Origin of the sequence: Citrobacter sp. A316, from assembly GCF_002042945.1 — a bacterium.
Lineage (GTDB): Bacteria > Pseudomonadota > Gammaproteobacteria > Enterobacterales > Enterobacteriaceae > Citrobacter > Citrobacter portucalensis.
The window spans coordinates 172,515-230,185 of the sequence record NZ_MVFZ01000001.1 but is presented as its reverse complement, the minus strand read 5'-3'; the positions used below and the strand labels follow the sequence as shown (position 1 = coordinate 230,185).

General features: G+C 51.6%; 53 protein-coding genes and 5 tRNA genes (2 of these 58 cut by a window edge). 34 read left to right on the top strand and 24 right to left on the bottom strand.

The window, feature by feature from the left end; all coding sequences use genetic code 11:
- A protein-coding gene (otnK, locus tag BZK41_RS01110) for a 3-oxo-tetronate kinase (RefSeq protein WP_079936899.1) crosses the window boundary here: on the bottom strand, positions 1-1,179 show its 5' portion. It extends 78 nt beyond the left edge of the window; the window shows 1,179 of its 1,257 coding nt (coding positions 1-1,179); it begins with the start codon at positions 1,177-1,179; the stop codon falls past the left edge of the window.
- A 372-nt stretch (positions 1,180-1,551) separates the two neighbouring features.
- Here otnK and BZK41_RS01105 point away from each other — a divergent pair, with 372 nt between their 5' ends.
- Positions 1,552-2,445, top strand: coding sequence for a PocR ligand-binding domain-containing protein (locus BZK41_RS01105; RefSeq protein WP_079936898.1), 894 nt, complete (start codon positions 1,552-1,554; stop codon positions 2,443-2,445).
- Here BZK41_RS01105 and cobA read toward each other — a convergent pair.
- Entirely contained in the window at positions 2,424-3,212 is a 789-nt protein-coding gene (gene cobA, locus BZK41_RS01100; RefSeq protein ID WP_079936897.1) for a uroporphyrinogen-III C-methyltransferase, read from the bottom strand. The two genes, BZK41_RS01105 and cobA, sit on opposite strands and share 22 nt — an antisense overlap.
- A gap of 405 nt (positions 3,213-3,617) precedes the next feature.
- On the opposite strand from cobA, the gene BZK41_RS01095 reads away from it, so the two are divergent.
- Positions 3,618-4,520 carry a LysR substrate-binding domain-containing protein gene (locus BZK41_RS01095; protein WP_079936896.1) on the top strand — a complete coding sequence of 301 codons (903 nt, stop codon included), beginning with the start codon at positions 3,618-3,620 and terminating at the stop codon, positions 4,518-4,520.
- Positions 4,521-4,577: 57 nt separating this feature from the next.
- On the opposite strand, the gene cobO is transcribed toward BZK41_RS01095, so the two are convergent.
- From cobO to glmS, 10 genes are all read right to left on the bottom strand, one after another.
- On the bottom strand, positions 4,578-5,180 hold the full coding sequence (cobO, locus tag BZK41_RS01090; RefSeq protein ID WP_079936895.1) for a cob(I)yrinic acid a,c-diamide adenosyltransferase: 603 nt from the start codon (positions 5,178-5,180) through the stop codon (positions 4,578-4,580).
- A gap of 9 nt (positions 5,181-5,189) precedes the next feature.
- On the bottom strand, positions 5,190-6,842 hold the full coding sequence (locus BZK41_RS01085; RefSeq protein WP_079936894.1) for a class I fumarate hydratase: 1,653 nt from the start codon (positions 6,840-6,842) through the stop codon (positions 5,190-5,192).
- A 109-nt stretch (positions 6,843-6,951) separates the two neighbouring features.
- Positions 6,952-7,953, bottom strand: coding sequence for a glutaminase A (gene glsA / locus BZK41_RS01080; RefSeq protein ID WP_079936893.1), 1,002 nt, complete (start codon positions 7,951-7,953; stop codon positions 6,952-6,954).
- Positions 7,954-8,078: 125 nt separating this feature from the next.
- A complete protein-coding gene (locus BZK41_RS01075; RefSeq protein WP_079936892.1) occupies positions 8,079-9,383 on the bottom strand; it encodes a dicarboxylate/amino acid:cation symporter in 1,305 nt (434 codons plus the stop codon).
- 169 nt (positions 9,384-9,552) lie between these two features.
- Positions 9,553-9,870, bottom strand: coding sequence for a DUF4387 domain-containing protein (locus BZK41_RS01070; protein WP_003831425.1), 318 nt, complete (start codon positions 9,868-9,870; stop codon positions 9,553-9,555).
- Positions 9,867-11,237, bottom strand: coding sequence for an acyclic terpene utilization AtuA family protein (locus BZK41_RS01065; protein ID WP_079936891.1), 1,371 nt, complete (start codon positions 11,235-11,237; stop codon positions 9,867-9,869). Before BZK41_RS01065 ends, BZK41_RS01070 begins: the two co-directional genes overlap by 4 nt.
- A 3-nt stretch (positions 11,238-11,240) precedes the next feature.
- On the bottom strand, positions 11,241-12,482 hold the full coding sequence (locus tag BZK41_RS01060; protein WP_079936890.1) for a methylaspartate ammonia-lyase: 1,242 nt from the start codon (positions 12,480-12,482) through the stop codon (positions 11,241-11,243).
- Positions 12,482-13,927, bottom strand: a complete 1,446-nt coding sequence (locus tag BZK41_RS01055; protein WP_003831428.1) for a methylaspartate mutase subunit E — start codon at positions 13,925-13,927, stop codon at positions 12,482-12,484. Before BZK41_RS01055 ends, BZK41_RS01060 begins: the two co-directional genes overlap by 1 nt.
- Before the next feature lie 18 nt (positions 13,928-13,945).
- Entirely contained in the window at positions 13,946-15,334 is a 1,389-nt protein-coding gene (gene glmL / locus BZK41_RS01050; RefSeq protein WP_079936889.1) for a methylaspartate mutase accessory protein GlmL, read from the bottom strand.
- Positions 15,334-15,783: a methylaspartate mutase subunit S gene (glmS, locus tag BZK41_RS01045; protein WP_003022963.1), complete on the bottom strand. Its 450-nt coding sequence runs from the start codon at positions 15,781-15,783 to the stop codon at positions 15,334-15,336. Before glmS ends, glmL begins: the two co-directional genes overlap by 1 nt.
- Positions 15,784-16,999: 1,216 nt before the next feature.
- On the opposite strand from glmS, the gene cydA reads away from it, so the two are divergent.
- From cydA to pnuC, 18 genes are all read left to right on the top strand, one after another.
- Complete coding sequence (gene cydA, locus BZK41_RS01040) at positions 17,000-18,568, top strand: cytochrome ubiquinol oxidase subunit I (protein ID WP_003022965.1); 1,569 nt, start codon at positions 17,000-17,002, stop codon at positions 18,566-18,568.
- A 15-nt stretch (positions 18,569-18,583) separates the two neighbouring features.
- Positions 18,584-19,723 carry a cytochrome d ubiquinol oxidase subunit II gene (gene cydB / locus BZK41_RS01035; protein WP_048226067.1) on the top strand — a complete coding sequence of 380 codons (1,140 nt, stop codon included), beginning with the start codon at positions 18,584-18,586 and terminating at the stop codon, positions 19,721-19,723.
- 14 nt (positions 19,724-19,737) lie between these two features.
- Positions 19,738-19,851 carry a cytochrome bd-I oxidase subunit CydX gene (cydX, locus tag BZK41_RS01030; RefSeq protein WP_003022970.1) on the top strand — a complete coding sequence of 38 codons (114 nt, stop codon included), beginning with the start codon at positions 19,738-19,740 and terminating at the stop codon, positions 19,849-19,851.
- Complete coding sequence (gene ybgE / locus BZK41_RS01025; RefSeq protein ID WP_003831434.1) at positions 19,851-20,144, top strand: cyd operon protein YbgE; 294 nt, start codon at positions 19,851-19,853, stop codon at positions 20,142-20,144. Before cydX ends, ybgE begins: the two co-directional genes overlap by 1 nt.
- 275 nt (positions 20,145-20,419) lie before the next feature.
- On the top strand, positions 20,420-20,824 hold the full coding sequence (gene ybgC, locus BZK41_RS01020; RefSeq protein ID WP_003831439.1) for a tol-pal system-associated acyl-CoA thioesterase: 405 nt from the start codon (positions 20,420-20,422) through the stop codon (positions 20,822-20,824).
- A complete protein-coding gene (tolQ, locus tag BZK41_RS01015; RefSeq protein WP_139762562.1) occupies positions 20,821-21,513 on the top strand; it encodes a Tol-Pal system protein TolQ in 693 nt (230 codons plus the stop codon). The genes ybgC and tolQ overlap by 4 nt, the downstream gene beginning before the upstream one ends.
- 3 nt (positions 21,514-21,516) lie before the next feature.
- Complete coding sequence (tolR, locus tag BZK41_RS01010; protein WP_003022978.1) at positions 21,517-21,945, top strand: colicin uptake protein TolR; 429 nt, start codon at positions 21,517-21,519, stop codon at positions 21,943-21,945.
- Between the two features lie 64 nt (positions 21,946-22,009).
- Entirely contained in the window at positions 22,010-23,266 is a 1,257-nt protein-coding gene (tolA, locus tag BZK41_RS01005; RefSeq protein ID WP_079936887.1) for a cell envelope integrity protein TolA, read from the top strand.
- A 128-nt stretch (positions 23,267-23,394) separates the two neighbouring features.
- Complete coding sequence (gene tolB / locus BZK41_RS01000; protein WP_003022981.1) at positions 23,395-24,687, top strand: Tol-Pal system beta propeller repeat protein TolB; 1,293 nt, start codon at positions 23,395-23,397, stop codon at positions 24,685-24,687.
- 34 nt (positions 24,688-24,721) lie between these two features.
- Positions 24,722-25,240: a peptidoglycan-associated lipoprotein Pal gene (gene pal, locus BZK41_RS00995; protein WP_003022983.1), complete on the top strand. Its 519-nt coding sequence runs from the start codon at positions 24,722-24,724 to the stop codon at positions 25,238-25,240.
- 9 nt (positions 25,241-25,249) lie between these two features.
- A complete protein-coding gene (gene cpoB, locus BZK41_RS00990; protein ID WP_003831441.1) occupies positions 25,250-26,041 on the top strand; it encodes a cell division protein CpoB in 792 nt (263 codons plus the stop codon).
- A 165-nt stretch (positions 26,042-26,206) separates the two neighbouring features.
- A tRNA-Lys gene (locus BZK41_RS00985) sits at positions 26,207-26,282 on the top strand.
- Positions 26,283-26,308: 26 nt separating this feature from the next.
- Positions 26,309-26,384 (top strand) — tRNA-Val (locus BZK41_RS00980).
- Between the two features lie 3 nt (positions 26,385-26,387).
- Positions 26,388-26,463: transfer RNA gene (locus tag BZK41_RS00975), tRNA-Lys, on the top strand.
- A 45-nt stretch (positions 26,464-26,508) separates the two neighbouring features.
- A tRNA-Lys gene (locus BZK41_RS00970) sits at positions 26,509-26,584 on the top strand.
- A gap of 32 nt (positions 26,585-26,616) precedes the next feature.
- Positions 26,617-26,692 (top strand) — tRNA-Lys (locus BZK41_RS00965).
- A 538-nt stretch (positions 26,693-27,230) separates the two neighbouring features.
- On the top strand, positions 27,231-28,274 hold the full coding sequence (gene nadA / locus BZK41_RS00960) for a quinolinate synthase NadA (RefSeq protein WP_079936886.1): 1,044 nt from the start codon (positions 27,231-27,233) through the stop codon (positions 28,272-28,274).
- A 26-nt stretch (positions 28,275-28,300) separates the two neighbouring features.
- On the top strand, positions 28,301-29,020 hold the full coding sequence (gene pnuC / locus BZK41_RS00955; RefSeq protein WP_079936885.1) for a nicotinamide riboside transporter PnuC: 720 nt from the start codon (positions 28,301-28,303) through the stop codon (positions 29,018-29,020).
- On the opposite strand, the gene zitB is transcribed toward pnuC, so the two are convergent.
- Together zitB and BZK41_RS00945 are read right to left on the bottom strand one after the other, a co-directional pair.
- Positions 29,017-29,958, bottom strand: coding sequence for a CDF family zinc transporter ZitB (zitB, locus tag BZK41_RS00950; protein WP_079936884.1), 942 nt, complete (start codon positions 29,956-29,958; stop codon positions 29,017-29,019). The genes pnuC and zitB overlap by 4 nt on opposite strands.
- Positions 29,959-30,071: 113 nt before the next feature.
- Positions 30,072-30,446, bottom strand: a complete 375-nt coding sequence (locus tag BZK41_RS00945; protein ID WP_079936883.1) for a YbgS-like family protein — start codon at positions 30,444-30,446, stop codon at positions 30,072-30,074.
- A gap of 317 nt (positions 30,447-30,763) precedes the next feature.
- On the opposite strand from BZK41_RS00945, the gene aroG reads away from it, so the two are divergent.
- Positions 30,764-31,816, top strand: coding sequence for a 3-deoxy-7-phosphoheptulonate synthase AroG (aroG, locus tag BZK41_RS00940; protein WP_079936882.1), 1,053 nt, complete (start codon positions 30,764-30,766; stop codon positions 31,814-31,816).
- Positions 31,817-31,927: 111 nt separating this feature from the next.
- On the opposite strand, the gene gpmA is transcribed toward aroG, so the two are convergent.
- From gpmA to modE, 7 genes are all read right to left on the bottom strand, one after another.
- Complete coding sequence (gene gpmA / locus BZK41_RS00935) at positions 31,928-32,680, bottom strand: 2,3-diphosphoglycerate-dependent phosphoglycerate mutase (protein WP_003022999.1); 753 nt, start codon at positions 32,678-32,680, stop codon at positions 31,928-31,930.
- 232 nt (positions 32,681-32,912) lie between these two features.
- Positions 32,913-33,953, bottom strand: a complete 1,041-nt coding sequence (gene galM, locus BZK41_RS00930; RefSeq protein ID WP_079936881.1) for a galactose-1-epimerase — start codon at positions 33,951-33,953, stop codon at positions 32,913-32,915.
- A complete protein-coding gene (gene galK, locus BZK41_RS00925; RefSeq protein WP_079936880.1) occupies positions 33,947-35,095 on the bottom strand; it encodes a galactokinase in 1,149 nt (382 codons plus the stop codon). The genes galM and galK overlap by 7 nt, the downstream gene beginning before the upstream one ends.
- A gap of 3 nt (positions 35,096-35,098) precedes the next feature.
- A complete protein-coding gene (gene galT, locus BZK41_RS00920) occupies positions 35,099-36,145 on the bottom strand; it encodes a galactose-1-phosphate uridylyltransferase (protein WP_047412540.1) in 1,047 nt (348 codons plus the stop codon).
- A 9-nt stretch (positions 36,146-36,154) separates the two neighbouring features.
- On the bottom strand, positions 36,155-37,171 hold the full coding sequence (gene galE, locus BZK41_RS00915; protein ID WP_003831462.1) for a UDP-glucose 4-epimerase GalE: 1,017 nt from the start codon (positions 37,169-37,171) through the stop codon (positions 36,155-36,157).
- Between the two features lie 217 nt (positions 37,172-37,388).
- Positions 37,389-38,861, bottom strand: coding sequence for a molybdate ABC transporter ATP-binding protein ModF (gene modF / locus BZK41_RS00910; protein WP_079936879.1), 1,473 nt, complete (start codon positions 38,859-38,861; stop codon positions 37,389-37,391).
- A 67-nt stretch (positions 38,862-38,928) separates the two neighbouring features.
- Complete coding sequence (modE, locus tag BZK41_RS00905; RefSeq protein WP_003831465.1) at positions 38,929-39,717, bottom strand: molybdenum-dependent transcriptional regulator; 789 nt, start codon at positions 39,715-39,717, stop codon at positions 38,929-38,931.
- Positions 39,718-39,847: 130 nt separating this feature from the next.
- On the opposite strand from modE, the gene BZK41_RS00900 reads away from it, so the two are divergent.
- The 4 genes from BZK41_RS00900 to modC all read left to right on the top strand — a co-directional run bounded on the left by BZK41_RS00900 (position 39,848) and on the right by modC (position 42,720).
- A complete protein-coding gene (locus BZK41_RS00900; RefSeq protein ID WP_003023026.1) occupies positions 39,848-39,997 on the top strand; it encodes an AcrZ family multidrug efflux pump-associated protein in 150 nt (49 codons plus the stop codon).
- Between the two features lie 199 nt (positions 39,998-40,196).
- Positions 40,197-40,970 carry a molybdate ABC transporter substrate-binding protein gene (gene modA / locus BZK41_RS00895; RefSeq protein ID WP_003023029.1) on the top strand — a complete coding sequence of 258 codons (774 nt, stop codon included), beginning with the start codon at positions 40,197-40,199 and terminating at the stop codon, positions 40,968-40,970.
- On the top strand, positions 40,970-41,659 hold the full coding sequence (gene modB / locus BZK41_RS00890) for a molybdate ABC transporter permease subunit (protein WP_016152327.1): 690 nt from the start codon (positions 40,970-40,972) through the stop codon (positions 41,657-41,659). The genes modA and modB overlap by 1 nt, the downstream gene beginning before the upstream one ends.
- 2 nt (positions 41,660-41,661) lie before the next feature.
- Entirely contained in the window at positions 41,662-42,720 is a 1,059-nt protein-coding gene (modC, locus tag BZK41_RS00885; protein WP_003831474.1) for a molybdenum ABC transporter ATP-binding protein ModC, read from the top strand.
- Here modC and BZK41_RS00880 read toward each other — a convergent pair whose 3' ends face one another.
- On the bottom strand, positions 42,721-43,539 hold the full coding sequence (locus tag BZK41_RS00880; RefSeq protein ID WP_079936878.1) for a pyridoxal phosphatase: 819 nt from the start codon (positions 43,537-43,539) through the stop codon (positions 42,721-42,723).
- 165 nt (positions 43,540-43,704) lie between these two features.
- Here BZK41_RS00880 and pgl point away from each other — a divergent pair, with 165 nt between their 5' ends.
- Positions 43,705-44,700 (top strand): 6-phosphogluconolactonase, encoded by a 996-nt coding sequence (gene pgl, locus BZK41_RS00875; protein WP_079936877.1) that lies wholly within the window; start codon positions 43,705-43,707, stop codon positions 44,698-44,700.
- 56 nt (positions 44,701-44,756) lie between these two features.
- Here pgl and BZK41_RS00870 read toward each other — a convergent pair whose 3' ends face one another.
- Positions 44,757-45,707: a LysR family transcriptional regulator gene (locus BZK41_RS00870; protein ID WP_079936876.1), complete on the bottom strand. Its 951-nt coding sequence runs from the start codon at positions 45,705-45,707 to the stop codon at positions 44,757-44,759.
- Between the two features lie 178 nt (positions 45,708-45,885).
- Here BZK41_RS00870 and BZK41_RS00865 point away from each other — a divergent pair, with 178 nt between their 5' ends.
- The 3 genes from BZK41_RS00865 (at position 45,886) to BZK41_RS00855 (ending at position 50,786) form a co-directional block, all read left to right on the top strand.
- Positions 45,886-46,938, top strand: coding sequence for a 4-oxalomesaconate tautomerase (locus BZK41_RS00865; RefSeq protein WP_079936875.1), 1,053 nt, complete (start codon positions 45,886-45,888; stop codon positions 46,936-46,938).
- A gap of 81 nt (positions 46,939-47,019) precedes the next feature.
- Positions 47,020-48,453: an anion permease gene (locus BZK41_RS00860; RefSeq protein WP_079936874.1), complete on the top strand. Its 1,434-nt coding sequence runs from the start codon at positions 47,020-47,022 to the stop codon at positions 48,451-48,453.
- 68 nt (positions 48,454-48,521) lie between these two features.
- Positions 48,522-50,786 (top strand): hydratase, encoded by a 2,265-nt coding sequence (locus BZK41_RS00855; RefSeq protein WP_079936873.1) that lies wholly within the window; start codon positions 48,522-48,524, stop codon positions 50,784-50,786.
- A gap of 93 nt (positions 50,787-50,879) precedes the next feature.
- On the opposite strand, the gene BZK41_RS00850 is transcribed toward BZK41_RS00855, so the two are convergent.
- The gene (locus BZK41_RS00850; protein ID WP_079937013.1) at positions 50,880-52,163 is read right to left on the bottom strand and encodes a putative acyl-CoA thioester hydrolase; all 1,284 of its coding nucleotides are present in this window, start codon (positions 52,161-52,163) and stop codon (positions 50,880-50,882) included.
- Positions 52,164-52,387: 224 nt separating this feature from the next.
- Here BZK41_RS00850 and hutI point away from each other — a divergent pair, with 224 nt between their 5' ends.
- The 5 genes from hutI to hutH all read left to right on the top strand — a co-directional run.
- Complete coding sequence (gene hutI / locus BZK41_RS00845; RefSeq protein WP_079936872.1) at positions 52,388-53,611, top strand: imidazolonepropionase; 1,224 nt, start codon at positions 52,388-52,390, stop codon at positions 53,609-53,611.
- Positions 53,608-54,549: a formimidoylglutamase gene (gene hutG / locus BZK41_RS00840; protein WP_079936871.1), complete on the top strand. Its 942-nt coding sequence runs from the start codon at positions 53,608-53,610 to the stop codon at positions 54,547-54,549. Before hutI ends, hutG begins: the two co-directional genes overlap by 4 nt.
- Positions 54,550-54,636: 87 nt before the next feature.
- Entirely contained in the window at positions 54,637-55,356 is a 720-nt protein-coding gene (locus BZK41_RS00835) for a histidine utilization repressor (RefSeq protein WP_079936870.1), read from the top strand.
- Between the two features lie 136 nt (positions 55,357-55,492).
- Complete coding sequence (gene hutU / locus BZK41_RS00830) at positions 55,493-57,178, top strand: urocanate hydratase (protein WP_003837071.1); 1,686 nt, start codon at positions 55,493-55,495, stop codon at positions 57,176-57,178.
- A 1-nt stretch (position 57,179) separates the two neighbouring features.
- Positions 57,180-57,671 carry the 5' end (the start) of a histidine ammonia-lyase gene (hutH, locus tag BZK41_RS00825; RefSeq protein ID WP_079936869.1) on the top strand. It continues 1,029 nt past the right edge of the window, so 492 of the gene's 1,521 nt are visible here — the first part of the coding sequence; it begins with the start codon at positions 57,180-57,182; the stop codon falls past the right edge of the window.

Here is a 57,671-nt window from a genome sequence, read left to right as displayed (position 1 = left end):
GGAGGAAAATACCCACGGCACGCCTGGGGCAATGGCTTTGCCAACGGACAGACGCTTCACCTGCAGCGCCTCTACCACTGTGCCGGATGTTTCTCCGCCTGCGACGATAAAGGTGTTTACACCTGCAACCTGTAGCTTTGCGCTCAGTCGGGAAAAAGCGTGTTCGATCGCCTGGCTGGCAGCCTGTTCGCCGTACTCTTGTTGAATGCGTTTGAGTACGTCTGGGGGCTGGGTGGCGTATATCATCGGCGCGAATGGGTCGTTGATATGCGTCATCGCCCAGGCACACAGTTCATCAGTGTAGCTTTCTGCATCAGACAGGCAGCGGGCCACGTCGAGTACACGAGAAGCTGCCGCGGCCTTATAACGAGTAACCTGACGATTGCTCATCGCCGAGCAGCTACCGGAGAACACCACCGTTTTAGCGGGTAGTGGAAAAGCGTCCGGCGGCATGGTTTGCTGAGCTCCGGTGCAGGCGGCCAGCGCGCCACCGAGCCCGGATCCCCCGGCTAACAGAGGGCTGGCATGGAGAGCCTGCGCCAGCGTGGCGAGATCTGCTTCATCCAGCGTATCGACGATAACGTGACGCGTACCTTCAGCCTGAAGTTGGGCCAGAGCGTTAGTGACCGCTTCCACACCTTGACGCAGTATCGTGAAGTTGATGCAACCAACCTTACCCTGAGTTTGCGCGCTCAGCAGGCGCGGCAGGCTGGCATCGGTCATAGGATTGAGCGGATGCTTTTCCATCCCGGATTCGTTAAGCAGTACGCCGTTTACAAAAAGATGGCCATGCACCACCGTGCGCCCGTTTTGCGGCAGGGCGGGGCAGTGGACGATCGCAGGAGTCTGCAGGTCATTCATCAACGCATCGCTGACCGGTCCAATGTTGCCTGTTGGCGTGGAGTCGAACGTCGAACAATATTTAAAATAGATCTGGCGGACACCTGCCTTTTGTTTCAGCCAGCGGGCACAGGACCGAGATTGTGCGATGGCCTGTTCTGCGGGTAATGAGCGGCTTTTCAGCGAGATGACGATAGCGTCAACCTCTTCATTCCAGCATTGAGCGGGATCAGGCATTCCGGGCAGTAGCGCAACGCGCCACCCCTGCTGCGCCATAAAGCTTGCAATGTCCGTTGCGCCGGTGAAATCGTCGGCGATAACGCCTGTGGTGACGGCCATGGATCAACTCCGTTCAGATTGTTTGCTAATTGAACATATTATTCAGGAGGGCCTTTCACATTCACATGATGATTATCACAAATAAGCACATCATTGATTCACAGCAAAAATAAGTAATCTATTGAAAATAATAGAGAAATATGTTTAGTGTTGCGAAAAGAGCCTCACAAGAGAGTGTGAAGATTCGTTAATCTTTGAGAAAGCGAGGTCAGTAGCGTGTAGTGGAGTATTATCGTGGTCGCTATAATTCTCTTGCCAATTGATCATAATCATTTGCATAAATGAGATTATTTTTTGCGGTAAGCATCATTCTTTCTCTTGATTAAATTCTGCATATTACCGGCTTTAATTTCATTAATACCGGAGGATACCGTGTCGTTGAAAATCCAGGATGATTATCTACAACGTTTTTTCTCGATAGCAAAAATATTCTCCAGTGCGACTGGATTAGCCACTGTTGTGACTGATGTTAGCGGGAAAACTCTCTCGGATTGCTATAACTTTAATTCGTTCTGCACATTAATGCGGGCGGATGAACGCTATTGTGTGAGCTGCCAAAAGTGTGACAAATATTGTGCTTTTGAAGGATTAAAACACCTTAAACCCAGAATACTCAGCTGTCACGCGGGGCTAAGTCTGTTTTCTATGCCATTAATTCGCGAGGGACATCTGTACGGGTTTATGCTCTGTGGGCAGGTACGGGCAAAATATCAGGAATATAAAACTATCATTATTGATAATGAATGCTCATGGATGGATGAGCCAAGAATAAAAGCTGAATGGAGTCAGGTGGCGGTAGTAGATAATAATACGCTGGTGGCATCAGCTAATTTATTAAATTTCATTGTTGATAATTTTGAGACAGAACAGCAACAATCTGATGAATTTGTTATCCCGCCGACCAGTTACATGTGTCATTATTTTACAGAGCCTTCCCGACACGAGAAAAAGCTTATGGCAGCGTTGCGTTATATTGATGAGAATTTATATAGTGAATTAACCCTGGAATCCGTAGCAGCTCATGTTTGCTTAAGCGCAAACTATTTCAGCCGTTTTTTTAAGAAACGCCAGGGCGTTAACTTTAAAACCTGGGTGAGTCAGAAAAAAATGCAAAAAGCGGGGGAGTTATTGCACGATCCCGTTCATTCAATAGACAGCATTGCCCGGAAACTCCAATACGCACAAACCAGCTATTTTTGCCGTGTTTTCCGGGCGGCGCATCAAACGTCGCCCCAGTCTTTTCGTCATGCCAGACTGTCACAGTAAAGGTTTTCTGGCAGCGTGATGGCTTCAGGGATAAAAGAGAGCCGATCGCTCAGGGTTACCACATCACCAATCACTATCAGCGCAGGGGGAAGGATGTTAGCTTCTTGCGCCTTGCCCAGTAGTAAACCGAGCGTACAGGTCAGTCGTCGTTGGTTCTCGCGGGTGGCGGACATAATTAGCGCTGCAGGTGTATCTGCTGATTTTCCACCCATCAATAATTCCTCACAGATAAACGCCAGATTGGCGATACCCATGACGATAACCAGCGTACCATTCAGTTTGGCCAGTTGACGCCAGTCCTGCTGTTGGTTGCCCTCCCGCGTATGACCGGTCACCACGTGAAATCCCGAGGCGAAATCGCGGTGTGTTACCGGAATTCCGGCATAGGTCAGGCCACCAATGGTTGAGCTGATACCTGGCACCACTTCAAACAGGATGCCCGTCTCGACGAGATCCTCAACTTCTTCAGCTCCGCGGCCAAAAACATACGGATCACCACCTTTCAGACGCACAATATTATTGTGCGTTTGGGCATACTGGACAAGCAGCGCATTGATTTCATCCTGGGGTACACAATGGAAACCTGGGTTTTTGCCGACATTGATAAGCAGACAATCAGGTAATGCCCATTCCAAAATTTTAGGATTGACCAGCCGATCGTAAATAATGACATCAGCCTGTTTAATGCACATCATTGCTTTGAGAGTAAGTAATGAAATATCACCGGGACCTGCCCCAACGAGCCAGACCTTTCCGAAAGTTTTCACATTGTGTCCTTTATCACATCGATCAAAAAAAGGCAGAAACTACATCAAGGAATGATAAAAAGCAGTCGTTTGCCCGTAAGTTATAACGTGAAATTATCCAGAATTATCGCACTGATAATATTGATTAATCTCGCAAAGTTTTTTCTGCAATAAACAAGATGACTTGAAAAATTATTAAGAACTTATTGACACTATTTGCTTAGGTTTAACCTTATTTAAATTGTGTTTATTGTTGACCTTGAGTATTATTGGTTAATATTTATCCGCCATCAGTGTGAGCAAATCATGGATTGGATCAATGACATTAATGGATGAAATAAAATATAACTCTCGGTGCTTATCTGGGTATCTTGAATTATTTTTTATAAATTAAACTATTTTTGCACGCTGCATATGGAAGAGGTTATGAGAGGAAAAATACCTAAGACGGAGTTGCTGGTAACTTTTGAAGTTGTTGCGCGTCACGAAAGTTATACCCGGGCAGCTGAAGAGCTGGCTTTAACACAAAGTGCTGTTTTCCGCCAGGTAAATGCACTGGAGGATTTTCTCAATACCGCGCTATTTAATCATGCCAAAAAACGCATTTTTTTAAATGCGGCTGGCAAACACTATTTAAGCATCGTTAAAGAAACGTTAAATAAACTTGAACGAGATACGACGACGATAATGACCTGGCAGCCGACGATACAGGTTATTGAGCTGGCGGTGAATCCGACGTTCAGCACGCACTGGCTGATCCCAAATCTGCGTGAATTTAACAAACTTAATCCTGATATTATCGTGAACATTCATTCCCTGGCGAATATTGGTGATTTTCTCAATCGAGAGTATGACGCGGCAATCATGCGCGAAGACTTTTATTCTCCATGGTCAGGGGTTGAGTACCTGTTTGAAGAGGAAATTCTGCCGGTATGCAGTCGCTGTCTGCTGGCCGAGCCGGAACGAAAACTGGCCGTTGACGAACTGTTGAACGAATACCCACTCTTGCACCAGAGCACGCGAATCAAAGGCTGGCAGGAATGGTTTGCGCTGTCAGATGTCAGCAGTCCGCTGGTGAATAAAGGTCCGAGATTTGATTTGTTATCAATGCTGATCGCGGCGGTCCGCTCTAATCTGGGCGTTGCGCTGCTCCCGCGTTTTGCTATTCAGCACGATCTGGACAGTGGTGATATGGTCATTCCTTGCGATGTTCCAATGCGTACCGGGAATCGATTTATTATGACGTGGCGCGAAGAAAAATCAGAGTCCGAACATTTACAGATCTTTCGTAACTGGCTGTTGAATAAATCGGTGGTGTCGCCTGTTTGATGGCGATGGCATAACATTGGAACCGGCCTACAGCTCTGCGAACTGTAGGCCGGGTGATTACCAGTCGATCCCAACCTGCGCCTGAATCCCGCTGTCAAACGCGTGCTTGACCGGACGAATTTCACTGACCGTATCGGCCAGTTCCAGTAGCAGCGTATGGCATCCGCGCCCGGTAACGATAACGCTTTGCTCCGCAGGACGATTTTCGATGGCGTTGATAACCTCTTGCGTATCCAGATAGTGGTAAGCGAGCATGTAGGTGAGCTCATCAAGTACCACTAAATCGTAATGCGCATCAGCCAGCATGCGCTTACTTTCCTGCCATACGACCGTTGCCGCCTCGATATCTGCTTGCCGATTTTGGGTTTCCCAGGTAAATCCGGTACCCATAATATGGAACTCGACGCCGAGGGGGTGCAGTGTGTTGTACTCGCCATTATCCCACTGACCTTTAATAAACTGCGCGATGCCAACGGTTTTTCCGTGACCCACTGCGCGCGTTGCCGTGCCAAAGGCTGCGGTTGATTTTCCTTTTCCGTTGCCGGTGAAGACAATCAGGATCCCTTTCTTCTCCGTTGCAGCCGCTACGCGGGTATCAACCTGTTCTTTCAGTTTCTGCTGACGCTGGCGGTGTCTGTCGTTATTGGCGCGCGCTTCCATGGAAACTCCTTAATGCCCTGCCGGACAGGTTGCACAGCGATGCTGCTGCTCGAACTGGCTGAAGAAGTTATTACCTTTGTCATCCACTAATACGAAGGCGGGCATATTTTTAACTTCCATCATCCACACCGCTTCCATTCCCAGTTCGGGATACTCAAGGCACTGCAGACTCTTCACGTACTGCTGCGCCAGTAGGGCGGCGGCACCGCCAATGCTGCCGAGGCTAAATCCACCGTGTTTGTGACAGGCATCAGTGACCTGCTGGCTGCGGTTACCCTTGGTGAGCATAATGAGGCTGCCGCCTTGTGCCTGGAAAGCATCGACATACCCATCCATGCGCCCGCCGGTGGTGGGACCCATTGAGCCACAGGCCTGGTTTTCCGGGGTTTTGGCGGGACCTGCGTAATACACGATATGCTTTTTCATGTACTCCGGCATCGGTTCACCGTTATCCAGCCGCGCTTTGATGTTCGCGTGGGCAATATCGCGAGCGACAACAATCGGGCCACTTAACGACAAACGTGTACCAATAGGCAGGGCGGAGAGATCATGCAGGATTTCACGCAGCGGACGGTTCAGATCCAGTTGTACGGTCTGGGCTCCGTTTTCTACCCGGTGAGAATCGGGAATGAATTTGCCCGGATTATGCTCGAGTTTTTCCAGCCAGATACCGTGTTTATTAATTTTGGCCTTAATGTTGCGGTCGGCAGAGCAGGAGAGGGCCATCGCGATTGGGCAGGAGCCGCCGTGGCGCAGTAAGCGAATTACGCGGATATCGTGGGCAAAGTATTTGCCGCCAAATTGCGCGCCGATGCCAAACTCGCGGCTGGCATTGAGCAATTCGGCTTCCAGCGCCGTATCACGGAACGCCTGGCCCAGCTCGTTCCCGCTGGTGGGCAGATTATCGTAATATTTGGTTGAAGCCAGTTTGGCGACTTTCAGCGCCTGGTCGGCGGATAAGCCTCCAACCACAAAAGCGATGTGATACGGCGGGCAAGCGGCTGTACCCAGTGATTTCATTTTTTCGATCAGGAACGCGGTGAGCTTTTCCGGCTGCAGGATGGATTTGGTTTCCTGGAATAGCGCTGCTTTGTTGGCAGAGCCGCCGCCTTTGTTGACGAACAGGAAACGGTATTCGTTACCTGGGGTGGCGCTAATATCGATTTGTGCGGGCAGGTTGGTCTGGGTATTGACCTCGGTATACATATCCAGCGGGGCATTTTGCGAGTAACGCAGGTTGTTTTCGGTAAAGGTGGTGTACACGCCTTTGCTTAACGCTTCTGCGTCATCGCCGCCGGTCCAGACATGTTGCCCTTTGCTGGCCACAATGGTTGCCGTTCCGGTATCCTGGCAGTTGGGCAGTACACCTTTAGCTGAAACCTCTGCATTGCGCAGCAGCTGTAATGCGACGTACTTATCGTTACTGCTGGCCTGCGGGTCGTGCAAAATGCTGGCAATCTGTTTTAAATGTCCGGCGCGCAGGAAAAATGAAGCCTCATAAAACGCCTGCTGTGCTAACAAGGTTAACGCTTCCGGTGCAACCTTGATCACTTCCTCTCCGTCTAACTCCGTTACTGTAACGTGCTGGTTACTCAGTAATTCATATTCGGTACTATCTTTACTCTGAACAAAGAGTTCCTGCCAGACAAATGGTTTAGACATGTTTACTTCTCACCTCTTCGTGTTGTTTGCCGAATGGCGCTTCGCTTATCCGGCCTACGATTAACGCATTGATGTAGGCCTGATAAGCGAAGCGCCATCCGGCGTAAAGTTATTTGGCTAAAAAGACATTGGCTTTTGTCGCTTCGGCGACATATTCGATAGTTTTCTGGGCACGAACGCTGTTTCCGGCTTCATCAAGCGGCGGAGAATAGACCGCAATCGCATATTCGCCTGGGACAACGGCAACCATGCCGCCGCCGACGCCGCTTTTGGCCGGAATGCCAACGGTGTACAGCCATTTACCGCTGCCGTCGTAAAGCCCGGCAATTGCCATTTCTGCCAGCACTTGTGGAACATATTTCTCATTCAGCAACTGTTTGCCGTTGAACGGAGATTTACCTTTGTTTGCGAGTACTGCACCCATTTTGGCCAGTTGCTCAACGGTGATATCCACCGAGCACTGGCGGGTATAAATTTCGACGGCTTCGTCAGTGTTGCCATAGAAGCTGTTATAGGATTCCATCAGCTTGGCCAGCGCCTGATTGTGCTGGTTGGTTTCCATTTCAGATTTGAAAACCGGTTCGTTCACGGTGAGTGTGGCATCGGCCCAGACGTTCAGGTTGTCGAGGATTTTGTTCCAACGATCGGTTTTGTCTTTGGCTTCGATCAGGCTAACGGTGCTCATGGCCCCGGCGTTTACCAGTGGGTTTTCAGGCGCGCCCTTGGTCAGCTCAACCGCTAAACCTGAGTTGAATGGCATACCGGTGGCATTGGCGCCAAGTTTATCCAGTACTACCTGAGGACCGTGCTGCTCCATGGCGAGCGCAATGGTGAACACTTTACTCAGGGATTCCATTGGGAAAGGTTTGTTAACATCGCCAACCTGATAGATCTTGCCGTCCACTGTCGCAATGGTGATGGCAAAATTTTTCGGGCTATAGGTCGCCAGAGCAGGGATGTAGTCGGCGACTTTTCCATCGTTGTTACTTTTGTACTTCTGATGAGCCTGTTCTATCAGCTTGGCGTAGTCGGGCGTGGTTTGCGCGAATGTGGTTGCGCTAAACAAGACGCTGAAAGAAAAGAGACTCACGCCGAGAATTGTTTTATTCATTATGCATTCCTGTTGGTGTGCTCATCTTGGTGCCGGATGGCGGCGTACCGCCTTATCCGGCCTACGGATAGTTAAACGTTATGTAGGCCGGATAAGCGCAAGCGCCATCCGGCAATAACGTAGTATCAGGACAAAGCGACTTCCGTTTCGGTAACCGGACGTTCCTGTTCCGGAGTTTTCACCGGTGCAGTTCCACGGCAACCCTGGCCGTAGTGTTCGCCTTCCCAACGGCCCACGATGGCAGCACCCATTGCGTTACTCATAACGTTGGTGGCGGAACGACCCATATCGAGGAACGGATCGACGCCCATCAGCAGGATCAGACCGGCTTCCGGAATATTGAACTGGTTCAGGGTTGCGGCGATAACCACCATGGATGCACGCGGTACGCCCGCCATCCCTTTCGAGGTCAGCATCAGGATTAACAGCATGGTAATTTGCTCGCCCATGCTCAGTTCGATGTTGCACGCCTGGGCAATAAAGACGGTGGCAAATGAGCAATAAGCCATGGAACCGACCAGGTTAAAGGAATAACCGATAGGCAGAACGAAGCTGGCGATTTTTGAAGAAACACCGAATTTTTCCAGCTTGTCCAGCGTACCCGGGAAGGCAGCTTCAGAGCTTGAAGTGGTAAAGGCCAGCAGAGCGGGTTCGAGGATTGATTTAGTTAACCGTGCGATGCAAGGCCCGACGATCATCGTAGACAGGCCAATCAGGATCGCCCACAGCATACCCAGCGTCAGGTAGAACTCACCCATGAAGATCCCGGCGCTGACCATCACACCCAGACCACGTTCGGCAATCAGACCGGAAATAGCGGCAAACACGGTCAGTGGCGCAAACAGCATGACGTAACCCGTCAGCTTCAGCATGACGTGCACCAGTGAATCCAGCACTTTCACAATAGGGTCGGCTTTTTCACCAATCGCAGCGAGGCTGCAACCAAGGAAGATTGAGAACACGACGATCTGCAGAATTTCGTTACGTGCCATCGCATCAACAATACTGGTCGGTACCGCGTGTGAAATGAACACTTTCAGCGTGAATGGCTCTGACTTAACGGCGGCAACGGCTCCGACGTCATGTGGCACAAAGTTGATACCTGCGCCTGGCTGGAAGATATTAACGATAACCAGACCCAGTGCAATTGACACCAGAGAGGCGCAAATAAACAGGAAGAAGGTTTTCGAAAATATACGTCCCAGCGTTTTGGCATCGCCCATTTTGGCAATACCTACAACCAGAGTTGAAATAACCAATGGAGCGATAATCATTTTCACCATACGTAAGAATATGGTGGTGAAAATGGAAATATCTGCTGCATAAGATTTTGCTGTTTCAGCCGCGGCCATATTATTTATGACCACCCCGGCAATCATGCCGAGTATCAGGCCTAATATGATCATCTTCGTTAAACTAATTTTCTTCATGTGTACTCCATCGGATAAAGGCTGGTAATTGGAATTGTGTAGGGTGGCGTGCGCCTGAACCTGGACAGCAGCTCAGACGCACGCCTGTTGTGACCAACCGCATGAATAATTCGAAGCACTGTGATACAGCTGAATTCTGTGCTCCAATGGCTGTTATTGTGTTTTTTTGTTACAAGTCGAACTCAATACTTAATAATGGAGCGTGTTGCTGCGCACCATAAACATCATTGTCACCGACATTGCCGGAAATAATATCTCGCGGCATGACGATTTTTACGGCATTCGCTGGATCGAACCAGACGATATTGTGAATAAACTCAGGCTCAACATTATATAAACCGGCAATAAGCTGCGGCGTTAATTGCTCGCAGGCTTTTACCCGTTGATAGTCTTCCCTTGTTTTAAATAAAATATCTAAAACCAGTTCGTACGGTCCGGCGTTTTTGGATCGAATAACTTGTGCCAGTGAACAAATTGAGTGTTTCATGCCTGAACTCCTTCTGGCGTCACCTGTTCAATGTGGAAATCAAAACGCAGCGCATCGCTCGCTTCAATCAGGTGATAGATAGAGAACTCATACACCGGTCCACTCTGAATATCAGATGGCGAGAACGGGAAGGCGAGGTTGCCCGCAGTCGCAATGCGATTTTCATAGCCGTAGTGCAGCAGGGTAGAGCGCACCAGCGAGCAAACGCTGTTAGCGATATCCTGCGTTGGCGCAACGACATCCAGTAAAATCCCTAGCTCATGACCGGCAGTTTTCATCGGCTCATGGTTGCCCATTACACCGTTCTTACCGTACAGGTGGAACGTCATGCGGATACTGTCGTCATTCAGCGAGAGGTTACGTGCCACGCTGGCCTGTACTTCTTCGAGAATCGTGTCAATCCCGGCAATCATGATTGGGTCGCGCGTTCCGGCGATGGTCAGGCAGCGGAAGCCAACCTGACGCGCGCCTTCCAGTTTCAACGCATACGGTGTTTCTTCATGACGTGAACCGCTGACATACACTTCGCCTTCGTTAACCTGGGTGAAGGTACATGCTTTCAGGTTCAGCACACCGCCTGGCCCTGGCAGGAAGTACGGATCGGACTTCTCATACAGAGTGTGCGCCGCCGCGGAAGTTTCAGTGAACTTACGCTTGGGATTGAACGCCTTCAGCGTAAAGCCGTTATCGTCAATGATTCCCATCGCACAATCTGAGCCAGAGCCAGGGGTGGCGGCAATGGCGGCACACTCAAGGATCTTACCGCAATGAAGCGCCAGACCTTCATCAAAGCCCTGCATAATCGGCAGCGCGGCGAAGCAGGCCGGATCGTAGGCACGTCCGCCCAGGACCACCTGCGCACCGGCTTTCAGCGCACGCTGGAATGGCTCGACGCCCATCTGTGCGACAATGTAGGTGCTCTCTTCAATGGCCTCATGAGTCAGTGCAGGCACAAAATCGAGCGCGGTGATTTTGCCGTTATCCAGCGCCTGATGAACGATTTCTTTGTCGACATCAGACGGAATCAGCGCTATTGAGAAAGACAGTTTTTCTTCCTGCGCGATCTCATGGATTATCTGGCGACACCACTCCAGATGCGGAGCTGCGCCAGAACCACCGGCTGTGCCGATTACTACCGGGATGTTGTTCTTAACGCCTGCCACAATCATATAGCGCAGATCGCGTTTCACACCGGCCCTGTCAGTAAAGGGTTTACCTGCCCCCAGGTAGTGGGGGCCAGGATCGGAGGAACCTGCGTCAACAGCAATAAGATCCGGTGACTCTTCCATGGCTTTACGAAAACTTTCTTCCGGGAAGCCATAACCCAGGATAGCCGTAGGCGATAAGATCTTAAATGTGCGTGCCATCTCTTAATCCTTAGTTTGCAACAACGCGATGGTGCGGTTCATTTCGTTAAACACGATGTTGAGACCTTCATCGAAACCCATACCCGGTTTAACCAACATGCGCATTGGACGCGCGGCAAGTGCCACGTGTACGCAGGTGCGGGCACTGATCTCTGTTTCGTTACAGGTACCGCCCTGATAGGCTTCCATCGCGTGTTTGTTGCAATACAGCACCGCGTCAACGATGTTGTGAATGCCGCCTAGATCCGGAGTCTTGATCTGTACCATGTGGCAGCTGCCCGCATCGGTAAAGTCCACGATATCCTGATAGGTGTTACACCATTCGTCGGCGACAATTTTCACGCCGGAACCCAGACGAGTCAGCTCTTTGGTGATGGCGGTCAACATGCGGATCTGATCCGGCTTGTTACCGGCATCAACCGGACCTTCGATATACAGCGGCAGACCCTGGGCTTCGACTTCCAGGCTGGCGATGTACGCGGCGCAGCGAACCGGATCCATATCGAAGATCAGACCGATCGTGCCGTACACATCAATGTGCAGCGTCGGGTGATAACGTTCGCTGGTGCGCAGGCTTAAGATGCGGTCGGATAACCAACGTACATACTCACGCAGTTTTTCGCCTTTAAAGCCCAGCTTCTCTTCCACGTTGTTGATCAGCGCATGCGGCAGGACGTCCACACCTTTGAGGATCATCTTATCAACGGCGATATAACGGTCGTCGCCGCTCTGACCAAATAATGGAATGGCTTCCGGGACGCACGGCAGTTGCCATTCATCGCAAACCACTTCAGTTTTCAGACGACCGGTAGCCAGCGCCGCAGCGTCGAGCAGCGCCTGAGACAAACCATAGCGGACGGCGGTATGCAGCAGATGACCGTCAATACGCAGTTGGTCAAAGAAACGCGCGTTCGGCAGGAACGCATCAACGTCACGGCCTTCCAGCAGCGGTTTGATGTGATCGTTGAGGAATGGAATGAAGTTTTCAGCCAGGAACAACGGGTCACGACCGCCTGCACCTGAATATTGCACCGCTGCGCAATCGCCCACCGCTACCGCGCCGTTTTCCAGAATCAGCTGTACGGAAACGCATTCACCCGCCTGACGAACAGAGGTAAATCCAGGCGTTACCGGATCGCCGGTATAGATAAACCCGTCATGACCGGCGCCATTTTTGATGGCCTGCTGATCGTCAAAATAAAATGAGGAGTAGCCAGCGGTGAAAAGGGCCTGTTTAATTTTCATTATGGTCTTCCTATTAATTTACTGTGGGATACGGCGTTGATGTCATCAATGACCATCTGGAAAGAAGGTTTGCGACCTTCGAAATGTGCACGCTCTGCAACGTAGTCGTGGTGCAGGGCGAGAATATCTTTCGGCAGCGGCACGGCACCGGCTTCAAGAATACGGATTGCGCCTGTGTTATCGCGAACAGGCAGGATCTTACCGGCGTTACAGGCGGCAGGAGCGAAAGGCACATCCAGCACGCCAGCTTCAAAGGCCAGCACCGTACCGCGTGCAATGTCGCCATTGCCCAGTTCGAAGACTTTCTTCAATACCGCGCGGACTTCGCTCTTAATCAGGTCAACTTCTTGCTCCACGGCAGCGCACTGCGGGAATTTCTGGTCGCTGACCATGTTGAGCATCTGGCGTGACGCTTTCAGACCCTGGGCGTTAGCTGCCGCGGTTGGGATACCGAACGCTTCGTGCGGGCTTTTGGTAATGACTTTTGTGGCACCGGACATACCGGCAACCGCTGCACCCCAGGCGATAACGGAGAAGGCTTTTGCTTCATCTTCCGGGAATCCGCCCATCCACTGGTGGAAAACGGTGCTCAGCTCGTAGTCGTCGAAGCCATGGTTATGGAAGTATTCGTGGGACAGTTCACGCAGTGCCTGAATAGCAGCGATATCCTGTGTCAGGCTGCCGACCTGGCCGTAACCGACGGTAATAGACTTCACGCCCTGTTCCAGCGCCAGCAGACCTTCGATAATCGCGACTGAGTGGGACATGAACGGCGGGATCAGCGTGCCGGTCAGCGGACCAAACGGTTCACGGTTGATGCGAATGCCGTTCTCTTCGTACAGACCCATCAGACGGTCGCAGTACTGCCAGTCGCGAATGGATTTTTCCAGGGTGACGCGTTTGGCGTAAGGGATGTTGTAGGAGATACCGCCGCCTTCGTAGCTGGTAAAGCCACTGGCCATGGCGATTTCTGCCAGCAGACGTGCATCCGGTGTACCGTGGCGAACCTGGATCGGTTTATCCAGCGATTCAGTCATACGACGGCAGGCAGCAACCCCGTGATTGACGACCGGTAAACCATTCAGCTTGGAAGTACCTGCTTCGATGGATTTCTGGATCCCGACAGCGGCTTCTTCATAGCGGTTCAAACGGGTATAGGCATCGATAGTACTTGGCAGGAGGTCGCACTCTTCCTGCAAGGTTTTGAGCAGCGCAATATGCTCATCCATTAATGCCACACCTGCGCGCGGCTGGCTCAGAGTTTTACCTTCCTGATCGGCCTTCAGCAGGGCGAGGGAGAAACGCTTTTTCTCTGGAATTGATTGCTGGTACTTCACGCCATCTTCGAAGTTCTCAACGTCTTTGCCGGTTTCCCAGGTTTGTAACACCTGATGCCTTTCGGTCATGAATTCGTCGTGGGTCAATTTTTTATTTCGAAGTTCCATTCGTAGCTGCCTTAAGTTTTATAGGGTTAAACACTGAATGCTGGTGCGAGCAGCGGCTTGCGGGTACAGCCTGGCGACGTTTGCCAGTAGAGGGAGCAGGCCATTTGAATCGCGGTAATACTCAAACTGATTCGGTAACAGAATTCTTTTACCCTGGTCGTCCAACTCCCTGTATTTGAGCCAGTTATGGATATCGAACTGGCTGGCGCGAGAGAGCCATCCCCCTGAACCGACGACTTTGCGTACGGTGGTGAGATCGCGACCCATCTGTAAATCCACATTACCCACGCAGGTGCAAACCTGCTTTTTAGTGCCCGCGTGGCGCTCAGCGGCATAGCCCACGCATAAACCTGCCAGCAGGGTGTCGAAATATTTCTCTTCCTCGCTGAGTGGCAGGTAATCCGGTTGCCCAACCAGGTGGCGTAGATAGCGGTAAAACGCTTCCTCGCGCTGTGGCTGCTGGGCGAAGATGACTTTCACCATATCCTGCGTGCTTTCTCCCACCACGACGGCGGAAACGCGCATTCCAAGGTCGCCTTCAACGGTACGTTTGACGAACGGTTCAGGAACACCATGCAGGACGGTATCGGGGGAGAGGGTATTCGCGCTGGCCGAATAGACATCCGTGGTGGCTCCGCCCATATCAATCAGCATGAATTCCTTCCATGCGCTGTCGTAATCGCTAATAGCTTTGACTAACTCATATACCGTCCATGGCGTCGGCATAGGCTCTTCGCCTGTTTCGCCGACGATAACGTCCAGACCTTTGCCTTTGACGATGCGTGACAAGAACACATCGCAAATCGCCTGGCGTGCGGCAAACGGATTCGGGTGATCGAGGTCCGGCAGAATGTTGTCTACCGTGGTCAAATCCTTGTGTCCCAGAATCGTTTGTATTTCGTCCTGAATGTCCCTGTTTCCGGCGTAGATAATGGCGCAATCAAGCTTTGAGCCTGCCAGCGCGTGTGCATTCGCCAGGCCGTAACTTTCTTCGCCACCGTCTGTTCCGCCGGTAAACAACAGAATGTCTGGCGGTGATGATTCCAGCTCATGGATGTCATGACGGTTCAGCTTGTACGAATAATATTGCGCGATTTTCGCTCCTGCCGAATGGGCGGTAACTTTTGCCGACTCCAGCGTAATGGAAGGCACCAGCCCCATTGCTGCAACGGCGAGCCCACCTTTCGCTGAGGAGGAGTATTTCAACTGCACTTCACCACTTTTCAGTAACGGGCGAGCATCGGCAACATTCAGCACCTGATTCAGGCTGGCAAAAAAACCGTCTGCCAGATGATGTGTGGTGGTTGGGGTCAGGACATGGTTTATCAGGGTTAATTCCTCGCCTTCATGGGCGAAGAGGGCTGCCTTGGTCCATGTCGAGCCGATATCGACAGAAACTGTTTGCATCAGATGGCCTCTTCCAGGCAACGCTGTTCGAGGCCATTGTGTTGGTGAATATCATTGGTGATGAGTGCACAAACATCTTCCAGGTCATGGCTCGGTGCGAAAACCCGGTTAAAGCCCATCTCTTTAAACTTCACTTCCACATCGGCGAAGTCATGTTTACCGACGACCAGGTTGCCGCCGACGTACAGCAGAATGTCGCCAAGGCCGCGCTCGATGCAGCGCTCACGTAACCCGAGGCAGTCAATGTCGCCATGACCGTAGATAGAGGACACCACAATGGCATCGGCGCCTGTTTCAATCGCAGCATCAATATATTCATCCTGGCTCACCATCACCCCGAGGTTGATTACGTGAAAATCATGAGCAGTAAAAACGCGATCCAGAACTTTATTACCTACTGCATGGCAGTCAGCACCGATGACGCCAATAACAAGTGTAGATTTCTTCATGGGTAATCCTCTGTAGGGCTGATGGTCAATAAGTGAAATTATTTTCTAATATTTAGAACATGGATTGTGACAACCTCTTAATAGGGTTGGAGTTTCTGTGGAAGCGAAAAAGGAAGCAATTGATCTATTTTCAAAATATCCTGCGCAAAATGATTGTTATATTTGCATTCTATAAAAATCTTTCATAATCAATGTGATGGGTTGTCTTTCCTTAGCCGGATTTTATTTATTAGGGAATTGGGTAATAAATGACTTGCCATGTTTGTGATCGAAATCTTATTTTGTTATGCGCGCCATTTATGACGTGTTTTAAATAATTTCAAAAATCCCAATTACTAATTAACTTGTGAACGGCATAACGGTTTTTTATTTTTTAATCTTATATGTCATAATTCATTTTTGTTAAATTTAGGATAAAAATGATAATGAAATGTTTGTGGCATATTTAATCTTTGCCACATAAGAGAAAATGGACGTTAAAGATAACTTTCAGTGATGATTTAAGCGAAACGTCAGCGTTCTCTTGCAGAACACCAAACGCAATGCATCGGTCAATGTGGAACGTTTTCGCTTCCAGCTGAGATAGTTACATCTCGGTGTTAATTATAAGTAAAATTTAATTGAATAAATTGTATGAAATAACAAGTCCATGACTTGCTAAACAAAAAACTGTGAGCTACCCAGCATTAATGATTCTTTATCTGCTATCAATTTTGTCAGCCGGGCTGGTTAAAAGATCGTGTACATTTAAATAAATATCCTATCATTTGTAGTAACGGCAATTACTCATTGAAAAACATGTTGTTAACATCGCATTCACTAGTAGCGTGAGTGTTAAACACTATTAACATTTAATTTGAAAATTGATTTAAATCAATGTTTAAAACTTGGAAAACAGCATCAAAAGAGGTTAAATTGCTGCAGATCAAATTGGTCTGAAAGTGGTAAATTAGCTATAAATTGATCACTATCGAAAAATGCAAATTTGTCTCGATAAAAACCTGTTTATTGTAAGGATTTTACGGCGTAATATAATTGCGGGATCAATTTGAGTGTTTTATTAACATGTTTGTAACCTTTCATCATTGTCCTTTCTTCAAATGAGAGGAAAGGGCAGCGGCGGAAGGAAGCAGATAAATTTGTATTGGGGCATGCGTGTGACCCTTTCTAACGGGGTTCACTCTCGGAGTCTTCATGCGATGAGCAAGGAGTCATGATGTTAGATATAGTCGAACTGTCGCGCTTACAGTTTGCCTTGACCGCGATGTACCACTTCCTGTTTGTGCCACTGACGCTCGGTATGGCGTTCTTGCTGGCCATCATGGAAACGGTCTACGTCCTTTCCGGCAAACAGATTTATAAAGATATGACCAAGTTCTGGGGCAAGTTGTTTGGTATCAACTTCGCTCTGGGTGTGGCTACCGGTCTGACCATGGAGTTCCAGTTCGGGACTAACTGGTCTTACTACTCCCACTATGTAGGGGATATTTTCGGTGCGCCGCTGGCGATCGAAGGTTTGATGGCCTTCTTCCTCGAATCCACCTTTGTAGGTCTGTTCTTCTTCGGCTGGGACCGTTTGGGTAAAGTCCAGCATATGTGTGTCACCTGGCTGGTGGCCCTGGGTTCTAACCTGTCCGCATTGTGGATTCTGGTTGCGAACGGCTGGATGCAGAACCCAATCGCAGCGGATTTCAACTTCGAAACCATGCGTATGGAGATGCTGAGCTTCTCTGAACTGGTGCTCAACCCGGTAGCACAGGTGAAATTTGTTCACACTGTGGCATCTGGTTATGTATGCGGCGCGATGTTCGTTCTGGGTATCAGCTCCTACTATATGCTGCGCGGTCGTGACTTCGCGTTTGCTAAACGTTCTTTTGCAATCGCTGCCAGCTTTGGTATGGCTGCTATTCTGTCTGTTATCGTTCTGGGTGATGAATCTGGTTACGAAATGGGCGACGTGCAGAAAACCAAACTCGCTGCGATTGAAGCAGAATGGGAAACTCAGCCTGCACCGGCTTCCTTCACGCTGTTCGGTATTCCGGACCAGGACGCGCAGGAAAACCATTTTGCGATTCAAATTCCTTATGCGCTGGGCATCATTGCCACACGCTCTGTTGATACACCGGTCATTGGTCTGAAAGACCTGATGGTGCAGCACGAAGAGCGTATCCGTAACGGGATGAAAGCGTATCAGTTGCTGGAAGAACTGCGTGCTGGTACTACCGACCAGGCCGTTCGCGACCAGTTCAACAGCATGAAGAAAGACCTGGGTTATGGTCTGCTGCTGAAACGCTATACGGATAACGTCACCGACGCGACCGAAGCGCAAATTCAGCAGGCCACGAAAGATTCTATCCCTCGCGTTGCGCCGCTGTACTTCGCTTTCCGTATCATGGTGGCATGCGGCATTCTGATGCTGGCAATTATCGCGGTGTCCTTCTGGACTGTGCTTCGTAACCGTATCGGTGAGAAAAAATGGCTGCTGCGCACCGCGCTGTATGCGATTCCTCTGCCGTGGATTGCTATTGAATCCGGTTGGTTTGTCGCAGAGTACGGTCGTCAACCGTGGGCGATTGGTGAAGTGTTACCAACAGCTGTAGCGAACTCTTCGCTGACTGCTGGCGACCTCATCTTCTCGATGCTGTTGATTTGCGGCCTGTATACCCTGTTCCTGGTGGCTGAACTGTATCTGATGTTCAAGTTCGCACGCCTTGGGCCGAGTAGCCTGAAAACCGGTCGTTATCACTACGAGCAGTCCACTGTGACTTCTCAGCCGGCACGCTAAGACAGGAGTCGTCAAATGATCGATTATGAAGTATTGCGTTTTATCTGGTGGCTGCTGGTTGGCATTCTGCTGATTGGTTTCGCGGTCACTGATGGCTTCGACATGGGGGTGGGCATGCTCACCCGTTTCCTCGGTCGTAATGATACCGAGCGTCGAATTATGATTAACTCCATCGCCCCGCACTGGGACGGTAACCAGGTTTGGCTCATCACCGCGGGTGGCGCACTGTTCGCTGCCTGGCCGATGGTGTATGCCGCTGCGTTCTCCGGTTTCTATGTGGCGATGATTCTGGTTCTGGCGTCCTTGTTCTTCCGTCCGGTCGGTTTTGACTACCGCTCTAAGATTGAAGACATGCGCTGGCGCAACATGTGGGACTGGGGCATCTTCATTGGTAGCTTCGTGCCACCGCTGGTGATTGGCGTGGCGTTCGGCAACCTGCTGCAAGGGGTTCCGTTCCACGTAGATGACTATATGCGTTTGTACTACACCGGTAACTTCTTCCAGTTGCTGAATCCATTTGGTCTGCTGGCAGGTGTTGTGAGCGTTGGGATGATCATCACCCAGGGTGCGACCTATCTGCAGATGCGTACGGTAGGTGAACTGCATCTGCGTGCTCGTGCAACTTCACAGGTTGCGGCGCTGGTGACTTTGGTCTGCTTCGCGCTGGCTGGTGTGTGGGTGATTTACGGTATTGACGGTTATGTTGTGACCTCTGCACTGGATCATCATGCTGCCTCTAACCCGCTGACCAAAGAAGTGGCTCGCGAGGCTGGCGCATGGATGGTGAACTTTAACAATGCACCTATCCTGTGGCTGGTTCCTGCACTGGGCGTGGTTCTGCCGCTGTTGACCATCCTGACTTCTCGTATGGAGAAAGGGGCATGGGCGTTCGTCTTCTCCTCACTGACGTTAGCCTGCATCATCCTGACTGCCGGTATCGCAATGTTCCCGTTTGTGATGCCATCCAGCACCATGATGAACGCAAGTTTGACCATGTGGGATGCCACCTCCAGCCAGCGTACATTGAATCTGATGACCTGGGTCGCGGCGGTGTTTGTACCGATCATTCTGCTGTACACCAGCTGGTGTTACTGGAAGATGTTTGGTCGCATCACTAAAGAAGATATTGAAAGCAACACCCACTCTCTGTACTAAGTAAGGAGCTTAAAATGTGGTATTTCGCATGGATTTTGGGAACGCTTCTTGCCTGTGCATTTGGGATAATCACAGCGCTGGCGCTTGAGCACGTTGAATCAGGCAAAGCCGGGCAAGAAGATAGCTAATGACCAACATTATCGCGATGGTATACAACGCGATGGACAAGCGCCCCTTGCGGGCGCTTTCATTTGTGCTGGCAATCGTGTTGGCTGGCTGCATATTCTGGGATCCGTCGCGTTTCGCGGCCAAAACCAGTGAGCTTGAAATCTGGCATGGTTTCCTGCTGATGTGGGCGGTCTGCGCAGGCATCATTCACGGCGTTGGCTTTCGTCCTCGCGCCGTACATTGGCAAGGCATCTTCTGCCCGCTGATCGCGGATATTGTCCTCGTTGTTGGTCTGATTTTCTTCTTCTTTTGAATAAGAAACATCCTTAAATATTTATGGGCTTGCATAAGCCCATAAATTTTTACTCTCCGTTTACTTTCCCCCATTCCAAAGCACCATTCCCGCGCGTATAGTAGCGAAGTTTGAAAGCACTAACCTTTTGTTGCATTACCGGGATGTAAAGTGAAGACAGCGCGATATACAACGACATTCTTGATGCATCGCGGCGGCAAGAACGCGAGTCACCAGGCGCTTACCAGGGTAAGCAACTGGTGTGAGTGGGCGAAGCCAACAAAGAGGCAGTAAGAATGAATAAGTATATGTTTCGATGGCCGGTTCGTGTCTACTATGAAGATACCGATGCCGGTGGGGTGGTTTACCACGCCAGCTACGTCGCTTTTTATGAAAGAGCACGCACAGAGATGCTGCGTCATCATCATTTCAGTCAGCAGGTTCTGTTGGCCGAACGCGTAGCCTTTGTGGTACGCAAGATGACCCTCGAGTATTTTGCGCCTGCCCGGCTCGACGATATGCTCGAAGTTCAAACCGAAATTACGTCAATGCGTGGCACCTCATTGGTTTTCACGCAACGCATTGTCAACGCAGAGAACACCGTGCTGAATGAAGCCGAAGTTCTGATTGTTTGCGTTGATCCACTCAAAATGAAGCCTCGTGCGCTTCCCAAGTCTATTGTCGCGGAGTTTAAGCAGTGACTGACATGAATATCCTTGATTTGTTCCTGAAGGCAAGCCTTCTGGTTAAACTTATCATGTTGATTTTGATTGGTTTCTCAATCGCATCCTGGGCCATCATCATCCAACGGACCCGTATTCTTAATGCTGCTTCACGTGAAGCTGAAGCATTTGAAGACAAGTTCTGGTCCGGCATTGAATTGTCGCGCTTGTATCAGGAAAGCCAGGGGCGTCGTGATAGTTTGGCGGGCTCGGAGCAAATTTTCTACAGCGGATTCAAAGAGTTTGCGCGGTTGCATCGGGCAAATAGCCACGCGCCGGAAGCGGTTGTTGAGGGGGCTTCCCGTGCGATGCGTATCTCGATGAACCGTGAACTGGAAACGCTGGAAACGCATATTCCATTCCTCGGCACCGTTGGCTCCATCAGCCCGTATATCGGTCTGTTCGGTACCGTTTGGGGGATCATGCACGCATTTATCGCGCTGGGCGCGGTAAAACAGGCGACGCTGCAAATGGTCGCACCAGGTATCGCAGAAGCGTTGATTGCAACGGCTATCGGTCTGTTTGCGGCAATCCCGGCGGTTATGGCCTACAACCGTCTGAACCAGCGCGTGAACAAACTGGAACTGAATTACGACAACTTTATGGAAGAGTTCACCGCGATTCTGCACCGCCAGGCGTTTACCGTTAGCGAGAGCAACAAGGGGTAAGCCATGGCCAGAACGCGTGGACGAGGTCGTCGCGAACTCAAGTCCGAAATCAATATTGTACCGCTGCTCGACGTACTGTTGGTGCTGTTGCTGATCTTTATGGCAACCGCGCCGATCATTACGCAGAGTGTGGAAGTCGACCTGCCGGATGCGACCGAATCGCAAGCCGTCAGCAGTAACGACGAACCCCCGGTCATTATTGAAGTTTCCGGTATTGGGCAATACAGCGTGGTGGTTGAGAAAGATCGTATGGATCAACTGCCGCCGGAGCAGGTTATCGCGGAAGCGAAAAGTCGCCTGCAGACCAATCCGAAAACGGTCTTTTTAATCGGTGGTGCGAAAGACGTGCCTTATGATGAAATAATTAAAGCGCTGAACTTGTTACACAGTGCAGGCGTAAAATCGGTTGGCTTGATGACGCAGCCAATCTGATGACTGCGTTTTGCTGGCTTGAAAGATAGTACGTAACAGGCGAACAGTTTTTTGGGAACCGAGAGTGTCAAAGGCAACCGAACAAAACGACAAGCTCAAAAGGGCGATAATTATTTCAGCGGTGCTGCATGTCATTTTATTTGCAGTGCTGATCTGGAGTTCGTTCGATGAGCACATTGATGCTTCAGCCGGTGGCGGTGGCGGTTCGTCTATTGACGCCGTCATGGTCGATCCTGGCGCAGTTGTGCAACAGTACGACAGGCAGCAGCAACAGCAGGCAAGTGCGAAACGTGCTGAAGAGCAGCGTGAAAAGCAGGCGCAGCAGCAAGCTGAAGAACTTCGCGAGAAGCAGGCAGCTGAGCAAGAGCGACTGAAGCAGCTGGAAAAAGAACGTTTAGCCGCGCAGGAAAAAGTGCGCGAACAGTCGGAACAGCAGAAGCAAGCTGAAGCCGCCGCCGCGAAAGCGCAAGAGCAACAGAAACAGGCTGAAGAAGCTGCGGCGAAGGCTGCTGCAGACGCGAAGGCTAAAGCTGATGCTCAGGCTAAGCAAGCGGCAGATGCCGCGAAGAAAGCCGCTGCCGACGCACAGAAAAAGGCTGAGGCTGAAGCCGCTAAAGCCGCCGCTGATGCGAAGAAAGCTGCAGAAGCACAAGCTGCTAAGGCAGCCGCGGATGCTGCGAAGAAAGCACAGGCTGAGGCCGCTAAGCAAGCTGCAGCCGAGAAAGCTGCTGCTGAGAAAGCAGAAAAAGCCGCTGCCGCGAAAGCTGCCGCTGCTGAAAAAGCGGCAGCTGATAAGAAAGCCGCTGCAGAAAAAGCAGCAGCAGACAAAAAAGCTGCAGCCGAGAAAGCCGCTGCCGATAAGAAAGCTGCGGCAGATAAAGCAGCTGCTGCTAAAAAGGCTGCGGCCGAAAAAGCCGCTGCAGCCTCTGGCGTTGACGACTTGTTGGGTGACCTGAGCTCCGGTAAGAATGCACCGAAATCGGGCGGTGGAGCGAAAGGAAACGGCCAACCGGCGAAAGATAGTGGTACAAGTGGTGCCAATGGTGGTGCTTCTGGCGCGGATATCAGTGCTTACGCATCTCAAATTCGTAATGCGATCCAGAGCCGTCTGTATGGTGCAGATTTGTATGCAGGTAAATCTTGCGTATTACATATCAAGTTAGCACCCGATGGTCTGTTACTGGATGTGACCGAAGAGGGCGGGGATCCGGCATTGTGTCAGGCTGCGCTGACGGCTGCGAAAACCGCCAGAATTCCTAAACCGCCTAGCCAGGCAGTTTATGAAAAAGTAAAAGATGCCAAACTGGACTTCAAACTGTAATAACGACCCCTGAGAAATCAGGGGAAACGGTCTAAGGTTGAGACAGAGTTCTGGTAGTTTTGTGTATTTGAGTTTGTTAACATTCTGCTAAATTATCGTGGGCTTTCCGTCCAGATAAGGGAGATATGATGAAGCAGGCATTACGAGTAGCATTTGGTTTTTTGATGCTGTGGGCAGCGGTGCTGCACGCAGAAGTACGTATCGAGATCACCCAGGGGGTGGACTCGGCGCGCCCGATTGGTGTTGTCCCCTTCCAGTGGGCAGGACCGGGTGCTGCACCTGAAGATATCGGTGGTATCGTAGGTGCTGACCTTCGTAACAGCGGTAAATTTAACCCGTTAGACCGTTCTCGTCTGCCTCAGCAGCCCGGTACCGCGCAGGAAGTTCAACCTGCCGCTTGGTCTGCGCTGGGCATTGATGCCGTAGTCGTCGGCCAGGTTACGCCGAACCCGGATGGTTCTTACAGCGTTGCTTATCAGCTGGTTGATACCGGTGGCGCACCGGGTACCGTACTGGCACAGAACACATATAAAGTGAACAAGCAGTGGCTGCGTTACGCGGGCCATACTGCAAGTGACGAAGTGTTTGAAAAACTGACCGGCATTAAAGGTGCATTCCGTACCCGTATCGCTTATGTTGTTCAGACCAACGGTGGTCAGTTCCCGTACGAATTACGTGTGTCCGACTACGATGGTTACAACCAGTTCGTGGTACACCGTTCTCCGCAGCCGCTGATGTCTCCGGCGTGGTCCCCGGACGGTTCAAAACTGGCGTACGTTACCTTCGAAAGCGGTCGTTCTGCACTGGTTATTCAGACACTGTCTAACGGCGCGGTTCGTCAGGTAGCCTCGTTCCCACGTCACAACGGTGCGCCTGCGTTTTCTCCGGATGGTAGCAAACTGGCGTTTGCCCTGTCTAAAACCGGTAGCCTGAACCTGTATGTCATGGACATTGGTTCCGGTCAAATCCGTCAGGTGACGGATGGTCGTAGCAACAACACGGAACCGACATGGTTCCCGGACAGCCAAAACCTGGCCTTTACGTCTGACCAGGCCGGTCGTCCGCAGGTATATAAAGTTAACGTCAACGGCGGTGCTCCGCAGCGCATTACCTGGGAAGGTTCGCAAAACCAGGATGCAGATGTGAGCAGCGACGGTAAGTTTATGGTAATGGTAAGCTCGGCCAATGGTCAGCAGCACATTGCCAAACAAGATCTGGTAGCGGGTGGCGTACAAGTTCTGTCGTCAACGTTCCTGGACGAAACGCCAAGTCTGGCACCTAACGGCACTATGGTAATCTACAGCTCTTCTCAGGGGATGGGATCCGTGCTGAATTTGGTTTCTACAGATGGGCGTTTCAAAGCGCGTCTTCCGGCAACTGATGGACAGGTTAAATTCCCTGCCTGGTCGCCGTATCTGTGATAATAAATAATTGATTAATAAAGGAATCATTGAAATGCAACTGAACAAAGTGCTGAAAGGGCTGATGATTGCTCTGCCTGTTATGGCTATTGCAGCGTGTTCTTCTAACAAGAACGCCAGCAATGACGGCAGCGAAGGCATGCTGGGTGCCGGCACTGGTATGGATGCAAACGGCAGCGGCAACATGTCTTCTGAAGAGCAAGCGCGTCTTCAGATGCAACAGCTGCAGCAGAACAACATCGTTTATTTCGATCTGGACAAGTACGATATCCGTTCTGACTTCGCTGCAATGCTGGATGCTCACGCTAACTTCCTGCGTAGCAACCCGTCTTACAAAGTCACCGTAGAAGGTCATGCGGACGAACGTGGTACTCCTGAGTACAACATCTCCCTGGGTGAGCGTCGTGCGAACGCCGTTAAGATGTACCTGCAGGGTAAAGGCGTTTCAGCTGACCAGATCTCCATCGTTTCTTACGGTAAAGAAAAACCTGCAGTACTGGGTCATGACGAAGCGGCTTACGCCAAAAACCGTCGCGCCGTACTGGTTTACTAAGAGAATTGCATGAGCAGTAACTTCAGACATCATCTGTTGAGTCTGTCGTTACTGGTTGGCATAGCGGCCCCTTGGGCCGCTTTTGCACAGGCGCCAATCAGTAGTGTCGGCTCTGGCTCGGTCGAAGACCGTGTCACTCAACTCGAGCGTATTTCTAACGCTCACAGTCAGCTTTTGACCCAACTCCAGCAACAACTCTCCGATAATCAGTCCGATATTGATTCCCTGCGTGGTCAAATTCAGGAAAATCAGTATCAACTGAATCAGGTTGTTGAACGCCAGAAGCAAATATTGCTGCAGATGAATAATCTGGGCAGCGGTAGTGCACCTGCGGCGCAATCTGCGGGAGGCGATCAGAGTGGGGCAGCAGCAACCCCTGCGCCTGATGCGGGTGCAGCGGCAGCGTCAGGCGCTCCGGTGCAAACAGGCGATGCGAATACCGATTACAATGCGGCCATTGCTCTGGTGCAGGATAAATCCCGCCAGGATGACGCGATCGAAGCATTTCAGAACTTCATCAAAAAGTACCCAGACTCGACTTACCTGCCAAATGCGAATTACTGGCTGGGTCAGTTGAATTACAACAAGGGGAAAAAAGATGATGCAGCGTTCTATTTTGCTTCAGTAGTCAAAAACTTCCCGAAATCACCAAAGGCTGCAGACGCGATGTATAAAGTCGGTGTCATCATGCAGGACAAAGGTGATAAAGAGAAAGCTAAAGCCGTTTATCAGCAGGTTATCACTAAATACCCTGGCACTGATGGCGCGAAACAAGCGCAAAAACGCCTTGGCGCGATGTAATGAACACCATGCGACCAGAAATCGTGTTAATTCTGGTCGCGTCGTGTGATTCCTAAGCAGTTGAGTTATTTACATCGAAATTTTTGTTGCGCTAAAATCTGAAATCAGTAATATATGCCGCCGTTGCCAAGGGATATCAAACAGCCCGAAAGCGGCGAAAAAAGTGGGGCGTTAGCTCAGTTGGTAGAGCAGTTGACTTTTAATCAATTGGTCGCAGGTTCGAATCCTGCACGCCCCACCACTTAATGCAGTATCCAGCGTAGTATCGGGTGATTAGCTCAGCTGGGAGAGCACCTCCCTTACAAGGAGGGGGTCGGCGGTTCGATCCCGTCATCACCCACCACTCGGGGCGTTAGCTCAGTTGGTAGAGCAGTTGACTTTTAATCAATTGGTCGCAGGTTCGAATCCTGCACGCCCCACCAATTTATTGGTGGCACCGAGTAAAAATTTTCAGGTTATACCCGAGCGGGTCGTTAGCTCAGTTGGTAGAGCAGTTGACTTTTAATCAATTGGTCGCAGGTTCGAATCCTGCACGACCCACCATCCTGAAAGTATAAAGAAGTAAACCCCATAAGGGGGCGTTAGCTCAGTTGGTAGAGCAGTTGACTTTTAATCAATTGGTCGCAGGTTCGAATCCTGCACGCCCCACCAGTGTAAAAAGGCGCCCTAAAGGCGCCTTTTTGCTATGCGCAGAATTAACGATTCGAACCTGCAGCAGGTTTGGGTCTCACGTAGTGAGACAACGGAGACGTTTACGGCGACGGCCCGGAGGGCGAGCAAAGCGAGTCATCCTGCACGCCCCACCAAATTTAACATCGAACTCAGATGTTGAAAGTGAAGGATAACGTTGCTTTAGCAACGGCCCGTAAGGGCGAGACGAAGTCGAGTCATCCTGCACGCCCCACCAGTGTAAAAAGGCGCCCTAAAGGCGCCTTTTTGCTATGCGCAGAATTCAGCAATTCGAACCTGCTTGCCTGATGCGCTTCGCTTATCAGTCCTACAGACGACACTATTCACGTAGGCCGGATAAGACGTCAGTCGCCATCCGGCATTCATCACACGCAATTATTGTGACTTTCTTACGCCAATCCGCTATCTTGTTTAGCATATAAAACAAATCTAACCGAATACGGCGTGCGTCACGCTTTTAATCGGTTATTTCGTTAAGCCAGTAAAACGAGAAAGCAAGATGAGCGTGATGTTTGATCCAGAAGCAGCAATTTATCCGTTTCCGCCGAAGCCAGCCCCGCTGAGTGTGGATGAAAAGCAATTTTATCGTGAAAAAATCAAGCACCTGCTGAAAGAGCGAGACGCCGTTATGGTCGCGCACTATTACACCGATCCCGAAATTCAGCAGTTAGCTGAAGAGACCGGTGGTTGTATTTCTGATTCTCTTGAGATGGCGCGGTTCGGCTCAAAGCATCCTGCATCTACGCTGTTGGTTGCAGGTGTGAGGTTTATGGGGGAAACCGCCAAAATCCTCAGCCCGGAAAAGACCATCCTGATGCCGACCTTACAGGCGGAATGTTCATTAGATCTGGGCTGTCCGATTGATGCGTTCAGCGCGTTTTGCGATGCGCATCCGGATCGTACCGTGGTGGTTTACGCCAATACCTCAGCCGCCGTTAAAGCACGTGCTGACTGGGTCGTCACGTCCAGTATCGCGGTAGAACTTATTGAGCATCTTGATAGTTTAGGTGAAAAAATCATCTGGGCTCCGGACAGACATCTGGGCAACTACGTACAAAAACAGACCGGTGCAGACGTTCTTTGTTGGCAGGGGGCCTGTATCGTCCACGACGAATTTAAAACTCAGGCTTTAACACGCATGAAGGGGCTTTACCCTGATGCCGCGGTGTTGGTGCACCCGGAGTCCCCTCAGTCTATCGTCGATATGGCTGATGCGGTTGGCTCAACCAGCCAGTTAATCAACGCAGCTAAATCGTTACCGCATCAACAACTGATTGTGGCGACTGACCGGGGCATTTTTTACAAAATGCAGCAGGCCGTTCCGGATAAAGAGTTACTCGAAGCACCGACGGCTGGTGAGGGGGCAACCTGCCGCAGCTGTGCGCATTGTCCGTGGATGGCGATGAACGGCCTTAAGGCGATTGCTGAGGGCCTGGAACAAGGCGGAGCGGCTCATGAGATACATGTTGATGCTACGCTGCGAGAAGGGGCGTTGTTGCCGTTAAACCGCATGTTGGAATTTGCGGCTACACTTCGAGCTTAATTAAATTTTTTGCTCTGGGGGAAAAGATGGACTTTTTTAGCACGCAGAACATTCTGGTACATATTCCGATTGGCGCTGGCGGTTACGATCTGTCGTGGATCGAAGCTGTGGGGACAATCGCCGGGTTGCTGTGTATTGGCCTGGCGAGCCTTGAGAAAATCAGCAATTACTTCTTCGGCCTGATAAACGTCACGCTGTTTGCGATCATCTTCTTTCAGATCCAGCTCTATGCAAGCCTGTTGCTGCAAGTTTTCTTCTTTGCCGCCAACATCTACGGCTGGTATGCCTGGTCCAGGCAAACCAACCAGCATGAAGCGGAGCTGAAAATCCGCTGGCTGCCGTTACCAAAAGCGATCGGCTGGTTGGCGGCTTGCGTGGTGGCGATCGGCCTGATGTCGGTCTATATCGATCCAGTCTTTGCGTTCCTGACCCGCATTGCGGTGAACATTATGCAGGCATTAGGATTACAGGTTGTTGTGCCTGAATTGCAACCCGATGCCTTCCCGTTCTGGGACTCCTGCATGATGGTGTTGTCGATTGCGGCGATGATCCTGATGACGCGTAAGTTCGTTGAAAACTGGCTGCTGTGGGTGATCATTAACGTAATAAGCGTAGTGATTTTCGCCCTACAAGGCGTATATGCCATGTCGCTGGAGTATATGATCCTGACGGTTATCGCCCTGAACGGTAGCAGGATGTGGATTAACAGCGCGCGTGAGCGGGGTTCTCACGCGCTGTCCCATTAATGGTGATGATGTGAATGGCCGGATACGCCCTGATACAGGTGGCAGTCCGGCCCATTACACGGCTGATACTCCATCTGGATTGTCGCATGTTCAATCTGGTAGTGATGGATAAGGAAATGTTGAATACGCTCCAGCAGCGCATCATGATCGTGCGGTGGAATCACCTGTACATGCAGCGTCATTACCGGTTTTTCACCCACCATCCAGACATGGACATGGTGCACATTGCGGACTTCGGAGATATCACGGCTGAGATGGCGCTGCAGTGCGGCGATATCCAGCGTCAGCGGGGCGCCTTCCAGTAACTCATTAACGCTATCCTTTAACAGTCGCCAGGCGCTGCGCAGTACCAGCACGGAAACCAGAATCGAGAGAATCGGGTCCGCAGGCGTCCAGCCGGTCCAGATAATAATCAGCGCAGCGATGATCGCCCCGACCGAGCCGAGTAAATCGCCCATCACATGTAGTGCCGCGGCGCGGACGTTCAGGTTTTTCTCCTCACTACCGCGGTGTAGAACCCAAAAAGCCAGCACGTTGGCGAATAAACCCGCGACAGCTATAACCATCATCATGCCGCCAGCCACGGGACGGGGCGTATGGAAGCGCTCAATGGCTTCCCAGACGATTAAAATGGTGATCACGACCAATGCGATAGCATTAACAAATGCGGCCAGTGTCGTGAGTCTCAGCCAGCCGAAGGTATGTCGTATTGTGGGCGGGCGATGGGAAAACCGGACGGCCAGCAGCGCAAAAAGGAGCGCTGCGGCATCAGTGAGCATATGCCCGGCATCGGCCAACAAGGCCAGTGAACCTGAAAGTATTCCACCCACCACTTCAACCAACATAAATCCGGCTGTAATGCAGAATGCAAACATCAAGCGGCGGGCATTATTGTCCTTGGGTTGCTCAGAGGAAGTATGAGTATGCGAGTGCGCCATTATGCCATCCCTTTGTTATTCTCATCTTTACTGTATGCCATCATACCGTTTTTGGGATGATAAAATTAAAAAGGAGAGCTATTGCTCTCCCGTTATTAGCTTTATTTTCAGCGTTACTGCGTAGTGCCATCAGTTTTTGTCTCGACATCATTATTAATGCCGTTTCCGGTTTCAACCTTCTTATTCACATCAGGGCAACGACCGTCCTTACACATAGTGTTTTTGTGCATCTCGTCTTTGGTCATCCCTTCATGGTTCATTGATGAACCGTTCGGGTGCAGCATTGTGCCACCTGAATTCACGTTACTGTTGTCGACATTATTTGGTGCTACGTTTTCCCGTGCGTCTGGGGCGACCTGGCCGGCATCCGCCGAGGAATTTGCCTGGCCGTTATTGGACTGCGTGTTGGTTTCAGCTGCCAGCGCCGCGCCGCTGGCGAGGCTGAGTGTAGCGGTAAGAAAGAGTGAAGCCAGCTTTGTCATATGCATAATATGCTCCTGTTATGGTCGATATGTCGGATAACGTCTTCCAACAGTGCATGTGCCAGTTACATCATCAATATGTGGTTAATAGTTTTGCCAGATAAATTAAACCCAGCATAGAATCTTGAAATTTATGAAAATTAAAGCTGTTACAGTTATAAATTGTAGGTTGGATCTCGTTTTTCGCTACTTTATTGCGTTTTTTTGGCCAATTCCAGGATTAATCCGTCCAAAGTGTAAAACCCCGTTTACACTTTATGACTGAAGATATAGATTGGAGGGATTGCATTCATTTATATAAGTATGGCAACGCTGGAATAATCATGAATTATCAGAACGACGATTTACGCATTAAAGAGATCAACGAGTTATTACCGCCAGTCGCATTGTTGGAAAAATTCCCCGCTACTGAAAATGCCGCAAACACGGTGGCTCATGCCCGTAAAGCGATCCATAAAATCCTGAAAGGGAGTGACGATCGCCTGCTGGTAGTGATTGGGCCGTGCTCAATTCATGATCCGGCAGCAGCCAAAGAGTATGCCGCTCGCCTGCTGGCGCTGCGTGAAGAATTAAAAGGCGAGCTTGAAATCGTCATGCGCGTCTATTTTGAAAAACCGCGAACCACCGTCGGCTGGAAAGGGCTTATCAACGATCCGCACATGGACAACAGCTTCCAGATCAACGATGGGCTGCGCATTGCGCGTAAACTGCTGCTGGATATCAATGACAGCGGATTGCCTGCTGCGGGTGAATTCCTCGATATGATCACCCCGCAATACCTCGCCGACCTGATGAGCTGGGGTGCGATTGGGGCACGTACCACTGAATCTCAGGTGCACCGCGAGTTGGCGTCTGGTCTGTCCTGCCCGGTTGGCTTTAAAAACGGTACCGATGGCACGATAAAAGTAGCGATTGATGCGATTAACGCCGCAGGAGCGCCGCACTGCTTCCTGTCTGTGACCAAATGGGGTCATTCGGCGATCGTAAATACCAGTGGTAATGGCGATTGCCATATTATTCTGCGCGGCGGCAAAGAGCCGAACTACAGCGCTCAGCACGTTGCCGATGTGAAAGAAGGTCTGATCAAAGCAGGGCTTTCAGCTCAGGTGATGATCGACTTTAGCCATGCCAACTCCAGCAAGCAGTTCAAAAAGCAGATGGATGTCGCGAAAGATGTTTGCGGACAAGTTGCTGGGGGCGAAAAAGCAATTATTGGCGTGATGATCGAAAGCCATCTGGTGGAAGGTAATCAGAATCCGGATAACGGTGAGCCGCTGACCTACGGTAAGAGCATCACCGACGCCTGCATTGGCTGGGAAGATACCGATGCAGTGTTGCGCCAGCTGGCGGATGCGGTAAAAGCGCGCCGCGGTTAAAAAACGCATCCGGGCGGCTACGCTCGGTAAGCCGGATAAGGCAACGCCGCTATCCGGCAATAAAAAAAGCGTGGAGCATTCCACGCTTTTTCGTTTAACCCGGGATGAAAATTATTTCGCTTTACCCTGGTTCGCAACGGCTGCCGCTTTTGCTGCGATCTCGTCAGCATTACCCAGATAGTAGTGTTTGATCGGTTTGAAGTTTTCGTCGAACTCATATACCAGCGGTACGCCGGTCGGGATGTTCAGTTCAAGGATCTCATCTTCGCCCATGTTATCCAGGTATTTAACCAGCGCACGCAGAGAGTTACCGTGAGCGGCGATAATCACGCGCTCACCGCTTTTCATGCGCGGCAGAATGGTTTCGTTCCAGTAGGGGATAACGCGATCGATGGTCAGCGCCAGGCTTTCGGTAACCGGTAACTCTTTGTCGGTCAGTTTCGCATAACGCGGATCGTGGCCCGGATAACGCTCGTCATCTTTGGTCAGTTCCGGTGGCGTTACCGCAAAGCCGCGGCGCCATTGTTTAACCTGCTCGTCACCGTATTTTTCAGCGGTTTCAGCTTTGTTCAGACCTTGCAGCGCGCCGTAATGACGTTCGTTCAGTTTCCAGGATTTTTCAACCGGCAGCCAGGCCTGATCCAGTTCGTCCAGTACGTTCCACAGAGTGTGGATGGCACGTTTCAGCACAGAGGTATAAGCAAAATCGAAGCTGTAGCCTTCTTCTTTCAGCAGTTTACCTGCCGCTTTTGCTTCGCCCACGCCTTTCTCTGACAGATCAACGTCATACCAACCGGTAAAACGGTTTTCGTTGTTCCACTGACTTTCACCGTGACGTACCAGAACCAGCTTAGTTACAGCCATACACTCACTCCTATAAATCATATTGAATGATAATAATTCTCATTATATTGCCGTAAAGCGTCAGCGGCAATGCTTACGCATAACCATAGCGAAAATAGCGCCACAGTGTAAGGTTCTTGTGAATTCAAGGTTGCGATTTTGTCTTTGAGTGGTGGGGATTTGAGCGGAACGACTGCGGTAAACAAGTGACAGGCCCGACAAGTTATGTCATCGGGCCTGTGAGGGGGAACGATCAGGCAGGAATAAACTGATATTCCGTTACGCTGGCATATTCTTCACCCGGAAGCAGGATGCAATCCGGTTGCGGCCATTCCGGATGGTTCGGGCTGTCTGGCAGAAACTCACTTTCCAGTGCCAGACCTTGCCAGTCTTCGTAGGCATCAGGCCCGCGAGATGGCGTACCGCCGAGGAAGTTGCCGGAGTAAAACTGCAATGCCGGGGCCGAGGTGTAGACCACCATCTGCAGTTTTTCATCCTGGGACCACAGTCGAGCGACCGGCGTACGCGCATTGCCCTGCGCCTGAAGCAGGAAGGCGTGATCGTAACCTTTTACCTTGCGCTGATCGTCATCGGCAAGAAATTCACTGCTGATGATTTTAGGCGTGCGGAAATCGAAAGTGCTACCAGCGACGGATTTCAGTCCGTCATGTGGGATGCCCATTTCATCAACCGGCAAGTACTCGTCCGCCAGAATTTGCAGCTTATGTTGACGCACATCCGTTTTGTCACCGTCGAGGTTAAAATAAACGTGATTCGTCAGATTCACCGGACAGGGCTTATCGACCGTGGCGCGGTAGGTTATCGAAATACGATTATCGTCAGTCAGGCGATACTGTGCGGTGGCGCATAGATGGCCAGGGAAACCCTGGTCGCCATCGTCAGATGTTAAGGCGAACAGCACCTGACGGTCATTCTGATTGACTATCTGCCAGCGACGTTTATCGAAACCGTCCGGCCCGCCGTGCAGCTGGTTTTCACCCTGACTTGGTATTAATTCAACGGTTTCGCCGGCAAAGGTATAGCGGCTGTTGGCGATACGGTTAGCGTAGCGACCAATTGAAGCGCCCAGAAATGCAGCCTGCTCCGGGTATTGTTCCGGACTGGCGCACCCAAGTAATGCTTCGCGCACGCTGCCATCGCTAAGCGGAATACGCGCAGAGAGCAGCGTCGCGCCCCAGTCCATGAGCGTGACGACCATCCCTGCGTCATTGCGCAGGGTGAGCAGGCGAAACGGTTGACCGTCCGGAGCCTGCACAGGGATTTCGTTTAACATTGTCCTGCTCCTTGTGAAGGTTTGCAGACGTAGAATGTTTCTTTGATACCTGTTTTCGCTTCGTATTGTTCTGCGACGGCCTGTTGTACGGCAGGTACCAAATCTTGCGGGATCAGCGCCACGATGCAGCCGCCGAAACCGCCACCGGTCATGCGGACACCACCTTTATCGCCGATGGTTGCTTTGACAATTTCGACCAGCGTATCAATTTGCGGCACGGTGATTTCAAAGTCATCGCGCATTGAGGCGTGAGATTCCGCCATCAGCTGGCCCATGCGCAGCAGATCGCCTTTTTCCAGTGCCTGCGCGGCTTCAACGGTACGTGCATTTTCCGTGATAACGTGGCGAACGCGTTTGGCGACGATCGGATCCAGTTCGTGGGCGACAGCGTTGAAGGCTTCAAGGCTGACATCACGCAGCGCTGGCTGCTGGAAGAAACGCGCGCCGGTTTCACACTGTTCGCGACGGGTGTTGTATTCGCTACCGACCAGCGTGCGTTTAAAGTTACTGTTGATGATCACCACCGCGACACCCTCAGGCATAGAAACGGCTTTGGTGCCAAGCGTTCGGCAGTCGATCAGCAGCGCATGATCTTTCTTACCAAGTGCCGAGATCAGTTGATCCATAATGCCGCAGTTACAACCGACAAACTGGTTTTCAGCTTCCTGGCCATTCAGGGCAATCTGCGCGCCGTCGAGCGGCAGATGATAGAGCTGCTGGAATACCGTTCCAACTGCGACTTCCAGTGAGGCAGAAGAGCTTAAGCCCGCACCCTGCGGGACGTTACCGCTGATCACCAGATCAGCACCGCCAAAGGCGTTATTGCGCTTTTGCAGATGTTTTACCACGCCACGTACGTAGTTTGACCACTGCTGGCTGTCGTGGGCGATAATCGGCGTATCAAGCGAGAACTCATCAGTCTGATTGTCGTAATCCGCGGCGATCACGCGGACTTTTCGATCGTCGCGTGCCGCACAGCTGATAACGGTTTGATAGTCGATGGCGCAAGGCAGAACGAAGCCGTCGTTATAATCGGTATGTTCGCCAATCAGGTTTACACGGCCCGGTGCCTGAATAGTATGGGTGGCAGGGTAGCCAAATGTTTCTGCAAACAGAGATTGTGTTTTTTCTTTCAGACTCATTATTTAAACTCCGGATTCGCGAAAATGGATGTCGCTGACCGCACGCAGTCGTTCAGCTGCTTGTTCTGCCGTCAGGTCACGCTGGGTTTCCGCCAGCATTTCATAACCGACCATAAATTTACGCACGGTCGCGGAACGCAGCAGCGGCGGGTAAAAGTGTGCGTGCAACTGCCAGTGTTCGTTTTCTTCACCGTTAAACGGTGCGCCGTGCCAGCCCATAGAGTAGGGGAATGAACACTGGAACAGGTTGTCGTAACGACTGGTCAGTTTTTTCAACGCCAGCGCCAGGTCAGTACGCTGTTCGTCGGTCAAATCAGTAATACGCAGCACGTGCGCTTTCGGCAACAGCAGCGTTTCGAACGGCCACGCGGCCCAGTAAGGTACAACCGCCAGCCAGTGCTCGGTTTCAACGACCGTACGGCTGCCGTCCGCCAGTTCACGCTGGACGTAATCAACGAGCATCGGCGCGCCTTGTTCGGCGAAGTACGCTTTCTGCAGGCGATCTTCACGTTCGGCTTCGTTAGGCAAAAAGCTGTTGGCCCAAATTTGTCCGTGTGGGTGCGGGTTCGAGCACCCCATCGCTGCGCCTTTATTCTCAAAGACCTGCACCCAAGGGTAGGTTTTCCCTAAGTCTTCGGTCTGTTCCTGCCACGTTTTTACGATTTCTGTCAGTGCAGGGACGCTGAGTTCCGGTAGCGTTTTGCTGTGATCGGGTGAGAAGCAAATCACGCGGCTGGTACCGCGCGCGCTCTGGCAGCGCATCAACGGATCGTGACTGTCCGGCGCGTCCGGGGTATCGGACATTAGTGCCGCAAAGTCATTGGTAAAGACATAAGTCCCGGTGTAATCCGGGTTTTTATCGCCGGTAACGCGCGTATTGCCAGCGCACAGGAAGCAGTCCGGGTCATGTGCAGGCAGTACCTGTTTAGACGGAGTTTCCTGCGCCCCTTGCCACGGGCGTTTGGCGCGATGCGGTGATACGAGGATCCACTGCCCGGTGAGCGGGTTAAAACGGCGATGTGGATGATCGACAGGATTGAATTGCGTCATGATTGGTCCTTAATCCGAATATCCCTGCGGGTGGCGTGACTGCCAGTGCCAGGTATCTTGTGCCATTTCATCCAGGGTGCGGGTCACGCGCCAGTTGAGCTCGCGATCGGCTTTGCTGGCATCTGCCCAGTAGGCAGGAAGATCGCCATCACGGCGCGGGGCGAAATGGTAATTAACTGGTTTACCGCAGGCTTTGCTGAAGGCGTTAACCACGTCCAGCACGCTGCTGCCGATGCCTGCACCGAGGTTGTAAATATGCACGCCTTGTTTGCCCGCCAGTTTTTCCATGGCGGCAACGTGGCCGTCGGCGAGATCCATCACGTGGATGTAGTCGCGAACGCCGGTGCCATCTTCAGTAGGGTAGTCATTGCCAAATATGGCAAGAGACTCGCGGCGGCCAACGGCAACCTGCGCGATGTAAGGCATCAGGTTGTTTGGAATACCTTGCGGATCTTCCCCCATATCTCCCGATGGATGAGCGCCAACCGGGTTAAAGTAGCGCAGCAGGGCAATGCTCCAGTCGGGCTGGGCTTTTTGCAGATCGGTCAGGATTTGTTCCACCATCAGCTTGCTTTTGCCGTACGGACTCTGCGGCGTGCCGGTGGGGAAGCTTTCAACGTAAGGAATTTGCGGCTGATCGCCATAGACGGTCGCGGAGGAGCTGAAAATGAAGTTTTTCACATTGGCGGCGCGCATTGCATTCACCAGACGCAGAGTGCCGTTGACGTTGTTGTCATAGTACTCCAGCGGCTTGGCTACGGATTCTCCAACGGCTTTTAAACCGGCAAAATGGATGACCGTATCAATGGCATGATCGTGCAGAATTTCGGTTATCAGCGCTTCGTTACGGATGTCTCCTTCCACGAAGGTCGGATGCTTGCCGCCTAAACGCTCAATGACGGGCAGTACGCTGCGCTTGCTGTTGCAGAGATTATCCAGGATCACCACCTCGTGACCGTTTTTCAGCAACTGCACGCAAGTGTGGCTTCCAATGTAACCGCTACCACCTGTAACCAATACTCTCATAATTCGCTCCGTTAAGCCTATGGTATGCAATAACCATAGCATAACAAAGATGCGAAAAGTGTGACACGGAATAAATTAGTGGAATCGTTTACACTCCATTGTTTTCACTCGATGCTGCTGGTTACTTTATTATAAATCATTATGTTAGGTTTCTATTTCAGCTCTTGTCTGAAAAAAAAGCACAAAAAAGGGCGTGATAAACGCCCTGGCATGAAAATTAACGCAGAGAGGTTTGCCGATAGGCGTAGATATCGCCCTCGGGTACAAACTCTAGCCGATGGGTAATGCAGGCCGGGGCATCTTCGGCGTGATGAGAGACGAACAAAAGCTGAGTTTCACCTTCACCGATCAGAACATCCACAAACTGACGGATCAGTTGACGGTTGAGCGGATCTAATCCTTGCAAGGGTTCATCGAGGATCAGCAACGTAGGATGTTTGACCAGCGCACGAACAATCAGTGCCAGCCGCTGCTGCCCCCAGGAAAGGCTATGAAATGGCGCATCCGCGGTACGTTTATCAATACCCAGAATATCCAGCCACTGTTGTACCAGCTTGTGTTGCCTGTCGGAGACGGCCTGATAAATGCCGATTGAATCGAAATAACCGGAGAGAATAACGTTGCGAACTGTCGTACTTACCCGGTAATCCAGATGCAGGCTGCTGCTGACATAGCCAATATGTTTTTTGATATCCCAGATAGTTTCACCGCTGCCCCGGCGGCGGCCAAACAGGGTCAGGTCGTTGCTATATCCCTGGGGATGATCGCCGGTGATTAAACTGAGCAGGGTTGATTTCCCCGCACCGTTGGGGCCGACGATTTGCCAGTGTTCCCCCGGATTTACCCGCCAGCTCAGATGATGCAGGATAGGGCGATCGTTATACGAGACGGTGCCGTCGTTAAGCACAATGCGCGGCTCGTTATCTGACAACGTGTGGCGCACCGAAGGCTCATCCGGTTCGGGTAACTGGATGCCTTCCAGCCGCTCGCTATGAGCAAGCTGAGCGATTAATGCCTGTTGCAGAAGGTCGGTTTTTGCGCCGGTTTCCGTCAGTGTGCAATCGGCAAGCACGCCGGCAAACTGCATGAACTCGGGAATTTCATCAAAGCGATTAAGTACCAGCACCAGCGTTAAACCGGCCTGGTGCAGCTCATCGAGCAGTTCTGCTAACTGGCGGCGGGACGCGACGTCCAGCCCGTCAAAGGGTTCATCAAGGATCAGCAAATCTGGCGCGGACATTAATGCCTGGCAGAGCAGAGTTTTGCGTGTTTCACCGGTGGAAAGGTATTTGAAACGCCTGTTGAGCAGGGCAGAAATGCCAAACTGCTGTGCCAGTGCAGTGCAGCGGGCGTGATCGTTGACCTCATCCTGAATGATTTCTGCGGTGGTGCGCCCGGTGTCGTCTTCACCGGGACTAAGAAGATCGGTGTTGTTTCGCTGCCACTCGTCGCTGACCAGCTTTTGGAGCTGCTCAAAGGAGAGTCGGGTAATACGCGTAAACTGACAGTGACGCTCGCCTTTCAGGAGCGGTAACTCGCCCGCCAGCGCGCGAGCCAGCGCAGATTTCCCGCTGCCGTTAGAGCCAACAAACGCCCAGCTATCACCCGCGTTTAACGTCAACGCATCTAACTGGAGCGTTTTTGTGTCGCTAAGACGAAACATGCCTTGCGAAATTTGCAATGATGACATTTTGTATCCCATTATTTGCAGCGATGAATAACAGGGATACGTGTTCTTCAGGCTGATGTCAATTAACTCAGCACAGTGTGGCGATAATCACTCTGTCCGCATTAAAATATGCTGTGACGTTAGCGCCTTCCGTTAATGTGTGGGTCTGCTCTATCGGCAACGTCGCGCACAGCGTCTGACCGTCTGGCAACGTCATCAACACTTCACACTGCTCTGCGCCGCGTTCAATATGGCTAATCGTGCCCTGCAGCTGGTTATCAGCAGCCTGAGCGATGGCGTCGTCCTGAGTGATTCCCACCCACGGCGCTTTTAACAGAATCAGTACTTCTTTGCCTTCCTCAAGCCCGAGACGCTCGCCGCTTTGCGCAGTGATTGCCACTTTCAGGCGCGTTTCGCCATCCGCCAGCAGCACGTCGACATGCTGTTGAACCTGATCGTGGTCGCGGGCGGTAATGGTGCCAAACCACTGATTACGGGCGCTGGTTTGCAGCGAAAAGCGAGAGATAGCTGCCAGCAGGCTGTTGAGCGGTAGCGCATCGTCATCGCTCAAAACATCAAAGGCTTTTTGTTGGATTTGCGCCAGTAAATCGTACAGCTGGATTAAGCGTTGGCCGTAGCGTGTTAACACCGCACCGCCGCCGCCTTTGCCGCCTGTGGCGCGCTCAACCAGCGTCTGCTCGCTGAGCTGGTTCATTTCGTTAATCGCATCCCAGGCGCTTTTATAACTGATACCTGCATCCTTCGCGCCCTGACTGATGGAGCCGGAAAGCGCAATGTGTTTAAGCAGAGAAATGCGACGGGGATCGGCAAACAGTTTTTGCTGAAGTTTCAGCGTAAGAAGGATTTCGGCCTGCATCACAAGCTCCTGGCAAAAAAGGGTATTGTGACGGAAAACCGCGCGCGCGCAAAGCCAACCGCACAAAAGGGGAGTGCTTTTCTGTGTTATGTGGTTAGAATACAACTAAGGACTATATCTGGAGTTGACCATGTTAGAGTTATTGAAAAGTCTGGTATTCGCCGTAATCATGGTACCTGTGGTAATGGCCATCATTCTGGGTCTGATTTACGGACTGGGTGAAGTGTTCAACATTTTCTCCGGTATCGGTCAGAAAGACCAGTCCAGACAGAATCATTGATTCCCCAAACGCCCGCTCAGTCGGGCGTTTATATTTTTTGCCTTCCTACTCGTTTTCTCTGGCTACAGTTTCTCAAGATCCTGCTTTCCCTGCCGATATTTTCTTTGTGTAACCTCTAATTGGTATCAATAACCGCTGGGAAAATCCTGGTTTAATCGTTATATTTGCGCCTACATAACGAAACGCAAAGGAGTTACAGATGGCACGTACATGGTTACGCTTGTTTGCAGGGGCAACACTTTCTCTTACTGTTGCTGGACATGCGCTGGCGGATGAAGGAAAGATTACTGTTTTCGCAGCGGCTTCGCTGACCAACGCGATGCAGGACATTGCAACGCAATATAAAAAAGAGAAGAACGTTGATGTTGTCTCCTCTTTTGCTTCTTCTTCCACACTGGCGCGTCAGATTGAAGCAGGCGCACCGGCCGATCTGTTTATTTCTGCCGATCAGAAATGGATGGACTACGCGGTAGACAAGAAATCTATTGATACCGCAACGCGTGAAACGCTGTTGGGTAACAGCCTGGTGGTGGTTGCGCCAAAAGCCAGCGCGCAGAAAGACTTCACTATCGACAGTAAAACCAACTGGACCAGTCTGTTGAACGGCGGACGCCTGGCTGTTGGCGATCCGGAACATGTTCCGGCAGGCATTTATGCCAAAGAAGCGCTGCAAAAACTGGGTGCATGGGATACCCTGGCCCCGAAACTGGCTCCTGCTGAAGACGTGCGCGGTGCGCTGGCGTTGGTAGAGCGTAACGAAGCGCCGCTGGGGATCGTCTATGGTTCCGATGCTGTCGCCAGCAAGGGCGTAAAAGTTGTAGCGACTTTCCCGGAAGATTCGCACAAAAAAGTGGAATACCCTATCGCGATTGTTGATGGGCACAAAAACGCAACGGTTAGCGCGTTCTATGATTACCTGAAAGGACCGCAGGCTGCTGAAATCTTTAAACGTTATGGATTTACGACCAAGTAATGATACTGACCGATCCTGAATGGCAGGCCGTCATACTGAGCCTGAAAGTTTCTTCCCTGGCCGTCTTGTTTAGCCTGCCGTTTGGGATCTTCTTTGCCTGGCTGCTTGTGCGATGCAAGTTCCCGGGCAAAGCGCTGCTCGACAGTGTTCTGCATTTGCCGCTGGTTCTGCCGCCGGTCGTGGTGGGCTATCTGCTGTTGGTCGCCATGGGGCGGCGCGGGTTCATCGGCGAATGGCTGTACGACTGGTTTGGCATTACCTTTGCCTTTAGCTGGCGCGGTGCGGTACTGGCTGCGGCGGTGATGTCCTTTCCTCTGATGGTAAGGGCAATTCGTCTGGCGCTGGAAGGTGTTGACGTCAAGCTGGAGCAGGCGGCCCGCACGCTGGGAGCCGGACGCTGGCGCGTATTCGTGACCATTACGCTGCCGTTGATGCTGCCCGGCATTATTGTCGGTACCGTGCTGGCGTTCGCGCGTTCCCTCGGGGAATTCGGCGCAACCATTACTTTTGTTTCCAACATTCCTGGCGAGACCCGCACCATTCCTTCGGCGATGTATACCCTGATCCAGACTCCCGGCGGCGAAAGCGCGGCGGCAAGGTTGTGTATCATTTCTATTGTTTTAGCGCTGATTTCGCTGCTGATTTCTGAATGGCTGGCGCGTATTAGCCGTGAGCGGACGGGGCGATAATTATGCTGGAACTCAATTTCTCCCAGACGCTGGGGACGCATTGTCTGACGCTCAACGAAACGCTGCCAGCCAGCGGCATCACGGCTATTTTTGGCGTTTCCGGTGCGGGCAAAACCTCACTGATTAACGCCATCAGCGGCCTGACGCAGCCGCAGTCCGGACGCATCGTGCTCAACGGTCGGGTCTTAAACGACGTCGAGAACGGTATCTGTTTAACGCCGGAAAAACGCCGGGTGGGCTATGTTTTTCAGGATGCGCGCCTGTTCCCGCACTATAAAGTGCGCGGTAACCTGCGTTACGGAATGGCGAAAAGCATGGCCGGACAGTTTGATAAGCTGGTGGCGCTGTTGGGCATTGAGCCGCTGCTTGACCGTTTACCTGGCGGGCTTTCTGGTGGTGAAAAGCAGCGTGTCGCCATCGGTCGGGCGTTACTGACCGCACCTGAACTGTTACTGCTTGATGAGCCGTTAGCCTCGCTGGATATACCGCGTAAGCGCGAACTGCTGCCTTACCTGCAACGCCTGGCGCGAGAAATTAATATTCCGATGCTGTACGTCAGCCACTCGCTTGATGAGATTTTGCACCTGGCGGATAAAGTGATGGTGCTGGAGAACGGGCAGGTCAAAGCGTTTGGTTCGCTGGAAGATGTCTGGGGCAGCAGCGTGATGCACCCCTGGCTGCCTAAGGAACAGCAAAGCAGTATTCTGAAAGTCAGCGTGCTGGAACATCATCCACACTATGCGATGACCGCGCTGGCGCTTGGCGATCAGCATCTGTGGGTCAATAAGCTGGAGCAACCGCTGCAAACCGCGCTGCGTATTCGTATTCAGGCCTCTGATGTTTCACTGGTGCTCCAACCCCCCCAACAGACCAGTATTCGTAACGTGCTGCGGGCAAAAGTCGCGCAGTGTTATGACGATAACGGTCAGGTGGAAGTTCAGCTTGAGGTGGGCGGTAAGACGCTGTGGGCAAGGATTAGCCCATGGGCCAGGGATGAACTGGGTATCAAACCTGGCCTGTGGCTGTACGCGCAAATTAAGAGCGTATCGATTACCGCCTGATTACAGCAGGTGGGAGTAGATAAATTTCGCGATGCTGTCGGTGGTGTTGTCACCAATCACGATGTTGGCGCGGGCTTTGACCGCGTCATCCGCGTTGCCCATCGCCACGCCGGTACCTGCGGCTTCCAGCATACTGATATCGTTAAAGTTATCACCAAAGGCAATCACGTTTTCCATTGATCCACCCTGCGCTTCAATCCATTGGGTCAAGCGTCGTCCTTTGCTGTTACCTTTACGGGCAATGTCGACCTGATCGTGCCAGGACCATTCACACTCCAGCCCCAGCTGTTGCTCGACGTACTGACCAAACTGCTGCAGTTTCGGAATATCTTCGTCGGTCAGAGCAAATTTCCAGACGGCGTTGACGTCATGTGCGGCCTGTGCCAGCGAAGGAACCTGGGTGAAGGTCGGGCGCTGTTCCGGCGGCAGAGTTTGTGCCCAGTTAGCGGTACGCACCACATGCCCGGTCGGGCGCTCATACAGCATGGCCTCATCCACATACATCAGCCCGTGAATCTGATGTCTATCCAGCATTTCGATCAGCTGTAATGCCTGGTCTACCGGAAGGGGATCGGATTCCAGTACCTTTTTTGCCTGATAATCATACAAGTAGGTACCGTTACAGCAAATTGCAGGTGTATCCAGCGCCAGTGCCTGATAAAAAGGATGAATAGCAACGTGATGGCGACCTGTGACAATGATAAGTTGGTAGCCTGCTTCTCTGGCGCGCGAGAGCGCTTCGAGAGAGGATGGCAGCAAGGTTTTTTTCGGGGTCAGCAGGGTACCGTCTAAATCCAGGGCAATCACGCGTGCGGTCATAGGTTTTTCCAGATTAAGGTTGAGAGTTTTGTCTGCTGGAATGGTACACCGAGACGGGAGCCGGACAAAATTCTGAGCCTTAATTAAGCATTCACCGTTAAAAGCGTCTACCTTAGGCGTGTGTCAGGCAATTGCAGCCACCTGCCAAAAAGCAAAGGAGTATTCATGAAGCAAACCGTTTATACCGCCAGCCCTGAAAGTCAGCAAATCCACGTCTGGAGCCTGAATCACGATGGTTCTCTGACGCTGACGCAGGTGGTTGATGTACCGGGTCAGGTACAGCCGATGGTCGTCAGCCCGGATAAGCGTTACCTCTATGTTGGCGTGCGCCCGGAGTTTCGCGTGTTGGCTTACCGTATTGCACCTGATGACGGTGCGCTGACCTTCGCGGCAGAGTCTGCGCTGCCGGGGAGCCCGACGCATATTTCTACCGATCATCAGGGACGTTTCGTGTTTGTCGGCTCTTATAACGCGGGCAGCGTGAGCGTCACACGTCTGGAAGATGGCCTGCCGGTGGAACTGGTTGACGTGGTTGAAGGTCTGGATGGTTGCCACTCAGCCAACATCTCTCCGGATAACCGGACCCTGTGGGTTCCAGCGTTGAAGCAGGATCGTATCTGCCTGTTTGACGTTAGCGATGATGGTCATCTGGTTGCGCAGGAACCGGCTGAAGTGACTACCGTTGAAGGCGCGGGTCCGCGTCATATGGCGTTCCATCCGAATAAGCAATATGCCTACTGCGTGAATGAGCTGAACAGCTCTGTTGATGTCTGGGAGCTGAAAGATCCGTACGGCAAGATTGAGTGCGTGCAGACGCTGGATATGATGCCTGCTGATTTCGCTGATACCCGTTGGGCAGCAGATATTCACATCACACCGGATGGGCGTCATCTATATGCCTGTGATCGCACCGCCAGCCTGATTACGGTCTTTAGCGTATCTGAAGATGGCAGCGTGCTGACCAAAGAGGGCTTCCAGCCTACCGAAACTCAGCCGCGCGGCTTTAATATCGACAACAGAGGTCAATACCTGATTGCTGCCGGGCAAAAATCACACCATATCGCGGTGTACGAGATTGCTGGCGAACAAGGGCTGTTGACGGAGAAAGGTCGTTACGCGGTGGGACAAGGCCCGATGTGGGTGGTGGTTAACGCGTACTAAAACGGCAGGCGTTACAAACGATCCGCAATCTTGTGAAGATTGCGGATTTTTTTTGTTCATTTAACGAGCGGTGGATTTTCATGACAATCAGCAACTGATGTCCAAAGACTGTCTTTATCATCTGCCCATAAATTAAGCAGAAGAGAGAAAAAGCGTTCAGCGGGAGGTGAGAGTATAGCGTCCTTACGCCGAATAACCCCCAGCGTGCGTCGAATGACGGGTTCAATCAGTGGGATACCTATCAGAGTGGGATGCGGTGTTTGCGGCATTGCCAGCCCAGGTAACGCGGAGACGCCCAGTCCAGCTTCAACCAGACCCAGCGAAGTAGACAGATGACGGACCTCGTAAAACCAGTTCAACTTCCACGGTTTATCGGCCAAATGTTGTTCAATCAACAATCGGTTACCGCTTGAGGAACGAACGCCTATCAGTTTGTAATTCAGCAATTCCTGCCACTCCACCAACTGTTTATTGGCGAGAGGATGATCGCGCCGACAGGCCAGAACAAACGGTTCATTAACCAGTGGAGTGAACTCGATAGAGGAATTTGTGATGTTGTTCATGTTTATTCCAAAATCAGCCTCATTGCAAAGTACGGATTCCATACAATTATTCGTACCTTGTTCAATAATTCGCACTTTGATATTGGGATACCGCTCATTAAATTTTCCTATTGCCAACGGCAAGAAATAGAAAACCGCGGTAGGAATACAGGACAATGTCACTATACCATGATGATGAACATTCATTTCGCTGATGTTAAAAATGGTCTCATCTAATGCCCTGATTAATTCTCTGGCTTCAGGTAAAAGCATTTTTCCCGCTTTTGTTAATGTCACTTTGCGAGTTGTTCTTTCAAAGAGTTGTGTGTGTAAATACTCTTCCATCTTTTTAATCCTGCGCGTTAATGCAGGTTGCGTAATATTGAGTAACTTGGCGGCATTGTTAAAAGAATCGGACTCTGCCAACGTAACAAATGCCTTCATGCTCGATAACTCGTGTTTCATTTTGACTCCGGACTCAATCAGGGAAGCCCCTTTTTCAGGTGAAAGTGTTCAGTGTATCCGCAATTCATAAATTTTAATTAATAAAAATAAATCACTAATCACGAAAATGAAGTCATTAGTCACCCTAATCATGACATGCAACCATGTATATAGTGGAAATAATATTGAGAACATTGTTATGAAAAAAATAGCTTGCGTTATGATGCGTGGAGGAACCTCCAGGGGTGCATTTTTATTAGCACAAGATTTACCAGAAGAAGAAAAACAGCGGGATGAAATATTAATTGGAATTATGGGTTCTGGCAATGCGTTGGAAATAGACGGCATTGGCGGTGGTGATCCGTTAACCAGTAAAGTCGCGATTATTAGTCTTTCAAACGATCCCAACGCTGATATCGATTATTTATTTGCTCAGGTACTGGTACATGAGCAACGGGTCGATACCACACCTAATTGTGGCAATATGCTTTCCGCCGTTGGCGCGTTTGCTATTGAAAAGGGGTTGATTGCAGCTTCTACGCCGACCACCCGCGTACGCATTCGCAATGTGAATACCAACACGTTTATCGAAGCTGATATACAGACACCGCATGGTGTTGTTGAGTATGAAGGAACGGCAAGAATTGACGGCGTCCCGGGAACATCGGCCCCTATTGCGTTGACGTTTCTTAATGCCGCAGGTTCTAAAACCGGGCATATTTTTCCGACGGGACAACACATCGATTATATCAACTCAGTTCCGGTGACCTGTATGGATATGGCGACACCTGTCGTAATTATTCCTGCCGAATACCTGGGGAAAACGGGGTATGAATCAGCGGAAGATCTGGATGCAGACAACGAATTATTGTCGCGCATTGAGTCTATTCGTTTACAGGCCGGTGAAGCCATGGGGCTGGGTGATGTCAGCAATAAGGTTATCCCAAAACCGATTCTCATCTCCGCACCTCAATACGATGGCGAAATTAATGTTCGTTATTTTATGCCGCACTCTTGCCATAAAGCGCTGGCGATTACCGGGGCGATAGCTATCGCCAGTAGCTGTGTCATTAACGGTACTGTTTCGCGTCAGGTAACGGCAGGCGCGCATTATGGGAATATCACTATCGAACATCCTGGCGGCACTCTTGATATTCATTTAACCAATGAAGGGGATGAGCCTGAAACTATCAGAGCTTCGGTTATTCGTACCGCCAGAAAAATATTCGCTGGTGACGTTTACCTTCCCTGACAGCATTGGCCTCATTTCTCTGCGAACGCAGAAAAACGGAAAAATACTGTATTGCCTGTACAGATTATTCAGGATTAATAAATGAACGTTAAATCATTATGGAAGCTAATTTTAATATTAGCGATCCCCTGTATTATCGGTTTGATTCCTGCCCCGGCGGGATTAAGTGAACTAGCGTGGGTGCTATTTGGTATTTATCTTGCGGCCATTGTCGGCCTGGTGATCAAACCATTTCCTGAACCGGTGGTGTTATTGATTGCCGTTGCCGCCTCTATGGTAGTTGTCGGAAATTTAGGCCATGGTGTACTGAAGACCAGCAGCGTGCTGAGCGGTTATGCTTCCGGTACGACATGGCTGGTTTTCTCCGCGTTTACGTTAAGTGCTGCTTTTGTGACGACGGGGCTGGGTAAGCGTATTGCTTATATTCTGATCGGTAAAATTGGTAACACCACGCTTGGCCTTGGCTATGTGACCGTATTCCTTGATCTGGTATTAGCTCCGGCAACACCGTCAAATACCGCGCGAGCGGGAGGAATCGTATTACCCATCATCAATAGTGTGGCGGTGGCGCTGGGTTCTGAACCGGATAAGAGCCCGCGCCGTGTCGGTCACTACCTGATGATGTCGGTCTATATGGTCACTAAAACAACCAGCTATATGTTTTTTACCGCGATGGCAGGAAACATTCTGGCGTTGAAGATGATCAACGATATTTGTCACTTGCAGTTGAGTTGGGGCGGATGGGCGCTTGCTGCAGGTCTGCCTGGACTGGTCATGCTGTTGGCGACGCCACTCGTTATCTATTTTATGTATCCACCTGAAATTAAAAAGGTTGATAACAAAACCATCGCTAAAGCTGGCCTTCAGGATTTAGGACCAATGAAAGGGCGCGAAAAAATGCTGCTGGGCATTTTCGTTCTCGCGTTATTGGGATGGATCTTCAGTAAAAGCCTCGGTGTTGATGAATCAACGGTGGCGATTGTCGTCATGGGTACGATGCTTTTATTTGGCGTAGTCACCTGGGATGATGTGGTTAAAAATAAAGGTGGCTGGAATACATTAATCTGGTACGGCGGTATTATCGGTTTAAGTTCGTTATTATCGAAAGTGAAATTTTTCGACTGGTTAGCCGAATTGTTCAAAAACAATCTCGACTTTGGTAATCATGGCAACGTGGCGTTCTTCGTTATTTTGTTCCTGAGCATTATCGTTCGATATTTCTTTGCCTCAGGCAGTGCATATATTGTGGCAATGATGCCGGTATTTGCCATGCTGGCGAATGTCTCCGGCGCACCACTGATGTTAACCGCACTGGCATTACTCTTCTCTAACTCCTATGGCGGAATGGTCACCCATTATGGCGGTGCCGCGGGTCCGGTTATTTTTGGCGTTGGCTATAACGATATTAAATCGTGGTGGCTGGTGGGGGGCATGCTGACCTTACTGACCTTTATTGTCCATATCACCCTGGGCGTGTGGTGGTGGAGCATGTTGATTAACTGGAACATGCTGTAAACCATAAGCCAGATTCAAATTATTAATTGACCGCGCACTAATATAAGTACGGGACTAGGGAGTATCAAATGATTACGTTGTATGAAAAAGGAGTTTATCTCTCCGATAATAATGAAATTGTCGCTGAGGAGTCTTTTCCTGGGCATATCTGCAAAGAGGACGCGAAAAAAGGAACCATCGCGTGGTCGATTCTCGCCGCGCATAATACGTCCGGTGATATGGATAAGCTTAAAATTAAGTTTGATTCATTAGCTTCACACGATATTACCTTTGTCGGTATTATTCAGACCGCAAAAGCCTCTGGTATGGAGCGGTTTCCGCTGCCGTATGTTCTGACTAACTGCCATAACTCATTATGTGCAGTAGGGGGAACTATTAACGGTGACGATCATATGTTTGGTCTGTCTGCGGCACAGCGTTACGGCGGAATCTTTGTGCCGCCACATATTGCTGTTATCCATCAATACATGCGTGAAATGATGGCAGGCGGCGGCAAAATGATCCTTGGCTCAGACAGTCATACACGTTACGGCGCATTAGGCACGATGGCGGTAGGAGAAGGGGGCGGTGAGCTGGTCAAACAGCTGTTAAACGACACCTGGGACATTGATTATCCAGGCGTTGTTGCCGTTTATCTGACGGGTAAGCCTGTTGCGGGCGTTGGTCCACAGGATGTGGCGTTAGCGATCATTGGCGCGGTTTTTAAAAATGGCTACGTCAAAAACAAGGTCATGGAGTTTGTTGGCCCTGGCATTCGCCATCTCTCAACGGATTTTCGCAACAGCGTTGATGTGATGACCACCGAAACCACCTGTCTGAGCTCCGTCTGGCAAACAGATGATGAAACTCGCAGTTGGCTGGCATTACATGGGCGCGAACAAGACTATCGCCAGCTCAGTCCGCAGCCGATGGCCTGGTACGACGGTTGCATTTATGTCGATTTGAGTGCGATTAAGCCGATGATTGCGCTGCCATTCCATCCAAGTAATGTCTATGAGATTGATACACTCAATGAGAATCTGACGGATATTCTCCGGGAGATTGAAGTTGAGTCTGCACGTATCGCGCAGGGTAAAGCCAGCCTCTCGTTGTTGGACAAAGTAGAAAATGGCCGCTTAAAAGTACAGCAGGGGATCATTGCCGGATGCTCGGGCGGCAACTATGAAAACGTGATTGCTGCGGCGCAGGCATTACGCGGCCAATCCTGTGGTAATGATGCTTTCTCGCTGGCTGTCTACCCTTCTTCACAACCGGTGTTTATGGATTTAGCGCAGAAAGGTGTCGTTACAGATTTACTGGGTGCGGGGGCCGTCATCAGAACCGCATTCTGCGGTCCATGCTTTGGCGCGGGCGATACGCCTATCAATAATGGTCTTAGCATCCGCCATACCACGCGCAACTTCCCTAACCGTGAGGGCTCGAAGCCGGGCAATGGTCAAATGTCAGCCGTCGCGCTGATGGATGCGCGATCAATTGCGGCTACGGCAGCCAACGGAGGATTCCTCACTGCTGCGACGGATCTGGACTGTTGGGATACGGTGCCAGACTATGCGTTTAATCCTGCGCCTTATAAGAGTCGCGTATACCAGGGATTCGTGAAAGGGGCCACGCAGCAGCCGCTCATATACGGCCCGAACATTAAAGACTGGCCGGAACTGGGCGCATTAACGGAAAATATTCTGCTGAAAGTGGCCTCGAAGATCCTTGATGATGTGACAACAACGGATGAGCTTATTCCGTCCGGTGAAACCTCGTCGTATCGCTCTAATCCACTAGGACTGGCGGAATTTACGCTCTCACGACGAGATCCTGGGTATGTGGGAAGAAGTAAAGCGACGTCGGAGCTGGAAAAACGGCGCGTGGAGAGGGGCGATGTCAGCGAACTGGCGTCAGTTTTCGAACGCATCCAACAGATTGTCGGTCAGGAAAATGTGCAACCGTTGGATACTGAGATTGGCAGCATGATTTACGCCGTCAAACCTGGCGACGGCTCGGCGCGCGAGCAGGCGGCGAGCTGTCAGCGAGTGATTGGTGGACTGGCAAATATTGCCCAGGAATATGCCACCAAGCGTTACCGTTCCAACGTTATCAACTGGGGCATGCTACCGCTCCAGATGGCAGAGCAACCTTCTTTTGAAGTGGGTGACTATATCTATATTCCCGGCATTCGCCGCGCGTTAGATGAGTGCAGTAAAGAAATCAAAGCGTATGTGCTTCACGATGATGGTGCGGTGAGTGAAATCAGTGTGTATATGGAAAGCCTGACCGCAGAAGAGCGTGAAATTATTAAGGCCGGGAGTTTGATTAACTTTAATAAGTCACGTTTGGTGTAAGTCTACTTGTAGGCCGGATGGCGGTTTTCGCTGCCATCCGGCACATTGCCCGGTGGAGCGTGCGCTTACCGGGCTTATATCAGAGAATGGCTTTTACTTCTTAGGTTCAGCAACCACTTTGCTACCGATACCGCGGTTGTTGTATTCCCACATACGGTTGAAGTTGGTGTCGTTCAGGTTACGCTGGATTTCACCTTTGTCATCTTCCGCACCGGTATTACCGGCAAACGGGCGTTTTGCGATAACGCTGTCAGCCCATGGTTTTGCCATGTTAAAGCCTTCATTAATCACGCTGTCACGAATCACGACCTGACCGTTAGTGTTGGAATCGACATCCAGCGAGCGGCCTAATTGCGCCACGCCATCGCCACTTGCCGTGAAGCGGCTATTAATCGCCAGGAAACCGTAGTAGATGTTTGACAGGGTAGCTGGTGCGAACACGTAACCTTCCTGCTGGGTACGGGAATTCACTACGCGGAAATCGGTGTTCTCGAACACCACGGCACCGCGACCAGAAACGATATCCACATCGCCTTCAATGTAGCTGTTGGTAACCAGCGTGCGCGGCTGACGATCGTTTTCCAGACGGTTTTGTACGCCGCTGTTGGTTACAAAGAATGTATTCTGACGGCCCAGAATATTGACCTTGTTGATCTGCACTTTATCGCCATCGGTACGCAGTGCAACAGCCGGGTGGTTGCCTGCATCAACGCTGTCCCCGAGGTTGTTTTCGATGGTCAGGTTCTGCAATTGCAGACCGTTGTTTTGCGACCAGACGACGGCAGAACACATCACACCAATATTTGTGCCACGTTTGTTCTGGCAATTATCAAACATATACCACGCAGGTTTACCCGGCATATATTTACCGCCAGGGTTCACCGTACGACGCCAGTCTGCGGTGCTCATGTCACCGTCAATGGCCTGGCCAATTTTCACATCCAGCGGTTTTTCGCCCATACCGTACAACGTCAGGCTACCCGTTGCTGCCGGGATATATACCGTGCCCTGATACTCGCCCGGCATAATCGCGATGTACTGACGTTTGTTAGTACGTTTGATGATTGCCGCATCAACCGCAGCCTGAATGCTGGTATGGGTTACGCCCTGAGTCCCTGCCGGGCCAACGACGAAGTCAGGTTGCGCAGGCAGAGAAATAGAAGAAGGGCTCCATGGCGCCGTGTTTGGCGTCAGCGCGGAAAAATAGTGCGCAGCAACGAAATTTTTCGCTTCATTGGCCGACAAGATCGGGCGCGAAGAGGTTCCTGGCGCGGTTTGATCGGAAGGAATTTGATCGGGCGGCGTAGAGCTACAGGCGGTCAGCGTCACGCCAAAAGCCATTGCCAGCGCCAGACGGGAAACTGATGATATGTTCACAGGTTGCTCCGGGCTTTGAAAGTTATCCATTAAAGCCTGCTTTTTTATACTAAGTTGAGCGAAACGGGAAGGCGAAAAGGTAAAAAGTTGTTTTTTATCGCAGCAATGTCTGGCAGGGAGAGTCTTTATATCACAAATAGATAACAATTATGGTTCTTCAGGTTGACAACATCCCTATAATCAAAAATAAATGTCTATACAACCTATGACAAGTGGTGAGTCGAATGCAGCAATTCTTCCCTGATGATGTTATCTGGCGCAATGTTCGTCTGGCGACTATGGATCCTGAACGTGGTACCCCATATGGGCTGGTGGATGGTCACGCGCTGATCGTCCGCCAGGGCAAGATTCGCGATATCGTCCCGGAATCATCGTTATATCTCACACATGACAATACTTTTGATATGCAGGGCAGGCTGATTACGCCTGGCCTGATTGATTGCCATACGCATCTGGTCTTTGGCGGAAACCGCGCAGGTGAGTGGGAGCAGCGGCTAAATGGTGTCTCCTACCAGCAGATAAGCGCTCAGGGTGGGGGGATCAATGCCACCGTTTCGGCGACCCGCAGCGCCACGGAGGAACAACTCTTACAGGTAGCCCATCAGCGGATGGAACAGCTGGTCAAAGAAGGTGTTACGCTGCTGGAAATAAAATCCGGCTACGGCCTGGATTTGTCGACAGAAGAGAAAATATTGCGCGTGGTGGCAGCGCTGGCGGCAGAGAATATCGTTGAAATCAGTCCGACGCTGTTGGCCGCGCATGCAACTCCAGCGGAATACCGTGATGATCCTGACGCCTATATTACGCTGGTGTGCGAAACCATTTTGCCGCAACTGTGGGAACAAGGGCTGTTTGAGACCGTCGATCTGTTCTGTGAGAGCGTTGGTTTTTCGTTGGCGCAGAGCGAGCGGGTGTTTCAGGCTGCGCAGGCGCTGGGCATCCCGATTAAAGGCCATGTTGAACAGCTGTCATTGCTTGGCGGCGCAGAGTTGGTAAGCCGCTACCACGGGCTATCCGCCGATCATATTGAATACCTTGATGAAGCTGGCGTGGCGGCGATGAGCCAAAGCGGTACGGTCGGCGTGCTGCTGCCCGGCGCATTCTATTTCCTCAAAGAGCAGCAGCGCCCACCGGTAGCGTTGCTGCGTCAATATCAGGTACCGATGGCGGTAGCGACAGATTTTAACCCCGGTACCAGTCCGTTTATCAGCCTGCACTGGGCGATGAATATGGCCTGCGTTCAGTTTGGCTTAACGCCGGAAGAAGCATGGGCGGGCGTAACCCGTCATGCGGCCCGGGCACTGGGGCGTCATGCCACCCACGGTCAATTGAAGGCCGGGTTTGTGGCCGATTTTGTGGTGTGGGATGCAACTCTCCCGGTCGAGATCCTGTATGAACCCGGGCGCAACCCGCTCTACCAACGCGTATTTAAAGGGAAAATAGTATGACTCACTGGCAACCTGCTTCACCTGCGCTATGGCAGGGACGTGATGACCGGGCCGAATCGCCGAATGCGCTGCGCCTGTTTCAGACTATCACCCTGAGCCTGACGTTTAGCCCAGAAATGTACCGCGGGCAGATAGCGTTGCTCGGTTTTGCCTGCGACGAAGGCGTTAAACGTAATCACGGGCGCACGGGCGCCGCCGGAGCACCCGATGTGCTGCGCAAGGCGCTGGCGAATTTAGCCAGTCATGATGGGCATCATCGTCTGGTGGATCTGGGAAATATTGTGGCACAGGCTCCCGATCTTGAAGGCGCGCAGCAGGCGTTACGCAATGCGGTACAGCGCTGTCAGCAGGAGAATATGCGTACCTTCGTTTTGGGCGGAGGACACGAAACCGCCTTTGCGCACGGCGCAGGCGTACTGGACGCGTTCCCGCAGGCGAAGGTGGGGATTGTCAACTTCGATGCGCATCTCGATTTGCGCCATGCCGGGCAGGCCACATCCGGTACGCCGTTTCGCCAGCTGGCGCAGCTTTGCGATGAACAGCAGCGCGAATTCCACTATGCCTGCATCGGCGTCAGTCGGGCGGCAAACACCCAGGCGTTGTGGGATGAGGCGCAACGGCTCGGTGTGACCGTAGTGGAGGATCTGCATTGTGATACGGCGCAGGCGCAGTTAGCGCAGTTTGTCGCCAACCTGGATGTCATCTATCTGACAATCGACCTCGACGTGCTGCCGGTGTGGGAAATGCCCGGCGTGTCGGCCCCCGCCGCGCTTGGCGTACCGTTGGCGACGCTGCTGAGACTGATTGAGCCTCTGTGCCGTAGCGGTAAACTACAGGCGGTGGATATGGTTGAATTTAATCCACGCTTTGACGATGATGGCAGGGCGGCGCGGGTTGCGGCGCGGTTAGGCTGGCAAATCGCCCACTGGTGGCACTGACATACCTGTTGGCGTTGCGCTTATCAGACTCGGGTAATGCCTGTAAACTGTACCCATTCACATTTTCAGCTTAAGGAAGGCTCACGCATGCTCCCATCCCGTTCTGCTCCGGCTCCTTTTTACGAAAAGGTCAAACAGGAGATCAGCGAAAAAATTGCCAGCGGTATCTGGCAGCCTCACGATCGCATTCCGTCTGAGGCAGAGCTGGTGGCGCAGTATGGTTTCAGCCGCATGACCATCAACCGGGCGCTGCGTGAGTTAACGGATGAAGGTTTACTGGTGCGTTTGCAGGGCGTGGGGACGTTTGTCGCCGAGCCAAAAGGCCAGTCCGCGCTGTTTGAAATCCGCAGCATTGCGGATGAAATCAACGCCCGTCAGCATCAGCACCGGTGTGAAGTGCTGACGCTGGAAAGAACCCAGGCCAACGCGCAGCAGGCTTTGGTGTTAAACGTCAAAGAAGGCACCTCCATTTTTCACTCTGTCATGGTGCACTACGAGAACGATTTGCCGGTGCAGATTGAAGATCGCTGCGTGAATGCCGAAATTGTGCCGGAGTATCTGGCGCAGGATTACAGCCAGACCACGCCGCACGCTTACCTGTCGCTGATAGCCCCTTTAACGGAAGGTGAGCATATTGTTGAAGCGGTACGTGCCAGCGCTGAAGAGTGCGCGCTGCTGAATATCAAAGAACACGATCCCTGCCTGCTGATCCGCCGTAAAACCTGGTCTGCGTCATCCATTGTCTCTCATGCCCGTTTGCTGTTCCCGGGTTCCCGCTATCGCCTGCAAGGGCGGTTTATGTCCTGATACAGGACATGAAAACCGTGATTGCTGACGCAATATAATAAAAATGTATCTTAATTGTTAAAATCATCCTTGCAGTGACTTGTATAGACAAGTATATGTTACTTATCTATCCGACGTTCGCGAGGAGTTTTCTGTCATGTCCCATAGCAAATATCGTCAGCAGGATATTCGTGCCCCACGCGGCACCACCTTAACGGCCAAAAGCTGGCTGACCGAAGCGCCGCTGCGCATGTTAATGAATAATCTGGATCCCGATGTGGCGGAAAATCCGCATGAGCTGGTGGTTTACGGCGGGATTGGCCGCGCCGCGCGGGACTGGGAATGCTATGACGCCATCGTCAACGCGCTGACCAAACTGGAGACCGATGAGACTCTGCTGGTCCAGTCCGGAAAACCGGTAGGCGTATTCAAAACTCACGACAACGCACCGCGCGTGTTGATTGCCAACTCCAACCTGGTCCCGCACTGGGCGACCTGGGAACACTTCAACGAGCTGGATGCTAAAGGGCTGGCGATGTACGGCCAGATGACCGCCGGGAGCTGGATCTACATCGGCAGCCAGGGCATCGTGCAGGGGACTTATGAAACCTTCGTTGAGGCCGGGCGTCAGCATTATCAGGGTAACCTTAGCGGACGCTGGGTGCTGACCGCCGGGCTGGGCGGCATGGGCGGGGCGCAACCGTTAGCCGCTACGCTTGCGGGTGCCTGTTCGCTGAACATTGAATGCCAGCAAAGCCGAATTGATTTCCGCCTGCGTACCCGTTACGTCGACGAGCAGGCGACATCGCTTGACGATGCGCTGGCGCGTATCGACAAATATACCCGCGAGGGTAAAGCGGTCTCCATTGCGCTGTGTGCTAACGCCGCTGATGTTGTACCGGAACTGGTGAAGCGCGGTGTGCGCCCGGATATGGTTACCGACCAGACCAGCGCCCACGATCCACTGCATGGTTATCTGCCGTCCGGCTGGAGTTGGGAAGAGTATCAGGCAAAAGCGGTGTCCGATCCGCAGGGCACGGTGCAGGCGGCGAAACGTTCAATGGCAACGCACGTTGAGGCGATGCTGGCGTTTAGCAAAATGGGCGTGCCGACGTTTGATTACGGCAACAACATTCGCCAGATGGCCAAAGAGATGGGCGTGGAAAACGCCTTTGATTTCCCCGGCTTTGTACCTGCCTATATTCGCCCCCTGTTCTGTCGCGGCATAGGGCCATTCCGTTGGGTGGCGCTGTCGGGCGATCCGCAGGATATTTATAAGACAGATGCCAAAGTGAAAGAGATCGTGGCTGATGATAAGCACCTTCATCACTGGCTGGATATGGCGCGTGAGCGGATTAACTTCCAGGGCTTACCGGCGCGTATCTGCTGGGTCGGCTTGGAGTGGCGTCAGAAACTGGGGCTGGCGTTTAATGAAATGGTGCGCAGTGGTGAAGTATCCGCGCCGATTGTTATTGGCCGTGACCATCTGGACTCCGGGTCTGTTGCCAGCCCGAACCGCGAAACCGAAGCTATGCGCGACGGTTCAGACGCCGTATCCGACTGGCCGCTGCTGAACGCGCTGCTTAACACCGCCAGCGGCGCGACCTGGGTGTCGCTGCATCACGGCGGCGGGGTTGGCATGGGCTTCTCCCAGCATGCCGGGATGGTCATTGTTTGCGATGGCACCGATGAAGCCGCGGCGCGCATCGCCCGGGTATTACATAACGATCCGGCTACCGGGGTGATGCGTCACGCTGATGCCGGGTATGACATTGCGGTGGAGTGCGCCGTCGAAGAAGGGCTGAATTTGCCGATGGTTGCTGCGACGCAGGAGAAACGCTGATATGAACACCATGACACTCACGCCGGGCCATCTGAGTTTTACCCAGCTACGTGAAATCTGGCAGCAGCCGGTAAAACTGAGTCTGGATGCCGGAGCGATTGATGCTATCAACGCCAGCGTCGCCTGCGTCAATAATATTGTCGCTGAAGGTCGTACGGCGTATGGCATTAATACCGGGTTTGGTCTGCTGGCCCAGACCCGTATCGCCACGGAAGATTTGCAGAATTTACAGCGTTCGCTGGTGCTTTCCCATGCGGCAGGCGTTGGTGAGGCGCTGGACGACGCGATGGTTCGCCTGATTATGGTGCTGAAAATCAACAGCCTGGCGCGCGGTTTTTCTGGCATTCGTTTGAGCGTGATTGAAGCGCTGATTGCGCTGGTGAATGCCGAGGTGTATCCGCTGATCCCGGCGAAAGGATCGGTGGGCGCATCGGGTGACCTGGCGCCGCTGGCGCATATGTCTCTGACGTTGCTGGGTGAAGGTAAAGCGCGC

Coding starts and splice junctions, on each gene's coding strand:
- glmS (WP_003022963.1), bottom strand. CDS start 15,783: ATGAAGAAATCTACACTTGTTATTGGCGTCATCGGTGCTGACTGCCAT.
- tolR (WP_003022978.1), top strand. CDS start 21,517: ATGGCCAGAACGCGTGGACGAGGTCGTCGCGAACTCAAGTCCGAAATC.
- ybgE (WP_003831434.1), top strand. CDS start 19,851: ATGACCAACATTATCGCGATGGTATACAACGCGATGGACAAGCGCCCC.
- galK (WP_079936880.1), bottom strand. CDS start 35,095: ATGAGTCTGAAAGAAAAAACACAATCTCTGTTTGCAGAAACATTTGGC.
- galT (WP_047412540.1), bottom strand. CDS start 36,145: ATGACGCAATTCAATCCTGTCGATCATCCACATCGCCGTTTTAACCCG.
- BZK41_RS01055 (WP_003831428.1), bottom strand. CDS start 13,927: ATGGAACTTCGAAATAAAAAATTGACCCACGACGAATTCATGACCGAA.
- BZK41_RS01065 (WP_079936891.1), bottom strand. CDS start 11,237: ATGGCACGCACATTTAAGATCTTATCGCCTACGGCTATCCTGGGTTAT.
- BZK41_RS00880 (WP_079936878.1), bottom strand. CDS start 43,539: ATGACCGCACGCGTGATTGCCCTGGATTTAGACGGTACCCTGCTGACC.
- modB (WP_016152327.1), top strand. CDS start 40,970: ATGATACTGACCGATCCTGAATGGCAGGCCGTCATACTGAGCCTGAAA.
- modC (WP_003831474.1), top strand. CDS start 41,662: ATGCTGGAACTCAATTTCTCCCAGACGCTGGGGACGCATTGTCTGACG.
- aroG (WP_079936882.1), top strand. CDS start 30,764: ATGAATTATCAGAACGACGATTTACGCATTAAAGAGATCAACGAGTTA.
- glsA (WP_079936893.1), bottom strand. CDS start 7,953: ATGAATAAAACAATTCTCGGCGTGAGTCTCTTTTCTTTCAGCGTCTTG.
- BZK41_RS00865 (WP_079936875.1), top strand. CDS start 45,886: ATGAAAAAAATAGCTTGCGTTATGATGCGTGGAGGAACCTCCAGGGGT.
- BZK41_RS00835 (WP_079936870.1), top strand. CDS start 54,637: ATGCTCCCATCCCGTTCTGCTCCGGCTCCTTTTTACGAAAAGGTCAAA.
- galE (WP_003831462.1), bottom strand. CDS start 37,171: ATGAGAGTATTGGTTACAGGTGGTAGCGGTTACATTGGAAGCCACACT.
- pnuC (WP_079936885.1), top strand. CDS start 28,301: ATGGACTTTTTTAGCACGCAGAACATTCTGGTACATATTCCGATTGGC.
- glmL (WP_079936889.1), bottom strand. CDS start 15,334: ATGCAAACAGTTTCTGTCGATATCGGCTCGACATGGACCAAGGCAGCC.
- hutG (WP_079936871.1), top strand. CDS start 53,608: ATGACTCACTGGCAACCTGCTTCACCTGCGCTATGGCAGGGACGTGAT.
- modA (WP_003023029.1), top strand. CDS start 40,197: ATGGCACGTACATGGTTACGCTTGTTTGCAGGGGCAACACTTTCTCTT.
- gpmA (WP_003022999.1), bottom strand. CDS start 32,680: ATGGCTGTAACTAAGCTGGTTCTGGTACGTCACGGTGAAAGTCAGTGG.
- nadA (WP_079936886.1), top strand. CDS start 27,231: ATGAGCGTGATGTTTGATCCAGAAGCAGCAATTTATCCGTTTCCGCCG.
- hutU (WP_003837071.1), top strand. CDS start 55,493: ATGTCCCATAGCAAATATCGTCAGCAGGATATTCGTGCCCCACGCGGC.
- cydX (WP_003022970.1), top strand. CDS start 19,738: ATGTGGTATTTCGCATGGATTTTGGGAACGCTTCTTGCCTGTGCATTT.
- cobO (WP_079936895.1), bottom strand. CDS start 5,180: ATGGAAGCGCGCGCCAATAACGACAGACACCGCCAGCGTCAGCAGAAA.
- hutI (WP_079936872.1), top strand. CDS start 52,388: ATGCAGCAATTCTTCCCTGATGATGTTATCTGGCGCAATGTTCGTCTG.
- BZK41_RS00860 (WP_079936874.1), top strand. CDS start 47,020: ATGAACGTTAAATCATTATGGAAGCTAATTTTAATATTAGCGATCCCC.
- galM (WP_079936881.1), bottom strand. CDS start 33,953: ATGTTAAACGAAATCCCTGTGCAGGCTCCGGACGGTCAACCGTTTCGC.
- BZK41_RS01095 (WP_079936896.1), top strand. CDS start 3,618: ATGAGAGGAAAAATACCTAAGACGGAGTTGCTGGTAACTTTTGAAGTT.
- modE (WP_003831465.1), bottom strand. CDS start 39,717: ATGCAGGCCGAAATCCTTCTTACGCTGAAACTTCAGCAAAAACTGTTT.
- BZK41_RS01060 (WP_079936890.1), bottom strand. CDS start 12,482: ATGAAAATTAAACAGGCCCTTTTCACCGCTGGCTACTCCTCATTTTAT.
- pal (WP_003022983.1), top strand. CDS start 24,722: ATGCAACTGAACAAAGTGCTGAAAGGGCTGATGATTGCTCTGCCTGTT.
- modF (WP_079936879.1), bottom strand. CDS start 38,861: ATGTCATCATTGCAAATTTCGCAAGGCATGTTTCGTCTTAGCGACACA.
- BZK41_RS01085 (WP_079936894.1), bottom strand. CDS start 6,842: ATGTCTAAACCATTTGTCTGGCAGGAACTCTTTGTTCAGAGTAAAGAT.
- cpoB (WP_003831441.1), top strand. CDS start 25,250: ATGAGCAGTAACTTCAGACATCATCTGTTGAGTCTGTCGTTACTGGTT.
- zitB (WP_079936884.1), bottom strand. CDS start 29,958: ATGGCGCACTCGCATACTCATACTTCCTCTGAGCAACCCAAGGACAAT.
- BZK41_RS00945 (WP_079936883.1), bottom strand. CDS start 30,446: ATGCATATGACAAAGCTGGCTTCACTCTTTCTTACCGCTACACTCAGC.
- BZK41_RS01075 (WP_079936892.1), bottom strand. CDS start 9,383: ATGAAGAAAATTAGTTTAACGAAGATGATCATATTAGGCCTGATACTC.
- BZK41_RS00855 (WP_079936873.1), top strand. CDS start 48,522: ATGATTACGTTGTATGAAAAAGGAGTTTATCTCTCCGATAATAATGAA.
- cydA (WP_003022965.1), top strand. CDS start 17,000: ATGTTAGATATAGTCGAACTGTCGCGCTTACAGTTTGCCTTGACCGCG.
- BZK41_RS00900 (WP_003023026.1), top strand. CDS start 39,848: ATGTTAGAGTTATTGAAAAGTCTGGTATTCGCCGTAATCATGGTACCT.
- tolB (WP_003022981.1), top strand. CDS start 23,395: ATGAAGCAGGCATTACGAGTAGCATTTGGTTTTTTGATGCTGTGGGCA.
- ybgC (WP_003831439.1), top strand. CDS start 20,420: ATGAATAAGTATATGTTTCGATGGCCGGTTCGTGTCTACTATGAAGAT.
- BZK41_RS01070 (WP_003831425.1), bottom strand. CDS start 9,870: ATGAAACACTCAATTTGTTCACTGGCACAAGTTATTCGATCCAAAAAC.
- BZK41_RS00870 (WP_079936876.1), bottom strand. CDS start 45,707: ATGAAACACGAGTTATCGAGCATGAAGGCATTTGTTACGTTGGCAGAG.
- pgl (WP_079936877.1), top strand. CDS start 43,705: ATGAAGCAAACCGTTTATACCGCCAGCCCTGAAAGTCAGCAAATCCAC.
- cydB (WP_048226067.1), top strand. CDS start 18,584: ATGATCGATTATGAAGTATTGCGTTTTATCTGGTGGCTGCTGGTTGGC.